The 48,233-nt window shown below is 70.0% G+C and carries 42 protein-coding genes (1 of these 42 running past the window's edge); 12 read left to right on the forward strand and 30 right to left on the reverse strand.

Annotated elements, in window-relative coordinates; genetic code table 11:
* Window positions 1-1,497, reverse strand: the start of a protein-coding gene (locus AC07RV_RS40160) for a two-partner secretion domain-containing protein (protein ID WP_296781781.1). Its footprint begins 8,688 nt before the window's first position; 1,497 of the gene's 10,185 nt are visible here — the first part of the coding sequence; the start codon lies at window positions 1,495-1,497; the stop codon falls past the left edge of the window.
* Between the two features lie 369 nt (window positions 1,498-1,866).
* On the opposite strand from AC07RV_RS40160, the gene AC07RV_RS40165 reads away from it, so the two are divergent.
* Window positions 1,867-2,061: a hypothetical protein gene (locus AC07RV_RS40165; RefSeq protein WP_296781779.1), complete on the forward strand. Its 195-nt coding sequence runs from the start codon at window positions 1,867-1,869 to the stop codon at window positions 2,059-2,061.
* A gap of 69 nt (window positions 2,062-2,130) precedes the next feature.
* Window positions 2,131-2,355 carry a hypothetical protein gene (locus tag AC07RV_RS40170; protein ID WP_296781777.1) on the forward strand — a complete coding sequence of 75 codons (225 nt, stop codon included), beginning with the start codon at window positions 2,131-2,133 and terminating at the stop codon, window positions 2,353-2,355.
* 58 nt (window positions 2,356-2,413) lie between these two features.
* Here the strand turns inward: AC07RV_RS40170 and AC07RV_RS40175 are convergent, their stop codons facing one another.
* The 4 genes from AC07RV_RS40175 to AC07RV_RS40190 are packed head-to-tail and all read right to left on the reverse strand — an operon-like array spanning window position 2,414 to window position 6,544.
* Window positions 2,414-3,532: an NAD(P)H-dependent flavin oxidoreductase gene (locus AC07RV_RS40175; RefSeq protein ID WP_296781776.1), complete on the reverse strand. Its 1,119-nt coding sequence runs from the start codon at window positions 3,530-3,532 to the stop codon at window positions 2,414-2,416.
* Window positions 3,529-4,509, reverse strand: a complete 981-nt coding sequence (locus AC07RV_RS40180) for a tripartite tricarboxylate transporter substrate binding protein (protein ID WP_296781775.1) — start codon at window positions 4,507-4,509, stop codon at window positions 3,529-3,531. Before AC07RV_RS40180 ends, AC07RV_RS40175 begins: the two co-directional genes overlap by 4 nt.
* 40 nt (window positions 4,510-4,549) lie before the next feature.
* Window positions 4,550-5,710 (reverse strand): acyl-CoA dehydrogenase family protein, encoded by a 1,161-nt coding sequence (locus AC07RV_RS40185; protein WP_296781773.1) that lies wholly within the window; start codon window positions 5,708-5,710, stop codon window positions 4,550-4,552.
* A 24-nt stretch (window positions 5,711-5,734) separates the two neighbouring features.
* Complete coding sequence (locus tag AC07RV_RS40190; protein ID WP_296781772.1) at window positions 5,735-6,544, reverse strand: IclR family transcriptional regulator; 810 nt, start codon at window positions 6,542-6,544, stop codon at window positions 5,735-5,737.
* Between the two features lie 235 nt (window positions 6,545-6,779).
* On the opposite strand from AC07RV_RS40190, the gene AC07RV_RS40195 reads away from it, so the two are divergent.
* Window positions 6,780-7,937, forward strand: a complete 1,158-nt coding sequence (locus tag AC07RV_RS40195; RefSeq protein WP_444813751.1) for a CaiB/BaiF CoA transferase family protein — start codon at window positions 6,780-6,782, stop codon at window positions 7,935-7,937.
* A 4-nt stretch (window positions 7,938-7,941) separates the two neighbouring features.
* On the opposite strand, the gene AC07RV_RS40200 is transcribed toward AC07RV_RS40195, so the two are convergent.
* Window positions 7,942-9,174: an acyl-CoA dehydrogenase family protein gene (locus tag AC07RV_RS40200; protein ID WP_296781770.1), complete on the reverse strand. Its 1,233-nt coding sequence runs from the start codon at window positions 9,172-9,174 to the stop codon at window positions 7,942-7,944.
* A gap of 119 nt (window positions 9,175-9,293) precedes the next feature.
* Here AC07RV_RS40200 and AC07RV_RS40205 point away from each other — a divergent pair, with 119 nt between their 5' ends.
* Both AC07RV_RS40205 and AC07RV_RS40210 read left to right on the forward strand, forming a co-directional pair.
* Window positions 9,294-10,298: a YhdH/YhfP family quinone oxidoreductase gene (locus tag AC07RV_RS40205; protein WP_296781769.1), complete on the forward strand. Its 1,005-nt coding sequence runs from the start codon at window positions 9,294-9,296 to the stop codon at window positions 10,296-10,298.
* A gap of 12 nt (window positions 10,299-10,310) precedes the next feature.
* Entirely contained in the window at window positions 10,311-11,483 is a 1,173-nt protein-coding gene (locus tag AC07RV_RS40210; protein WP_296781768.1) for a CaiB/BaiF CoA transferase family protein, read from the forward strand.
* Here the strand turns inward: AC07RV_RS40210 and AC07RV_RS40215 are convergent.
* From AC07RV_RS40215 to AC07RV_RS40260, 10 genes are all read right to left on the reverse strand, one after another.
* A complete protein-coding gene (locus tag AC07RV_RS40215) occupies window positions 11,446-12,150 on the reverse strand; it encodes an EthD domain-containing protein (protein ID WP_296781766.1) in 705 nt (234 codons plus the stop codon). The two genes, AC07RV_RS40210 and AC07RV_RS40215, sit on opposite strands and share 38 nt — an antisense overlap.
* Entirely contained in the window at window positions 12,147-13,331 is a 1,185-nt protein-coding gene (locus tag AC07RV_RS40220; RefSeq protein ID WP_296781765.1) for an NADH:flavin oxidoreductase/NADH oxidase, read from the reverse strand. Before AC07RV_RS40220 ends, AC07RV_RS40215 begins: the two co-directional genes overlap by 4 nt.
* A gap of 7 nt (window positions 13,332-13,338) precedes the next feature.
* The gene (locus tag AC07RV_RS40225; protein ID WP_296781763.1) at window positions 13,339-14,259 is read right to left on the reverse strand and encodes a DMT family transporter; all 921 of its coding nucleotides are present in this window, start codon (window positions 14,257-14,259) and stop codon (window positions 13,339-13,341) included.
* 1 nt (window position 14,260) lies between these two features.
* Window positions 14,261-15,238 (reverse strand): MBL fold metallo-hydrolase, encoded by a 978-nt coding sequence (locus AC07RV_RS40230; RefSeq protein WP_203202902.1) that lies wholly within the window; start codon window positions 15,236-15,238, stop codon window positions 14,261-14,263.
* A gap of 33 nt (window positions 15,239-15,271) precedes the next feature.
* The gene (locus AC07RV_RS40235) at window positions 15,272-15,982 is read right to left on the reverse strand and encodes an ABC transporter ATP-binding protein (RefSeq protein ID WP_296781762.1); all 711 of its coding nucleotides are present in this window, start codon (window positions 15,980-15,982) and stop codon (window positions 15,272-15,274) included.
* A 20-nt stretch (window positions 15,983-16,002) separates the two neighbouring features.
* Window positions 16,003-17,802, reverse strand: a complete 1,800-nt coding sequence (locus tag AC07RV_RS40240) for a branched-chain amino acid ABC transporter ATP-binding protein/permease (protein ID WP_296781761.1) — start codon at window positions 17,800-17,802, stop codon at window positions 16,003-16,005.
* Window positions 17,799-18,722: a branched-chain amino acid ABC transporter permease gene (locus AC07RV_RS40245; protein ID WP_296781760.1), complete on the reverse strand. Its 924-nt coding sequence runs from the start codon at window positions 18,720-18,722 to the stop codon at window positions 17,799-17,801. Before AC07RV_RS40245 ends, AC07RV_RS40240 begins: the two co-directional genes overlap by 4 nt.
* Window positions 18,723-18,791: 69 nt before the next feature.
* Window positions 18,792-19,991 carry an ABC transporter substrate-binding protein gene (locus AC07RV_RS40250; protein ID WP_093347876.1) on the reverse strand — a complete coding sequence of 400 codons (1,200 nt, stop codon included), beginning with the start codon at window positions 19,989-19,991 and terminating at the stop codon, window positions 18,792-18,794.
* A 52-nt stretch (window positions 19,992-20,043) separates the two neighbouring features.
* Window positions 20,044-20,820 (reverse strand): SDR family NAD(P)-dependent oxidoreductase, encoded by a 777-nt coding sequence (locus AC07RV_RS40255; RefSeq protein ID WP_093347879.1) that lies wholly within the window; start codon window positions 20,818-20,820, stop codon window positions 20,044-20,046.
* 47 nt (window positions 20,821-20,867) lie between these two features.
* Window positions 20,868-22,625, reverse strand: coding sequence for an FAD-dependent oxidoreductase (locus AC07RV_RS40260; RefSeq protein WP_296781759.1), 1,758 nt, complete (start codon window positions 22,623-22,625; stop codon window positions 20,868-20,870).
* A 185-nt stretch (window positions 22,626-22,810) separates the two neighbouring features.
* Between AC07RV_RS40260 and AC07RV_RS40265 the strand changes: the two genes are divergently transcribed.
* Together AC07RV_RS40265 and AC07RV_RS40270 are read left to right on the forward strand one after the other, a co-directional pair.
* Window positions 22,811-23,617 carry an IclR family transcriptional regulator gene (locus AC07RV_RS40265; protein WP_296781758.1) on the forward strand — a complete coding sequence of 269 codons (807 nt, stop codon included), beginning with the start codon at window positions 22,811-22,813 and terminating at the stop codon, window positions 23,615-23,617.
* Between the two features lie 577 nt (window positions 23,618-24,194).
* Complete coding sequence (locus AC07RV_RS40270; RefSeq protein WP_296781757.1) at window positions 24,195-25,145, forward strand: universal stress protein; 951 nt, start codon at window positions 24,195-24,197, stop codon at window positions 25,143-25,145.
* A gap of 8 nt (window positions 25,146-25,153) precedes the next feature.
* On the opposite strand, the gene AC07RV_RS40275 is transcribed toward AC07RV_RS40270, so the two are convergent.
* From AC07RV_RS40275 to AC07RV_RS40300, 6 genes are read right to left on the reverse strand one after another with little or no spacing between them, the layout of a single operon-like run.
* A complete protein-coding gene (locus tag AC07RV_RS40275) occupies window positions 25,154-25,900 on the reverse strand; it encodes a lysophospholipid acyltransferase family protein (protein WP_208508680.1) in 747 nt (248 codons plus the stop codon).
* Window positions 25,901-25,956: 56 nt separating this feature from the next.
* Window positions 25,957-27,243 carry a dihydroorotase gene (locus AC07RV_RS40280; RefSeq protein WP_296781756.1) on the reverse strand — a complete coding sequence of 429 codons (1,287 nt, stop codon included), beginning with the start codon at window positions 27,241-27,243 and terminating at the stop codon, window positions 25,957-25,959.
* Window positions 27,240-28,202: an aspartate carbamoyltransferase catalytic subunit gene (locus tag AC07RV_RS40285; RefSeq protein ID WP_208508678.1), complete on the reverse strand. Its 963-nt coding sequence runs from the start codon at window positions 28,200-28,202 to the stop codon at window positions 27,240-27,242. Before AC07RV_RS40285 ends, AC07RV_RS40280 begins: the two co-directional genes overlap by 4 nt.
* Before the next feature lie 3 nt (window positions 28,203-28,205).
* A complete protein-coding gene (gene pyrR / locus AC07RV_RS40290) occupies window positions 28,206-28,712 on the reverse strand; it encodes a bifunctional pyr operon transcriptional regulator/uracil phosphoribosyltransferase PyrR (RefSeq protein WP_093347898.1) in 507 nt (168 codons plus the stop codon).
* Window positions 28,709-29,149: a Holliday junction resolvase RuvX gene (ruvX, locus tag AC07RV_RS40295; protein WP_208508677.1), complete on the reverse strand. Its 441-nt coding sequence runs from the start codon at window positions 29,147-29,149 to the stop codon at window positions 28,709-28,711. The genes pyrR and ruvX overlap by 4 nt, the downstream gene beginning before the upstream one ends.
* A gap of 11 nt (window positions 29,150-29,160) precedes the next feature.
* Window positions 29,161-29,760 (reverse strand): YqgE/AlgH family protein, encoded by a 600-nt coding sequence (locus AC07RV_RS40300; protein WP_093347901.1) that lies wholly within the window; start codon window positions 29,758-29,760, stop codon window positions 29,161-29,163.
* Here AC07RV_RS40300 and AC07RV_RS40305 point away from each other — a divergent pair, their 5' ends adjacent.
* On the forward strand, window positions 29,761-31,263 hold the full coding sequence (locus tag AC07RV_RS40305; protein WP_296781755.1) for a cryptochrome/photolyase family protein: 1,503 nt from the start codon (window positions 29,761-29,763) through the stop codon (window positions 31,261-31,263).
* A 69-nt stretch (window positions 31,264-31,332) separates the two neighbouring features.
* Here AC07RV_RS40305 and AC07RV_RS40310 read toward each other — a convergent pair whose 3' ends face one another.
* The 6 genes from AC07RV_RS40310 to AC07RV_RS40335 all read right to left on the reverse strand — a co-directional run bounded on the left by AC07RV_RS40310 (window position 31,333) and on the right by AC07RV_RS40335 (window position 41,451).
* Window positions 31,333-37,485, reverse strand: a complete 6,153-nt coding sequence (locus AC07RV_RS40310; protein ID WP_296781754.1) for an Hpt domain-containing protein — start codon at window positions 37,483-37,485, stop codon at window positions 31,333-31,335.
* 25 nt (window positions 37,486-37,510) lie between these two features.
* Window positions 37,511-39,835 (reverse strand): methyl-accepting chemotaxis protein, encoded by a 2,325-nt coding sequence (locus tag AC07RV_RS40315; protein WP_093347910.1) that lies wholly within the window; start codon window positions 39,833-39,835, stop codon window positions 37,511-37,513.
* 46 nt (window positions 39,836-39,881) lie between these two features.
* Window positions 39,882-40,415 carry a chemotaxis protein CheW gene (locus AC07RV_RS40320; protein WP_093347913.1) on the reverse strand — a complete coding sequence of 178 codons (534 nt, stop codon included), beginning with the start codon at window positions 40,413-40,415 and terminating at the stop codon, window positions 39,882-39,884.
* A 19-nt stretch (window positions 40,416-40,434) separates the two neighbouring features.
* Window positions 40,435-40,800 carry a response regulator gene (locus AC07RV_RS40325; protein WP_057590818.1) on the reverse strand — a complete coding sequence of 122 codons (366 nt, stop codon included), beginning with the start codon at window positions 40,798-40,800 and terminating at the stop codon, window positions 40,435-40,437.
* Window positions 40,801-41,199, reverse strand: coding sequence for a response regulator (locus AC07RV_RS40330; protein WP_057590817.1), 399 nt, complete (start codon window positions 41,197-41,199; stop codon window positions 40,801-40,803). It lies immediately after the preceding gene.
* Between the two features lie 81 nt (window positions 41,200-41,280).
* On the reverse strand, window positions 41,281-41,451 hold the full coding sequence (locus AC07RV_RS40335; RefSeq protein WP_007838397.1) for a rubredoxin: 171 nt from the start codon (window positions 41,449-41,451) through the stop codon (window positions 41,281-41,283).
* Window positions 41,452-41,562: 111 nt separating this feature from the next.
* On the opposite strand from AC07RV_RS40335, the gene thiD reads away from it, so the two are divergent.
* Window positions 41,563-42,528: a bifunctional hydroxymethylpyrimidine kinase/phosphomethylpyrimidine kinase gene (gene thiD / locus AC07RV_RS40340; protein ID WP_093347915.1), complete on the forward strand. Its 966-nt coding sequence runs from the start codon at window positions 41,563-41,565 to the stop codon at window positions 42,526-42,528.
* Between the two features lie 20 nt (window positions 42,529-42,548).
* A complete protein-coding gene (gene hemL / locus AC07RV_RS40345) occupies window positions 42,549-43,835 on the forward strand; it encodes a glutamate-1-semialdehyde 2,1-aminomutase (protein ID WP_296781753.1) in 1,287 nt (428 codons plus the stop codon).
* Window positions 43,836-43,844: 9 nt separating this feature from the next.
* On the opposite strand, the gene AC07RV_RS40350 is transcribed toward hemL, so the two are convergent.
* Both AC07RV_RS40350 and AC07RV_RS40355 read right to left on the reverse strand, forming a co-directional pair.
* A complete protein-coding gene (locus AC07RV_RS40350) occupies window positions 43,845-45,245 on the reverse strand; it encodes an amidase family protein (RefSeq protein WP_296781752.1) in 1,401 nt (466 codons plus the stop codon).
* A 29-nt stretch (window positions 45,246-45,274) separates the two neighbouring features.
* Window positions 45,275-46,252, reverse strand: coding sequence for a Bug family tripartite tricarboxylate transporter substrate binding protein (locus AC07RV_RS40355; RefSeq protein WP_256222734.1), 978 nt, complete (start codon window positions 46,250-46,252; stop codon window positions 45,275-45,277).
* Window positions 46,253-46,411: 159 nt separating this feature from the next.
* Between AC07RV_RS40355 and AC07RV_RS40360 the strand changes: the two genes are divergently transcribed.
* Both AC07RV_RS40360 and AC07RV_RS40365 read left to right on the forward strand, forming a co-directional pair.
* A complete protein-coding gene (locus tag AC07RV_RS40360; RefSeq protein ID WP_093347924.1) occupies window positions 46,412-47,308 on the forward strand; it encodes a LysR substrate-binding domain-containing protein in 897 nt (298 codons plus the stop codon).
* A gap of 199 nt (window positions 47,309-47,507) precedes the next feature.
* Window positions 47,508-48,011 carry a hypothetical protein gene (locus tag AC07RV_RS40365; protein ID WP_093347926.1) on the forward strand — a complete coding sequence of 168 codons (504 nt, stop codon included), beginning with the start codon at window positions 47,508-47,510 and terminating at the stop codon, window positions 48,009-48,011.
* The last annotated feature ends 222 nt before the right edge of the window (window positions 48,012-48,233 follow it).

Consider the following 48,233-nt stretch of genomic DNA (forward strand, 5'->3'; position numbering starts at 1 on the left):
GTTGGCGCTAAAGCTGTTGCTGACGTTGAGGATCCCGCCTGTGTTGCTGAAGCTCGATCCGGTGACCGCCATGGTGGCCACCAAAAGAGTCCCACCAGTGTTGTTGATCTGCGGCGTTTGCAGCGCGACGGGGCCGCCAGCAAGTATCTTCCCTCCGTCGTTCAAGATGGCGCCCGTCGCCATGATGGTGCCAGGTGATGTCGGAATGAATGGGGCTGGCGCCGGTGCGGCGGTAGAGCCGTTGGAGCTGGAACCAGTTCCAGCGGCGGGTGTGGTCGGGGCGATGGTCGTACCAGCTGTGCCGCTACCCGAGCCGCCTCCAGTGCTCGTGCCGGTTCCACCGCTTGCGCCGGCCGTAGGCTCGACACCGATCACCCCGCCATTCGTGTTCGATAACGTCGGTGACGTGATCGTAAGTCCGGCGCTGCTGGTCTGGCGGATCATTCCGCCGCGGTTGTCGATGCCGCCTGCGCTGACGAGTTCGACGCGCGTGCCTTCGAGCGTGCCGGTGTTCTCGAGCCTTCCCGCAGCGGTCACGATGAGATTGCCGTTGCTGGCGCCGAGATTCCCCGCGTTGCGCACCCCGAGGCCCGCCTCGGTCCCGATCATCGTGATCTTGTTTGCGTACATGCCTCCCAAAGCAGCGGTATCGAGTGCAAAGGTCGGTGCAGCGCCAGTACCTGTCGTCGGGGTAATCTGCGTGTGATCGGCGCTAATCTGGTTTGCGCCTGTGACCACCTCGAGATCGGTGGCGTAGATCGCCGCATTGAGTTGCACGGCGCGCGCGAGGATGGCCGCGTAGTCCGTTTTGCTGGCATCGAGGCCCGCACCGCCGATGGTGACGGTGCCACCGCGAACGAGAAAGCGATCGAGGCCGCCGACGGCGTTGTACTGTGGGGTACCCGTGGTCACCGTTGCGCGAGACGCGTTGATGAAACCGCCACCATCGATGCTGATGCCTGCCGGGTTCGCGATGATGATCTCGGCGCGTTGGCCCGCAACTTCCAGATGGCCGCGAATCTGGCTCGGATTCCCGCCGTTGACTTCGTTGACGATGATGCGCGCGGGTCCTGTGGCCAGGAATGGGTTGCCCTGTATGTAGCCCCCAAGCTGCGACTGCACATTGACCCGGCTGTTGTTGAGGATAGCCCCGCTGGCACCAATGTTGAACTGGTTGTAGACGTTGCGCGATACACCTGCGGCTGAGGGCGTTTGAACGTTGACGTATGGAACGCCGTTGGGTGCGACCAGCACGGTCGGACGCAGGTTGCCGGGAACGTTGGGCGCGCCAACGATCTGCGCTTGGGCTGATGTCGGCCAGAACATGCCCCCCAAAGCAGCACCGATCAGCACGGGAGTCAAAGCGGCAGCCCCAGTCAATACGGCAGCGGCCGTCGCTCTGGTCGAGCCCCTGCCCGTAGCCGCGGCGGTTTCTTGAACCACCATCCGCATGCCTCTGGCGGCGTTGAAAATGACGCGGTGAAGCTGGCGATTCATGCCTTGGACTCCCTGAGATCTTCTGAATACGTGCGACGGTTCTGCGTCGAAACACGTCAGATCTTTATTCTCGGGGGTCTAAACGTCTAAATGGGGGGCGGGCACATGTCAGCTGTGCGCATAAGATCACAAATACGGATTCGGCAAATCTTAGCTATTCTGAGCAATTATTTAATTTAGTTCTTGGGTACTCACCACCTAATCTCAGCTGCTCAAGATTGGCAGTGAGATTGGACGTCGCGAAAGCGGCCGCCCTGAATTGATGCAGGCAGCGACTACCGCAGTCAAGTTTCGATAACAGCGTTTTCGCATCGATTGAACGGCTGCGGTGCTCGGCATCGATTGACTCATCGACCCGGAATTGACTCAATGAACTCACGCGACATAGCGGACATGTACATGCTGAAATTAGTTTCTGATCCTTTTGGATTGAAACCGCACGCTATGCAGATGCTTGCCCGTGGCCTTGACCATTTCCAGCTGGGTGCGCGCCGGTACAAGCTTGGTGACCGCCTGCTTGAGATCGACATTGGCATCTCGTTGGAGTCAAATTCCGGGCTGTAGCAGAGGCAGATAGGAGACCTCGATGGCGTGTTGATGCCCAGCCAGCTAAGCCTTCACAGACTCGCTGTGATGAGTCCGCAGGTTGCCCCCGATCAGATAGCCCTTGCGCGCGGCATCCTTGATAGCCCGAGCCAAAAAAAGTCGATCGGGATGTCGGAGTGGAGCGCCCCGCTGAAGGCCTTCCATCGCATCGGCCCCTTGTTCATGACCGTGGAGATGATCGACAAACCGTCGCGCTTGTTGTTCGGCCGAATCACTGGCGTCTGGCATTGTCCAGAAGAACCTGGTGTTTGACGACTTCCAGTCTCTCCAACCCAATCCGGACAAACACCGGATGCAAGCGATCAACGCTTCACCTCCGGTGAGCGTCCCAGCCCCGCATGCGCTCCCACGCCCCCCCCATGCCCTCAACCAGCGCATCCATCTGCTCTGCCACCGTAGTCTCCCGCTCGATGCCGAACACGCTCTGGCCGGCCGCCTCGTAGATCAGCCGCGCGTCGTCGAACTCGTGCATCGAGGCGAACACATCGCCCGTGAGCGCCTGCTGCAGCGGCATGCCCAGCGGCGCGGGCGCGCCGGGCTCGTTCCAGGCGTCGATCCAGTCGCTGCGCACCACGCGGCAGGGCTTGCCGCTGTGGGCCCGCGTGATCAGGGTGTCCTCGCTGCCGCTGGCGATGAGCCGCTGCAGCAGCGCGGGCGGCGTGTGGTTCTCCTTCGCGCCCATCCACAAGGTGCCGAGCCACGCGCCCTGCGCGCCCATGCCCAGCACGCCCAGCACCTGCGCGCCGGTGGCGATGCCGCCGGCCGCCAGCACCGGCACCTCGCCCGCTTCGGCGATGACCTGCGGCAGCAGCGACAGCGTGCCGACCGTGCCGGTGTGGCCGCCCGCGTCGTAGCCCTGCGCCACCAGCACCTCCACGCCCATGTCGAGCGCCTTGCGCGCATGCCGCACCGAGCCGACCAGCGAGAAGGTGAGCTTGCCGCGCGCCTTCGCGCGTTCGATGAGGTCGGCGCGCAGGCCGATGGCCGTGGCCACGCCGCGCGCGTCGGAGTCGAGCACGGCCTCGATCTGCGCGTCGAACAGCGCCCGGGTGCGCACCTGGCTCGTGAAGAAGCTGGGCCGCTGCGGCGGCTTCACCTGGAAGCGGTCGCGCAGGTCGTCGACGAAAGCCACGTGCCGCGCGGGCAATTGCGCGCGCACGCTCTCGATGCTCGCGGCCTCGTCGGGCACCTGCGAGGGCAGCATCAGGTCGATGCCGTAGGGCAGGCCCGCCATGCGTTCGCTGGCCTCGGCCAGGATGTGCGGGATCTCGTGCGGCAGCTCGCGCGCGAGTCCGAGCACCGGGAAGCCGCCCGCCTGCGCAATGGCCGCGCACACGTCCACCGCGTGCGAGAAGCCGAAGATCGGATGACGGATGCCCAGCCTGTCGCACAACGGCGGTCGCACGGGCGATTCGCTTGCGATGTTCATTGCGCCTCGATGCCCGCCGTCTTGATGACCTTGCTCCACTTGTCGTATTCGCTGGCGATGAAGGCGTCGAACTGCTTGGGGCCCTGCGGCGCCACCTCGAGGCCGAGCACGTCGAGCTTGGGCTTCATCGCGGGATCGGCCAGGATCTCGGCCACGTCGGCCGACAGCTTGGCGACGATGGCATCGGGCGTCTTCACCGGCGCGACGAAGCCGAACCACGTGCCCACGTCGTAGCCCTTCAGGCCCGCGGCCTCCGCCACGGTGGGCGTGTCGGGCAAGGCGCTGGAGCGCTTGCTCGTGGTCACGGCCAGCGGCCGCAGCTTGCCGGCCTTGATGTGCGGCACGGCCAGCGCCACGGTGAGCGGCATCATCGTCACGCGGCCCGCGAGCAGATCGCCGAGCGCATCGGGCTGGCCGCGATAGGGCACGTGCGTGAGCTTGATCTCCGCGCTCTGCGCCAGCAGCTCGCCCGACAGATGGTTGGACGTGCCCACGCCGGCCGTCGCATAGGTCAGCGGCGGATTGGCCTTCTTCGCCATCGCGACCAGCTCCGCCATGGTCTTCGCCGGCACCTCTGTCGGCACCACGAACACGTTGGGGATCACGCCGAAGCCCTCGATGGCGCGGAAGTCGCGCACGGGATTCCACGCCACGCCCTTGATCAGGCTCGGCGTGACCGCGTGGCCGGGACTCACGCACAGCAGCGTGTAGCCGTCGGGCGCAGCCTTGGCCACGTAGTCGGTGCCGATCGAGCCACCGGCACCGGTCCGGTTCTCGACGATGACGGGCTGGCCGTACTTGGCCGACAGCCGCTCGCCCACCAGCCGCGCGATCGAGTCGACCACGCCCCCGGCGGTGAACGGCACGATGATGCGGATCGGCTTGCTCGGGTAGTTGCCCTGCGCGAACGCGGGCGCGGTCATTGCGAGGGACTGGACGGCGAAGAGCGCGGCCAGCAGGGTGCCTTTGAGGGTCATGGGTTGTCTCCGTTGATGATGGCTTGCGCGCGCCGCCGGCTCAGGTCTGGTGCCCGGCTCGTGCCATGGTGCGGCGCGCGATGTTGGTGAGGTGGATCTGGCTCGTGCCTTCGTAGAGGCGGAACAGCCGCACGTCGCGGTAGAAGCGCTCGGCCACGTTGTCGTTGATGTAGCCGGCGCCGCCGAAGACCTGCACCGCGCGGTCGGCCACGCGGCCGCACATCTCGGAGGCGAACAGCTTGCACATCGACGCCTCCATGGTCACGTCGGCGCCGTCGTCGCGCTTGCGCGCCGTCTCCAGCAGCAGCGCGCGGGCGGCGTGCACTTCGGTGTTGCTCTCGGCGATCATCTGCTGCACCAGCTGGAACTCGCCGATGGCCTGGCCGAACTGCCGGCGCGATGCGGCGCGCGCCACCATCTCGTCGACCAGCCGGATGGCCGGCCCGATGCACAGCCCCGCGAGGTTGATGCGCTGCTTGTTCAGCGCCTTCATCGCCGTCTTGAAGCCCAGGCCCGGCACGCCGCCGACGATGGCCGATGCGTGCACGCGGCAGCCTTCGAGGATCACCTCGCCGACCGGCGATCCGTGCTGGCCCATCTTGCGATAGCCCGCGGGCGCCGAGAGGCCGGGCGTGTCGCGCTCGACCAGGAAGGCCGTGATGCCGGCCGCGCCCCTGGCCTGCGGGTCGGTGCGCGCGAACACGGTGAACAGGCCGGCGATGGGCGCGTTGGTGATGAAGCACTTGCGGCCCGTGATGCGGTAGTGATCGCCGTCGCGCACGGCCACGGTCTGCTGCGCGGTGGCGTCGGAACCGGCCTCGGGCTCGGTGAGCGCGAAGCAGCCCGTGAGGCGGCCGCTGGCCAGCTCGGGCAGCCAGCGCTGCTTCTGCTCGGGCGTGCCGTCGACCACCAGCGACTCGGACGCGATGCCCGTGTTGCCGCCGAAGCGCGCGCGGAAGGTGGTGGCGGCCTGCGAGACCTCCATGTTCACCAGCGACAGTTCCTCGCTCGTGAGGCCCGCGCCGCCGTACTGCTCGGGAATGCTGTGGCCGAACAGGCCCAGCGCGCGCATGCGCTCGACCACGGGCTCGGGGATGAGATCGTCGCGGTCGACCTCGGCCTCGATGGGCATGCATTCGTTGCGGATGAAGTCGCGGACTTCGGCGAGCAGGGCGTTGAACTTGTCGGGGCTGCGGATCATGGGTTCGAGGTTCCGGTTTCTGGTTCAGCGCAGGCCTTGCGCGGTTTCGAGCTGGCGCACGGCATCGAGCAGCAGCGGCGCGACCTTGCGTTCCATGCGCTCGCCGGGCGAGCGGTAGGTGGCGAGCGTGCAGTTCATCGCCAGCGGCGTTTCGCGCGGCGGCACGCGCACGGGCACGGCAACGGCGTGGATGTCCTTCTTCCAGTCGCCGCGCGAGTGGCAGAAGCCGCGCGCGGCAAAGAGCTTCTGGTCGGCTTCCCACGCGGGGCGCAATTGCTGGAACAGGGCCGCGTCCTGCAGCCGCAGCCGGTTGAGGATGGCCGAGCGTTCCGGCGCGGTGCAGGCCAGCATCAGCGCGCGGCCGATTGCCGCGGCCAGCAGCGGGCGCGTGCTGCCGATGTCGGGCATGTGGGTGTTGGTGTTGTCGGTGCGGATGGTGTCGACATAGACCACGTCGGAGCGGTCGCGCATGCCCAGGTTCACCGAGCAGCCCGTCTCGCGCGCCAGCCTTTCCATGATGGGTCGCGCGATCTGGCGCACCTGCATGCTGGCCAGCAGCGGGTAGCCCAGCGACAGCACGCCGGGCCCGAGCTTGTATTTCTGCGTGGCGCCGTCGCGGCTCAGGTAGCCCAGCAAGGTGAGCGTGTAGGTGATGCGCGAGACCGTGGGCTTGGGCAGGCCGCTGCGGTCCGAGATCTCGCGGTTGCCGAGCACCGGGTCGGCGCTGGTGAACACGCGCAGCACTTCCATGCCGCGTGCCAGGTTCATCGAGAACTGGCGGTCGGCGGTGAGGTCGTGCGGATCGACGAGACCCGGGAGCGCGATGCTTGTCATGCGGGAGGAGGAGCGCGGTGGTGTGGGCATGATTGGCCGTTCGAAATGGGGCGTCAATGAAACGCGGAGGGTGTTTCGCTGTGCGAAACAGCGATTGTTGGCCCGCGTGGCGTCTGGCAAAACCGGCTCGAACCCGGAGCCCTTCGCCCCGGCCTTGGAGCCACGTTTGCATTCCCCCGACGACACCCAACGACGACCCGCGCGCGGCGCCCTTTCGGGCGTGCGCATCCTCGACATGGCCACCGTGCTGGCCGCGCCCCTGGGCGCCACGCTGTGCGCCGACCAGGGCGCCGAAGTGGTGAAGCTCGAGCTGCCCAGCGGTGGCGACGCACTGCGCGGCCTGCAGCCCGTGAAGGACGGCAAGGCGCTGTGGTGGAAGATCGCCAACCGCGGCAAGCGCGGCATCACGCTCGACGTGCGCCAGCCCGCCGGCCGCGCGCTGCTGCTTCGGCTGGTGACGCGGTTCGACGTGCTGGTGGAGAACTTCCGCACCGGCACGCTCGACCGCTGGGGCCTGGACCTGGCCACGCTGCATCGCGCCAACCCGCGGCTCGTGGTGGTGCGGCTCACGGGCTTCGGCCAGACCGGGCCCTACAAGTCACGGCCGGGCTTCGCGCGCATCTTCGAGGCCATGAGCGGCTTCACCAACCTCACGGGCGAAGCGGGCGGCTCGCCGCTGCATAGCAATTTCCCGGTGGGCGACGCGGTGGCGGGACTGTTCTGCGCCTTCTCCATCGCCTCGGAAATGGCGCGGCTGCGCGGCGACCCGCAGGCGCTCGGCTGCGAAGTGGACCTGGCCGCCACCGAGGCGCTGTTCCGCCTGCTCGACCCGCTGCCCGTGGAACACGAGCTGCTCGGCACGGTCCGCATGCCCGCGGGCAACTGCGCGAGCTACACCGCGCCCTCGAACATGTACCGCAGCCGCGACGGCCTCTACTTCTCGGTGGTCGCGTCGTCGGACCCGATCTTCCAGCGGCTGTGCGTGGCCGTCGACAAACCCGAGTGGGCGGGCGACCCGCGCTTTGCCGGCAATCCCGCGCGCGTGGTGAACCTCGTGGCGCTCGACGAAGGGCTCGGCGCGTGGTTCGCCGCGCACGACTACGACACCATCGAGCGCCGGCTCGAGGAGGCCGGCATACCCTTCAGCAAGATCTTCACCATCGCCGACATCGAGCAGGACCCGCACTACCGCGCGCGCGAGGCGATCATCCGGCTGCCCGACCCCGACTACGGCAGCTTGCCCGCGCCCTGCGTGGTGCCGCGCGTGCCGGGCCGCGAACTGCCGATCCCGCGCACGGGGCCCGACACCGGCGAGCACAACGCCGAGGTCTATGGCGAGTTCGGCCTGGACGCCGCGACGCTCGATGCGCTGCGCGCGGAGAAGGTGATCTGAACCCTCAGTAGTCGGTGAGCGGCCCGTCGCGCAGGCACGGGTTGCGCTCGGCCAGCGGCGCGCGGCGCATCACATCGCGGCCGATGACGGTCTTGTGCACCTCGCTCGCGCCCTCCCCGATCTGGTTGAGCTTGGCATCGCGGAAGAAACGCTCGAGCGGAAAGTCGCGCAGGTAGCCGCGCCCGCCCGTGAGCTGCAGCGCATCGGTCACGACCTTCATGCACAGGTCGGTGGCCTGCAGCTTGGCCATGGACGCGAAGATCGACACGTCGCTCGCGCCCGCGTCGTACTTGTCGGCCGTGAGCGCGAGCAGGGCGCGGCTGGCCTCGATCTGCGTGACCATGTCGGCCAGCATCCACTGCACGCCCTGGTGCTCGCCTTCGCGCCTGCCGAACACGGTGCGGTCGCTCGCATAGCGGCTCGCGATCTCGACCGCGCCGATGGCGCGGCCCAGCGCCATCGCGGCGTGCCCGATGCGCGCGCGCAGCAGCGCGTCCTGTGCGAGCGAGAAGCCATCGCCCTCCGCGCCGAGGCGGTGCGAGGCGGGCACCTCGACCGCGTCGAACTCGAGCGAAGAGATCGGCACGCCGAACCAGCCGAGCTTGCCGACCTCCGCGCCGATGCGAAAGCCCCGGGCGTCGCGCGGCATCAGCACCGCGATGAACACCGAGGGATCGTCCTCGGCGCGGCCCACCACCGCGAACCAGTCGGCCGTGCTCGCGCGCGTGATGAACTTCTTGCGGCCCGTGACGAGGTAGCGCCCGCCGTCGCGGCGGATCGTCGTCGAGAGGCCGCGCACGTCGGAGCCCGCGCCGGGCTCGGTCAGCGCGAAGGCCGCCTGCAGCTCGCCAGTGCAAAGCCCGGGCACGATCTCGCGGCGCAGCGCCTCGCTCGCGCCCGCGACGATGGCGCGGCTCGACAGGTCGGTGCCCGTGATCATCGAGGCCGAGGTGCTGCACACACGGCCCAGCTCCTCGATGAGACGGATGCGCAGGGCCTGGCGCGCATCGGTGCCGCCGTACTCGCGCGGGAACGCCGTGGCGATCACGCCTTCGCGCGCGAGCGTTCGGAAGGTGTCCCAGGCGAACAGGTCCTCGCGCGAGACGGCGTCGGCCTGCGGCCCGAGCGTGTCGCGGCACAGGTCGCGCACCTGTTGAACGGTGGCCTGCTCGCCGGGCTGCAGGCGTTCGAGAAAGTGATCGCCGAACAGTCGGGCGGCGCGGGTGCCTGTGGTCATCGGTGGGTCTCCTGTTGAGGGCACGCATGGTGGCGCCGCGCGGCACGCGCGGTCGAGCCGTGTTTCGACAGGCGAAACACCCGCTTGCCGATGCGGTCCGCGGCTGGTCAGATGGCCCCATGCCCATTCCCCAGACATTCGAAGCCCTTCGCACGCACCGGACCGCCGAAGGCCAGGTCCAGAGCCGGCTGGAGACCCTGCGGCTCGACGACCTGTCGGCCGGCGAGGTCGTGGTGCGCACCCGCTACGCGGGCGTGAACTACAAGGACTGCCTCTCGCTGCACGGCCGCGCGAAGATCATCGCGTCGTACCCGCGCGTGGCGGGCATCGAGCTGGTCGGCGAGGTGCTCGCGTCATCGGTGGCCTCTTTCGAGCCCGGCCAGGCCGTGCTCGTGCACGGCTTCCAGACCGGCATCGCGTTCGACGGCGGCTTCTCCGCCTGCGTGCGCGTGCCCGCCGCGCATGTGCAGGCCGTGCCGCCGGGGCTCACGCCGCACGAGGCGGCCGTCATCGGCGTGCCCGGTTTCACGGCCGCGATGGCGCTCGAGCGCTTCATCGAGCTCGGCATCGACCCCGACGCGGGCAGCGTGGCGATGAGCGGCGCGGGCGGTGCGGTCGGCCTGCTGGGCACGGCCATCCTCGCGCGCGCCGGCTATCGCGTGGCAGCCATCACGCGCCGCATGGCGCAGGAGGAGCGGCTGCGCGCCATCGGCGCGCACGAGGTGATCGATGCCGCCGTGCTCGAGGCGCCGCAACGTCCGCTCGAGAAGCCGCGCTTCGCCGCCGCCATCGACAACGTCGGCGGGCCGATGCTGTCGTGGCTGCTGCGCTCGATGGCCGACGGCGGCGCCGTGGCATCGGTGGGCAATGCGGCGGGCAACAGCTACGAGGGCAGCGTGCTGCCCTTCATCATGCGGCGCGCGCAACTGTTCGGCATCGTGGCGAATGCGCCGGTCGAACAGCGGCGGCGCCTGTGGACGAAGCTCGCGGCCGAATGGAAGCCCGACATGGCGGCCGTGCTGCCGCACGTGCAGCACATCGCGCTGGGCGCATTGATGGCACACAGCGCGCGGCAGCTCGACGGTGCGAGCTCGGGCCGCGTGCTCGTCGATTTCTCGCGCTGAAGGACTTCGGCCATGGGACCGCTGCACGGCCTTCGCGTGCTGGAGTTCGACGCCATCGGCCCCGTGCCCTGGGCCGCGATGATGCTCGCGGACATGGGCGCCGACGTGCTGCGCATCGCGCGGCCCGTGCCGGCCGGCATGGGCATCGCGCGCGACGCGCGGCACGAGACGGTGCTGCGCGGCCGGCGCGGCGTGACGGCCGACCTCAAGGACCCGGCCGCGCGCGATGCGGTGCTCGCGCTGGCGCGCAACGCGCACGTGCTGCTCGAAGGCCACCGCCCCGGCGTGATGGAGCGGCTGGGCCTCGGGCCCGAGGCCTGCCTCGCGGCATCGCCCGCGCTGGTCTACGGGCGCATGACGGGCTGGGGCCAGCACGGGCCGCTCGCGCGGGCCGTGGGCCACGACATCAACTACATCGGCCTCACGGGTGCGCTGCATGCCACCGGCACGGCCGACAGGCCAGTGCCCCCGCTCAACCTCGTCGGCGACTTCGGCGGCGGTGCGATGCTGCTGGCGCTGGGTGTCATGGCCGCCGTGCTGGAGGCACGCAGCAGCGGCCAGGGACAGGTCGTCGACGCGGCGATGGTCGATGGCTCGCTGCTGCTGATGGCGCCGATCCTGGGGCGCGTGGCCACGGGTGAATGGCTGGACCGGCGCGAGGCCAACCTGCTCGACGGCGGCGCCCCGTTCTACGGCGTGTACGAGACGAGCGACCGCCGGCACCTGGCGGTCGGCGCCATCGAGCCCGCGTTCTACGCCGCGCTGCTCGCGGGACTGGGCCTGGCGCCCGATGCGCTGCCGCCGCAGCACGACCGCGTTGCGTGGCCCGAAACGCGGCGCCGGTTCGCCGCCTGCTTCGCCACGCGCACGCGCGATGCGTGGTGCGCGGTCTTCGACGGCACCGAGGCCTGCGTGACACCCGTGCTGTCGCTCGGCGAAGTGCCGGGCCATGCGCACCACGTGGCGCGCCAGAGCTTCGTGCCGGTCGGTGGCGTGCAGCAACCCGCGCCGGCGCCGCGCTTCTCGCGCACCGCGAGCGTCGCGGGCCGCGCGCCGGCCGATGCGCGCGGCGGTGGCGACGAGGCCTTGCGCGACTGGGGTTTCGATCCCGCGGATCCGCGCCTGTCGGCCCTCGGCCGCACGGGCCTCACACCACCCGGTGCTCCTCCACCACGAACGCCGTGATCTCCGCCAGAAAGCTCTTCGCATGCGCCATCGTGCGCTGCCCCTGCGCCGAGCCGAAGGCGGCGTCCAGCGTGTCGGTGCTCTCGAACCACAGCTCGACGATGCCGTCGATCGGCAGCGTCTCGTAGCCGCAGGGCGTGCCCTTGTCGAACTCGCGCGCGGTCACGACGTTCTGCCGGTAGCCGCCCACGCCGGGCATCTGGCGCACGTGGCCGGCATGCACCTTCCACTCGCGGCGGAAGTCGTCCTCCGAGAGGTCGGTGCGGCGGCGCAGTGTCGAGATGCGCTTGAGCAGGCGGTGCGGCTCGGCCGGCGGCGCGATGACGGTGCTCTGCGCGACGCTCACGATGTGCAGGCCGCCGAGGAAATGGCGTTCGTCCTCGCGGATGCGCGCGGCGAGCTCGCCGTCGGTGAAGGCGGCATTCGCCTGCGCCGCTGCGTCGAAGCCGAGCTGCGAGAAGCCGTCGAAATCCCACGGGCCGCGCGCGAAGTCGATGCCGCGCTGCAGCCGGTCGGTCACGAGGTTCTGGCGATAGCTGCGCAAGGTGGGCAGTTGCGCGACCAGCGGGCCGTGGCTGTGGCGCCAGTGGTGGCGGAAGGCCTCGTCGGTCCAGTCGGGCTTCTTGCGGATCAGGCCCATGCGCAAAGGAATCGTGGCGTCGGTCATGGTGCGGGTGTCTCCTTGTCGTTGGATGCGGCGGCCGCCTCGGCCCGCGCGCGTGCGAGGCCCGGCGCGCGCTTGGCGAGCCACACGCCATGGCGCACGGGCCAGCGCCGGTAGGCGGGATCGACGCCGAGCTCGGCGGCGGCGTGGTGGGCCCAGTAGGGATCGAACAGCGCCTCGCGGCCCAGCGCGATCAGGTCGGCATCGCCGGCGGCGAGCACGGCCTCGGCCTGGCGCGCGTCGACGATCATTCCCACGGCCTGCGTGGTCACGCCGGCCTCGCGCCGGATGCGCGCCGAGAACGGCACCTGGAAGCCCAGGCCGCGCGGCACGGGCAAGGCACGCGTCTCCTCGGTGAGGCCGCCCGAGGAGCAGTCGATGACGTCGACGCCGCAGTCACTGAGCGCGCGCGACAGCGCCACCGAGTCGTCGAGGTTCCAGCCGTCGAGCGTGCCGTCGACCGCCGAGAGGCGGCAGAACAGCGGCTTGTGCTCGGGCCAGGCGGCGCGCACGCGGCGCGCGATCTCGAGCGCGAGCGCCATGCGCTTGTCGCGGCTGCCGCCGTAGGCATCGTCGCGCCGGTTGGCGTTGGGCGAGAGGAAGCTCGCGACCAGGTAGCCATGGCCGAAGTGCAGCTCGACCACGTCGAAGCCCGCTTCGTCGGCGCGCCGCGCGGCATCGACGAAGCGCTGCACCACGGCCTCGATCTCGTCGAGGCCGAGCGCGCGCGGCGCCGACCAGCCCGGGCCGGCCGCGAGCGCGCTCGGGCCCAGGCGCTCCCAGGGCTCCTCGTCGGCCGCCATGGTCTGCGCGCTCAAGGCCGCGCCGCCTTCCCACAACGGCTCGCTGCCCGACTTGCGGCCCGCATGCGCGAGCTGCACGCCGATGGCGCCGCCCTGCGCATGCACGAAATCGACCACGGCCTTGAGCGGCGCGACCTGGCTGTCCTTCCACAGGCCGAGGTCGGCGGTGCCGATGCGCCCGCGCGGATCGACCGCGGTGCTCTCGGTGAGGATCAGCGCGGCGCCGCCGAGCGCGAACTTGCCCAGGTGCACCAGGTGCCAGGGCGTGGCATGCCCGCGTTCGGCCGCGTGCTGGCACATGGGCGAGATCACGACGCGGTTGAAAAGCTCGAGCCCGCGCAGGCGCAGCGGCTGGAACAGCAGGGGAAGCGGATCGGACATGGATGACTCAGGAAGAAGGCCTGGCCGGCCGCGTGCCGAGCCAGGTGCCGCCCATCACGGCGGCGAAGCCGAACAGGTGCCAGACGGTCAGCGTCTCGCCCAGCAGCAGCGCCGCGAAGCCGACGCCGAACACCGGCACCCAGTAGAGGAACACGGCGGTGCGCGCGATGCCGATGACGGAGATCGACCGGTTCCAGATCAGGTTGCCGGCCGCGGTGGCGGCCACGCCCGAGAACAGCACCAGCACCCAGGGCCACGCGCCCGGAAAGAGTTGCGCCACGCCCAGCGGCGAGGGCCCGAGCGCGGCATGCACGATCAGCATCGCGGTGCCGATCAGGTAGATAACCCAGCTCATCGACAGCGGATCGAGCTGCCGCGCGAGCCGCTGCACGCCGACGCCGCCGACCGCGAAGCTGATGACCGACAGCGCGAGCATCAGGTCGCCGAGGCCGGCATGCGAGAGCGTGGCGCCCGGATGGCTCAGCACCACGGCCGCCACCCCCGCGAAGCCCAGCGCCACGCCGAGCAGGCGGCGCGGCGTGAGCGGCTCGCGGAACACCAGCGCGGCCATCAGCGCCGACACCAGCGGGCTCAGCGCCATGATCAGCGCGCCGTTGGTGGCGGTGGAACGCTGCAGCCCGTGCGCGAACAGGATCTGGTTGGCGTACACCATGAGGAAGGCGCAGCCGGCCATCGCGGCCAGTTGGCGCGCCCCGAGCAGCGGCAGCCCGCCGCGCCGCCACAGCACGACGGCGCTGAGCGCGACGCAGGCCACCGCCATGCGCAGCGCCGCCAGCGGCAGCGCCTCGAAGGAGGCGGTGAGCGCCTTCACGGCCGAGACGTTGACGCCCCACAGCACCATGGCCAGCAGCATCCAGCCCTGCACCGAGGCCGGCGTGGCGACCGGCGCGGCCGCGCTGCGGTTCACCTCAGCTTTCCAGCGCGTTCCACATCTCGATGTCGCGCTCCGCGGTCCAGATGCGCGGATGCACGTGGCCCGTGGCCTCGTCGTAGGCGCGCGTCACGTCGAAGGGCATGCAGTGGTCGAAGATCACCCAGTGGCCATAGGTCGGACGCAGCGCGGCCACGGTCTCCTTGTAGATGACGTTGAGCGTCTTGCCCTGCGCCACGCCGTTGTTGACCAGCGTGTAGACGTCGGAGATGAAGGCGCGCGTGGAGGCGATGGCCTTTCGCACGTCGGTGGCGTTCTCGAGCGCGGCGCCGCGGCCCGGCACCAGCTTCTCGAAGCCGAAGCCGGCCAGGCGGTCGAGCGTGGTGGGCCAGTCGCGGAAGTAGCAGTCGCCCGCGTAGGCGGTGCTCTGGTATTCGACCAGGTCGCCCGCGAAGCAGATCTTCTGGTCCTCGAGGTAGGCGATGGTGTCGCCCTTGGTGTGGCCGCGGCCGACCTGCGCGATCTTCACCTCGAGCTTCTTGCCGAGCCACACGCTCATGGTGCCGTCGAAGGTCATGGTGGGCCAGGTCAGGCCCGGCGGCACCGACTCGACGTTGCGGAACAGGCGCGGGAAGCGGCCGATCTCGCTGGCCTTGTCCTGCTCGCCGCGCTCGACGATCAGGTCGTAGGTGTCGCGGCTGGCGATGATCTGCTCGGCGCCTTCCTTGAAATAGGCCGAGGCGCCAAGCACGCGCACCGCGTGGTAGTGCGACAGCAGCACGTACTTGATCGGCAGCGGCGTGACCTCGCGGATGCGGCGGATCACGTCCTGCGCCATCGCGGGCGTGGCCTGGGTGTCGACCACCATCACGGCCTCGTCGCCGATGAAGATGCCGGTGTTCGGGTCGCCCTCGGCCGTGTAGGCGTAGGCGTTCTCCGAGAGGCGCGTGAACGAGACCTTTTTCTCCTCGAGGTCGGCCTGGCTGGCGAATTTCTTGGTGGCGGGTGCTGTCATTGGTTTTTCCTTGCGAAGGGTTGGACGTTGGGGTCAGTGCGTGCCGAGGTAGGCCGACTTCACCTTGGGGTTGTCGAGCAGCTCGCGGCCGGAGCCCTCGAGCGTGATGCAGCCGGTCTCGAGCACGTAGGCGCGGTCGGCCACGCCGAGCGCCTGCTTGGCCATCTGCTCCACCAGCAGGATGGTGAGGCCCGAGCTGCGCAGCTGGCGGATGGCATCGAAGATGTCCTTGATGATCAGCGGCGCGAGGCCCAGCGAGGGCTCGTCGAGCAGCAGCAGCCGCGGATCGCTCATGAGCGCGCGCGCGATCGCGAGCATCTGCTGCTCGCCGCCCGACAGGGTGCCCGCGGGCTGGTGCTGGCGTTCCTTCAGGCGCGGGAAGCGCGCGAACTCGCGTTCGATGGCGTTCTCGACGAAGGCCTTGTCGGCGCGGCGCGAGTAGGCGCCGAGCATCAGGTTCTCGCGCACGGTCTGGTCGGGAAACACGCCGCGGCCCTCGGGCGACAGCGCCACGCCCAGGCCCACGCGCTGGTGCGGCGGCACCTGCGTGCAGTCCTTGCCGTCGATCAGCACGCGGCCCTGGGCCACGGGCTCGAGGCCGACGATGCTCTTGAGCAGGGTGCTCTTGCCGGCGCCGTTGGCGCCGATGATGGTGACGACCTCGCCCGCGCGCACTTCGAGGCTCACGCCCTTGACGGCCTCGATGGCGCCGTACGAGACCTTCACCGATTCGATCTTCAACATGATGGTGGGGGTCCTTTCGCTCAGGCGGGCTGCGGCTGCAAGCCGTGCGGCGCGTGGTCGGCTTCGTCGTCGTCGACGCCCAGGTAGGCCTCGACCACGCGCGGATTGGCCTGCACCTCGGCCGGCCGGCCCTCGGCGATCTTGATGCCGTAGTCGAGCACGATGACGTGGTCCGAGATCGACATCACCAGGTCCATGTGGTGCTCGACCATCAGGATCGAGACGCCGCACTTGCCGATGCGCAGCAGCAGTTCGCCGAGCTCGGCGGTCTCCTGCGGATTGAGGCCGGCGGCCGGTTCGTCGAGCAGCAGCAGCTGCGGCTCGGTGGCCAGCGCGCGCGCCAGCTCCACGCGCCGCTGCAGGCCGTAGGGCAGGCTGCCCGCGGGCCAGTGCGCGAGGTGGCCGAGGCCGACCAGGTCGAGCAGCTGCAGCGCGCGCTCGCGCGTCTCGCGTTCCTGCTTGCCGGCCGTGGGCCAGGCCAGCAGCGAGGACAGGAAACCGTTGCTCATGCGGCTGTGCCGGCCCAGCATCACGTTGTCGAGCACCGAGAGCTCGGCGAAAAGCCGCAGGTTCTGGAAGGTGCGGCCCATGCCGAGGCAGCAGATGGTGTGCGCGGGCCGGCCCACGATGTTCTCGCCGAGGAAGCGGATCGCGCCGGCATCGGGCTGGATCACGCCCGTGAGCATGTTGATCATGGTGCTCTTGCCCGCGCCGTTGGGCCCGATCAGCGCATGGATGTGGCCGCGCTGCAGGCTGAACGACACGTCCTGCGCCGGCTTCACGCCGCCATAGGACTTGGTCACGCCCTGCACCACCAGCAGCTCGCCCTCGCCGCCGGGACCGATCTGTCCCGGCACGCCCTGGCCGCCGGCGCCCTCGCCGCGGTGGCGCGAGCGGCTGACCCACTTGTCGACCAGCCCCACCACGCCGCCGGGCATCACGTAGAGCGCGAACAGCAGCAGGAAGCCGTAGAGGAAATGCTGCGCCGAGGGCCAGCGCGCGAGCAGCGCGTCGGTCAGCGTGAGCAGCACCGCGCCCACGATCGGTCCGTACATCGAGCCCGCGCCGCCGAACAGCACCAGCAGCAGGATGAAGATCGACAGGTGGAAGGTGATGAAGTCGGAGTTGATGTACTGGTTCTGCTGCGCCACCAGCGCGCCCGCGATGCCGCAGGTGACTGCCGCGACCACGAAGGCCATGACCTTGGCGCGGTAGACGCGCACGCCCACCGACGACGACGCGATCTCGTCGGCCTGCAGCGACAGCAGCGCGCGGCCGAAGCGGCCCTGCAGCAGGTTGCGCAGCAGCAGGTGCAACGCGGCGCTCAGCACGATGCCCAGCACCACCCACTGCGTGGTGTCGAGCGGAGCGCCCTTCCAGGTCAGCGGACGGATGCCGTAGATGCCCTGCGCGCCGCCGAACACGTCGGTCCATTCGCCGACCAGCTTCTCGACCACGATGCCGAAGGCCAGCGTGACCATCGCGAGGTAGGGGCCCTTCACGCGCAGCGAGGGCAGCGCGATCAGCACGCCGCACAGGCCCGAGATCACGGCCGCGAGCAGCAGCGCGAGCCAGGGGTCCATGTCGGTGCGCGAGGTCAGCAGCGCGACGCCGTAGGCGCCGGCCGCGAACAGCCCGGCCTGGCCCAGCGATTTCTGCCCCGCGTAGCCCACCAGCACGTTCATGCCGGCCGCGCACAGGTAGTAGACGCACATCATGAAGGCGATGCGCAGGTAGTAGTCGTTGCCGAACAGCGAGACGATGCCGATCAGCGCCGCGGCGACCGCCACCACGGCCAGGGGATGGACCAGGCGCTTCATACCTTCTCCACCGCGCGGCTGCCGAACAGGCCCGTGGGCCGGAAGGCCAGCACCAGGATCACGAGCGCGAACACCGCCACCTCGCGCCACTGCGCCTGCCAGAGATTGACCATCGACTCGAGCACGCCGAGCAGGAAGCCGCCGATGACGCAGCCGCGCGGATTGCTGAGGCCGCCGATCATCGCGCCCGAAAAGCCCTTGAGGCCGACCGTGAGCCCCATGAACAGCGAGGCCTGCGCGATCGGCGCGAGCAGGAAGCCCGACAGGCCCGCCAGCGCCGAGCTGACGACGAAGGCGCCGATCATCATGGCGTTGGTGTTGATGCCCATGAGGCTGGCCACGTTGCCGTTCTGCGCCACCGCGCGCATGGCCTTGCCGACCATGGTGCGGTTCATCACGCGGTCGAAGCCGAGCATCACGACCACGGCCACGCCCAGGGTCAGCAGTTCCTGCGGCCGCACGCCGACGCCGAACATGCGGATCACGGTGTCGCCCACGGGCGCGGGCACCACCACCGGCTTCGGGCCCCAGATCGCGAGCCCCACGCTCTGCAGGATCACGCCGAAGCCCAGCGTGCTCATCACCCAGGCCATGCCGGGACGGCCCGCGAACGGCCGCACGCCGAGCACGTAGAGCAGCCAGCCCAAGAGGCCCATCACGCCGAGCGCCGCCAGCAGCGCGAACAGCTGCGCGCCGGCGCCGGGCACGGAGTCGCCGAAGGTGGTGGAGGCCAGCGGCTTGCCCAGGACCAGGAACAGGGCGCTCATGCCGATGAAGGCGCCGGCCGAGACGAACTCGCCGTGCGAGAAGTTCAGCGTCTTGGTGGTCGTGAACGTGATGCTGAATCCCAGTGCCACCAGCGCATAGGCACCGCCGACGGCGAGCCCGCTGATGAGCGCCTGCAGGAGCGCTTCAACCATGTGTGTATCTCCGTTGCGAGGCGAGGCCGGGCGCCGCGCGGGCGCGCCGGCCTCGCTTCCTTTTTGCTCTTACTGCTTGAAGTCGGCCGGGTTCAGGCCCTGGATCAGCGCGTCGCTGTAGGGCAGCAGCTTGCCGTCCTTCCAGCGGATCCAGACCAGGTCCTTGGCGGTCAGCGCCTCGTGGTTGGTCTTGCTGAAGGGCTTCTCGTAGGTCTTGAGCACGCCCTGCACCGGGGTCTTGAGGTCTTCCAGCGCGGCGCGCACGGCGGCGCCGTCGGTGCCGTTGGCCTGCTTCATCGCCTGCGCCAGCAGCAGCACCGAGTCGTAGCCATGCAGCGCGAACGAGAACGAACCCGGCGCCTTGAGCTTGCTGCCGATGCGGTCGAAGAGCTTCTGCTGCGCGGGCGTGCGGGTCTCGCTCACGGTGCGCATGAAGATCGGCTTCTCGGCCAGCGCCTTGCCGGCCGCGTCGTAGAAGGTGATGTTGTCGGCGGCCCAGGAGGTCAGCGTCAGCGGGAAGTAGTTGATCTTCTCCATGCTGCGCACCAGCTGCGCGATCGGCGTGCCCTGCGCCCACACCACCACGGTGTCGACGTTGGCGGCCTTCATCTTGCTGAGCTGCGAGGTCATGTCGGTATCGCCGACGCCGAAGCGCTCGGTGGCCGCGATCTTGATGTCCTGCAGCTTGGCGATCTCCTCCATGTCCTTGAGGCCGCCCTGGCCGTAGCCGGTGGTCTCGGCCATCAGGCCCACCACCTTCGAGGCGGCGGTGTTCTTCTTCACGTAGGCCATCAGCGCCGCGACCTGCTCGCGGTCGACCATCGAGACGCGGAACATGTAGTTGTCGGCGCCCGCGCTCATCGGCTTGGTGATGTCGGTGCCCGAGCCCACGTTGCCCAGCACCGGGATCTTCTTCTGGTTGGCGATGTGCTTCCAGGCCATGGCGTTGCCCGAGTTGGTGGGGCCGAACACCGCCACCACCTTCTCGTTGTCGATCAGGTCGCTCATGTTCTGGATCGACTTGGGCGGCGCCGACACGTCGTCGCGCGTGACCAGCGTGAACTTGCGGCCGAGCACGCCGCCGGCGGCATTGAGGTCGGCGATCGCGGCTTCCATGCCGAGCACCGCGGCCTGGCCGCTCTGCGCCGAGGGCGAGGCCGAGAGGTCGCCGTTGTAGCCGAGCTTGATGTCCTGCGCCGAGGCACCGGCGGCGAACGCGCAGAAGGCGGCGCTCGCGAGCAAGGTCTTGTACAGACGGAAGGTCTTCATTCTTTGTCTCCTGGAGGATTGACGGTCGGGAAAGCGAAAAGCGGCGGAAGGCTCAGACCGCGAGGAAGCCGCCGTCCACCGGCAGCGTGATGCCGGTGACGTAGCGCGACATGTCGCTCGCGAGGAAGATCACCGGGCCCACGAGGTCCTCGGTCTGGCCGACGCGGCCCATCGGGATGCGCGTCATGAAGGATTCGAGGCGCTGCGGGTTCTCGCGCGTGGCGGCGGTCATCGGCGTCTCGATCACGCCGGGCGCGAGCGCGTTGACGCGCACGCCGAAGGGCGCGAGCTCCTGCGCGAGCGACTGCGTGAACATCTTGATCGCGCCCTTCGAGGGCGAATAGCCGAGGCTCGCGCCCTGCCCCGCATAGGCGGCGATCGAGGCGATGTTGATCACCGCGCCCTTCGTGGCCTTGATCGCGCCGAGCCAGGCATGGGTGACGTTGAAGGTGCCGTGCACGTTGACGTCGAGCGTCTTCTTCCAGTTGGCCGCGGCATTGGGGCTGGCCGTGCCCTCGCGGATGATGATGCCGGCGTTGTTCACCAGCAGATCGATGGCGCCGATCTCGTCGCCCACGCGCACCGCCAGCGCATGGCAGGCCTCGGGCGAGGTCACGTCGAGCACGAAGGACCAGGCCTGGCCGCCTTCGTCGCGCACCAGCTGCGCGGTCTCGCCCACGGTGGCCTCGTTCATGTCGGTGACGACGACGCGCGCGCCGGCCTGCGCCAGGCCCAGCGCGAGCGCGCGGCCGTTGCCCTGGCCGGCGCCTGTGATCAGCGCAAGGCGGCCTTCGAGCAGGCGCGGCGCGACGTGGGGAGGAAAGGCCATCGGGAGGGTTCCTTCTGATGAATGTGCGTGGTTGAAGGGGAGAGGTCTCAGGCGGTGCGGCGCACGGGCACGGCCTCGCGCTGTTCGACCTGCAACGCGGCGGCGACCGTGGCGCCCTGCGCCACCTGCAGGCCCGCGACGTAGCCGAAGGTCAGCGCCGGGCCGAGCGTGATGCCGGCGCCCGGGTAGTTGCCGCCCATCACGCTGGCCGCGTCGTTGCCGACCGCGTAGAGGCCCTTGATCGGCTGGCGGTTGACGTCGAGCACGCGGGTCTTCTCGTCCACCACCAGGCCGGCGAAAGTGCCGATGTCGCCGACCACGAGCTTGATGGCGTAGTAGGGGCCATGCTCCAGCGGCGCGACGCAGGGGTTGGGCGTGACGTTGGCGTCGCCCTGGTAGCGGTTGTAGGCCTTGCTGCCCTTGCCGAACAGCGGATCGTCGCCGGTGCGCGCGCTGTCGTTGAACTCCTTCACCGTGGCCTCGAGCACCTCAGGCGCGATGCCGATCTGCTGCGCGAGTTCGCCGATGCTGGCGCCGTGCTTCAGGTAGCCGCTCTTCAGGTGCCGGCCGATCGGCAGCGGCGCCGGCGCCACGCAGCCCAGGCCGTAGTCGCGCAGCGCCTTGTGGTCGCACAGCAGCCAGGCCGTGACCTCGGGCTCGCCGGCGCAGGCCTTGACCATCGCCTGCACGAAGTCGTGGTACGAGTTGCCCTCGTTGGCGAAGCGCCGGCCCTTGGGCGTGACCGCGATCACGCCGGGCTTGGCGCGGTCGATGAAGTGCGGCATCACGCCCTTGGTGCCATCGGGGCGCGTGGTGACCGATGCGGGCACCCAGGCCGCGGCATGCGGGATGGTGCCGTCGACGCGGCCGCCCACGGCTTCGGCCAGGCGCAGGCCGTCGCCGGTGTTGGTGGAAGGCGATGGCGAGTAGTGCTCCTTGCCGGTGGGCGCATGCGGAAACAGTTGCTTGCGGCGCTCCACGTCATAAGGAAAACCACCGCAGGCCAGCACCACACCGCGCTTGGCCACCACGCGCACGCTCTTGCCCTCGTGCTGCACCACCGCGCCCGACACGCCGTCGTACTCGACCACGAGCTTCTTCACGGGCGAGGAGAGCCACACGGGAATGTTCTGGTCCATCGCGGCCTTGGCGAGCCGGCCCGCGAGCGCGTTGCCGTTGGTCAGGGTCATGCCGCGGCCGTGGCGCAGCACGTCGAGGAAGTGCCGGCTCAGTCGCTTGGTCACGTACCAGAACGAGGTCGGCGACTTGAAGGCCCGCATGAAGTGTTTGATCTCGGGGCCCGAGCCCAACATCATCCCGAACACCGTGAGCTCGGGCAGCGGCGGCGCGAGCTGCTTGATGCGCGGACCGAGCTCGCGGCCGTCGAAGGGGCGCGTGACCATCGAGCGCCCGCCCGGCTGGCCGCCGGGCGCCTCGGCGTGGTAGTCGGGGAACACCGGCGGCATGTCGAACTGCACGCAGGTGTTGCGCGTGAAGAAGTCGATCGCCTTCGGGCCCATCTCGAGGAAGGCGCTCACGCGCGCCGCGTCGAAGTGGGTGGTGGTCTCGTGCTTCATGTAGTCGAGCGCGGCGCCGGCCGGCTCGTGGATGCCCTGCTCCGTGGCCAGGCGCGTGCCCGGGATCCACAGCCAGCCGCCCGAACGCGCGGTGGTGCCGCCGAAGCGCGGTTCCTTCTCGACCACCAGCACCTTCAAACCCTGCGACGCCGCCGTGATCGCGGTCGCCATGCCCGAGGCGCCGCTGCCGACGACGAGCACATCGCATTCCAACGTGTTCTGTTCCATCTCTGCCTGTCTGCCTTGTTTCTGTAGGACTTAAGTTGCCGCGAAGTTTAGGCAGCGACATTGATATGGTCAAGTCGTTTAGTTACTATCAGATGATCAGTCATCATCGATTGAACACGACAATATCAGTAGAAACCCTGATGGCTATACTCGCCCCCACTCTCAACCCCCACGCCGGGCGCCCCATGGAAAAGCCGAGACGTGGCATCCAATCCGTCGAAATAGGAACGCAGCTGCTCGTCGCCCTCGGGCGGCATGTCGCGCCCATGGCCTTGCGCGACCTCGGCAAGGCCGCCGGCGTGCCAGTGGGCAAGGCCCATCCGTACCTGGTGAGCTTTCTCAAGGTCGGCTTCGTGGTGCAGGACAGCGCGGGCCGCTACGAACTGGGCCCGCTGGCGCTGCAGCTCGGGCTGGCCAAGCTGCAGCGGCTCGATCCGATCAAGGAGGCCTCGCCGCTGATCGAGGCGCTGGCCTCGGAAACCGAGCAGAGCATCGCGGTCGCGGTCTGGGGCAACTTCGGGCCGACCGTGGTGCGGCTCGAGGAACCGATCCATCCGCTGCACGTGAACCTGCGCACCGGCACCGTGATGTCGCTGGCCTACACGGCCACGGGCCGGCTGTTCGCGGCCTACCTGCCGCCCAAGGTGGTCGAGAAGATGATGGTGGACGACCTCGCGCGCCTGCGTGGCCCGGCCGGCGGCCGCGGCACCGAGGAGCTGTCGCAGTCGCAGCTCGAGGCACTGCTGGTGGAGACGCGCATGCACGGCATGTCGCGCACCTTGGGCCAGCCGATCCCGGGCATCGACGCCTTCTGCGCGCCGGTATTCGACTCGACCCACAACATCGTGCTGGGCATCACCGCGATGGGCCCCGAGGCCACCTTCGACAGCGACTGGGAAGGCCGCGTGGCGGTGCCGCTGCGCGCCTGCGCGCTCGAGATCTCGCGCCGGCTCGGCTACGTGCCGCCCGAGGTGCCTGCCGCGCGCGGCTGAAGATGTAGGCACCTGCCCACGCACGGTGCCTCGGTTCTCTTGCAATGCGCGGCCCTCGCCGCGTGTGAATCTGCAAGCCACTCACAACACAGGAGAACCTTCATGAAAAGCCTCATCCTCTGGGCCTGCGGCGTGCCGATCACCGTGATCATCGGTCTCAAGATCTTCGGGATTCTCTGACCCGCGCTCGTCTCTTTTACGTTTGCTCTTCCTCTACTCCTCCGGTGCCTCGTGCACCGATGCGCGTCCCTCGGGGCGCGCTTTTTTTTGGGAGGGTCTCGGCGCCTCCCTCAATCTGGCAAAGGCCGTGCGGGTACTGAGCGGGTGCCGGCCGCATCCGGCCTAGACTCCGCCGCATGCATGCTCACTCGCTGTTCCACACCCCGGCGTTCCGCTTCGGCGGCTGCACGCTGGCGCGTGCGTGGATGACGGCGGCGGCTCGGCCAACGCCCGCACATTCCTGAGCCCGGCGGTCCACCTCCTTCCCTTCACCTTCAACGCAGACCATCGACCGCCGGGCCCTCGCCCTGCGTGACTGCGCCCCCGTCATCAGGGGCGCGTTCGAATGGAGTGCGTCATGCATCACCCCCAGGTTCAGCGGGAGCACGTGCGTCCCGACGGCAACGCCGCATCCGGCACGCCTTGCTTTCAATCCATCCTCGCGCTCACCGATCTGTCGGCACGCAGCCAGCACGCTGTCGAACGCGCCGCCCGGCTCGCGGCGGACCACGGCGCGCTGCTCAAGCTCATGTACGCGCCCGCGAGCCTCGCACCGCTCGCGCACGCTGAAGCGGCCGCCGCGCTCGCGGCCCTGGCCCGCGCCATGGCCGCGCGCTTCGATGTGCTGGTCAAGCAGGTCGCGATCTCGAGCGGCGGCCTCGCGCAGATCGTGGATGAAGCGCGCCACGCCGACCTCGTGGTGCTGCGGCACGAACGCGACCGTTCGCCCGGCGCCTTCTTCACGGGCCAGCCCGTGGAGCGCCTGCTGCGGCAACTGCGCTGCCCGGTGCTCGTGACGCGGCTGGCCGCGCGGCCGCGCTATGGCCGCATCCTGGTGGCCGTGGACTTCACGCCCGCATCGCACGAACTCGTGAGCCTGGCCCATGGCCTCGACGCCAACGCCGCGCTCGAGCTGTTCCATGCGCTCAACACGATGCACGAAAGCAAGCTGCGCTATGCCGAGGTCTCGGACCACGCCATCAGGACCTACCGCCACGACTGCCAGCGACAGGCGCGCGAGCGGCTGTTCTCGCTGACCGATTCATCGAGCGCGCGGCGCAACCGCGTGCTGTCGACCATCGGTCGCGGCGACCCGGCGCGGCAGGCCACGGTGCAGCAGCAGCACGCACGCGCCGAGCTGCTCGTGGTCGGCAAGCGGCGCGCCCATCCGCTCGCCGATTTCTTCTTCGGCAGCGTCGCGCAGCGCGTGCTGTGCTGGGCCACGGGCGACGTGCTGGTGGTGCCCACCGATCGGCGCGGCTACAGCCCGTCGGCCGTCATGCCACGGGCGCTGCAGCCGGCTCGCTGAAGACCCGCTCAGTGCGTGTCGCGGCGCAGTTGCTGCACGTCCTCGTGCAGCGTCTGCGCCCAGGTGCGGCGCTCGCGGCTGTACGAGGACTGCGGCTCGCCGAAGCGCACGATGGCCAAGAGCGGCGGCGCGCGCAGCGTGTTCCACAGCGAGGTGGCGAGGTTGTCGTCGTCGATGTAGCGCGGCGCCTGGCTGGTCTCGCCGGTGGCGGCATCGGCGAAGCGCAGCGCGGCCGGCACCACGGGCGCGCCCGAGGAGATCGCGGCCTGCAGCAGGTTGGCGTGGAACGGCAGCAGGCCGCGGCCGTCGCTGGTGGTGCCCTCGGGGAACACCGCGATCATGTCGCCGTTGCGCAGCGCGTCGGTCATGTGGTGCACCACGCGCAGCGCGTCGCGGCGGCGTTCGCGCTCGATGTAGAGCGTGCCCGCGCCGCTCGACAGCGTGCCGATCAGCGGCCAGTGCTTGACGTCGGACTTCGACACGAAGCGCACGTGGCGCGCCGCGTGGATCACCGTGATGTCGAGCCACGAGAGGTGGTTGCAGATCAGCAGCACCGGCCCGTGCGCGGGCGGCGTGCCCTGCACGCGCAAGGTGATGCCCATGATCTCGAGCATGCGCGCGGCCCAGGCCTGCACGCGCGCGTTGCGCTCGGCCTGGTCGAGGCCCGGGAAGGTGAAGCGGATGGTCCACCAGCCGGCGACCGCATGCGCGATCGCATGCAGCAGCCGGCGCAGTGCCTTGAGTGAATGCAGCATCGGCCCGACCGCCTTCTTCCTGTTGTTGTTGTCGTCGTCGCGCGCCGGAACGCGGCTCAGCCGTGGACCACGCGTCCGGCCACGAGGGTGTGGCGCGCGCGGCCCTGCATGGCGTAGCCGCCGAACGGCGTGTACTTGCCCTGGCTGCGCAGCGCCTCGGGCGTGACCTGCCATTCGAGGGATGGATCGAAGACGCACAGGTCGGCCGGCCCGCCGACGGCGAGGCGGCCGATGCCGGCGCAGGCTTCGGTGCCGGGCAGCAGCCGCGCGGGCGCGCTCGTGATCGCCTCGAGCGCGCGCACGAGGCCCGCGCCGCTGCGCTCGCCCCATTGCAGCGCCAGCGGCAGCAGCAGCTCGAGGCCGGTGGCGCCGGGCTCGCTCTCGGCGAACGGCAGGTTCTTGGCATCGGCCTCGACCGGCGTGTGGTCGGACACCAGCGCGTCGATGGTGCCGTCGGCCAGCGCGGCCGAGAGCGCGTCGCGGTCGCCCTGCTGGCGCAGCGGCGGGCTCAGGCGCGCGCGGCTGTCGAAGTAGCCGATGTCGGTGTCGGCCAGGTGCAGCGAGTTGATGCTGACGTCGCAGCTCAGCGGCAGGCCCTCGGCCTTGGCGGCGCGCACCAGCGCGAGCCCCGCGGCGCTCGAGAGGCGGCACAGGTGCACGCGCGCCTTGGTGCTGCGCATCAGCTCGACGATGGTGAAGATCGCGATGGTCTCGGCCGCCACCGGCACGCCGGCGAGGCCGAGCCGGGTGGCGAGCGCACCGCTGGCGGCCACGCCCTTGCCGAGGTCGCGGTCCTGCGGGCGCAGCCACACGGTGTAGCCGAAGGTGCTCGCATAGAGCATCGCGCGCTGCAGCACCTGCGTATCGGCCAGCGGCACGTCGGCCTGGCTGAAGCCGACGCAGCCGCGCTCGGTGAGCTCGGCCATCTCGGTCAGCACGCCGCCGGCCAGGCCGCGCGTGAGTGCGCCGAGCGGGAACAGGCGCGCGCCCGGCAGCTTGCCGGCGCGGAAGGTGAGCATCTCGACCAGGCCGGGCTCGTCGAGCACGGGGTCGGTGTCGGGCGGGCACACCAGGCTGGTGACGCCGCCGGCCACGGCCGCGGCCATCTCGCTCTCGAGCATGCCCTCGTGCTCGTAGCCGGGTTCGCGCAGCCGCGCGGCGAGGTCGACCAAGCCGGGCGCGACGATGCAGCCGCTGGCGTCGAGGGTGCGCTCGGCCTTGAAGCCGGCGGGGATGCTGTTGCCGATGCCGGCGATCTTTCCGTCGGCGATGGCGATGTCGGCCTGCTTGTCGGTGCCCGAGGCGGGGTCGACCACGCGACCGTTGGTGATGTGGATGTTCATGCTTCGTTACCTGCGACGATGCTCATCACGGCCATCCGCACGGCGATGCCGAAGGTGACCTGCGGGAGGATGACGCTCTGCCGGCCATCGACCACGGCCGAGTCGATCTCGACGCCGCGGTTGATCGGGCCCGGGTGCATCACGATGGCGTCGGGCTTGGCGAGCTGCAGCTTCTCGGGCGTGAGGCCGTAGGTCTTGAAGAACTCCTGCGACGAGGGCAGCATCGCGCCGCTCATGCGCTCGTTCTGCAGCCGCAGCATGATGACCACGTCGCAGTCCTTGATGCCCTCCTCGAGCGTGTGGCACACGCGCACGCCCATGCCGGCCATGTCGCCGGGCACCAGGGTCTTGGGGCCGACCACGCGCACCTCGGCGCAGCCCAGCGTGGTGAGCGCGTGGATGTCGGAGCGCGCCACGCGCGAATGCACCACGTCGCCGACGATCGCCACCGTGAGGTTGGCGAAGTCCTTCTTGTAGTGGCGGATGGTGTACATGTCGAGCAGCCCCTGCGTCGGGTGCGCGTGGCGGCCGTCGCCGGCATTCACCACGTGCACGTGCGGCGCGACGTGCTGCGCGATCAGGTAGGGCGCGCCCGACTCGCTGTGGCGCACCACGAACAGGTCGGCCGCCATCGCGCTCAGGTTGGCGATGGTGTCGAGCAGCGACTCGCCCTTGCTCGCCGAGGAGCGCGCGATGTCGAGGTTGATGACGTCGGCCGACAGCCGCTTGGCCGCGATCTCGAAGGTGGTGCGGGTGCGCGTGCTGTTCTCGAAGAACAGGTTGAACACGCTCTTGCCGCGCAAGAGCGGCACCTTCTTCACCTCGCGGTCGCTCACGCTCGTGAAGTTGGCGGCGGTGTCGAGGATGTGGGTGAGGATGTCCCTGGGCAGGCCCTCGATCGACAGCAGGTGGATGAGCTCGCCGTTCTTGTTGAGCTGGGGATTGCGCTTGTAGAGCATGGCTTACTTGCTTTCCTCGACCTGGAGGCTGAAGGCGCCGTCGTCCGCGCGCGCCAGCGCCAGCGACTGCGAATGGGGCAGCGCGAGCGTGGTGGCGGCGAAGTCGGCCGCCACCGGCAGCTCGCGCCCGCCGCGGTCGACCAGCACGGCCAGGCGCACGCAGCCCGGGCGGCCGAAGTCGAACAGCTCGTTGAGCACGGCGCGGATGGTGCGGCCGGTGTAGAGCACGTCGTCGAGCAGCAGCACGTCGGCGCCGTTGACGTCGAAGGGCAGCGCGGTCTGCGCGCTGGCCGCGAGGCCGCGGCGCGCGAAGTCGTCGCGGTGCATGGCCGAGGAGATCACGCCGGGCGCGCCGGCCAGGCCCAGGTCCTTCTGCAGCCGCTCGACCAGCCAGGCGCCGCCCGAGGTGACGCCCACCAGCCGGGTGTCGGGGCGCAGCAGCGCGCGGACGCCGGCCAGCAGTTGCGTGTAGAGCGCCTCGGCGTCGGGAATGGCGGGGGTGGAACTCACGGAAGACTCCTCAAGAATTGCTCCAGGATGATGCAGGCCGAGGCGGCATCGGCATCGCGCGCGCCCTGGGAAAGCGCCTCGGTGGTGCTGTAGCGCTCGTCGACCTCGAACACCTGCAGGTTGAAACGGCCGCGCAGCTGGCGCGCGAACTTCTGCGCGCGCCGGGTGTTCTCGTGCGCGGCGCCGTCGGGATGGAAGGGCACGCCCACCACCAGCGCATCGGGCTGCCACTCGCGGATGCGCGCCTCGACCTGCGCGAAGCGGGCATCGGCACCCTCGGCCTTGATGGTGGCCTGCGGCGTGGCGCTGCGCAGCAGCCGGTTGCCGCTCGCCACGCCGGTGCGCTTCTGGCCAAAATCGAAGGCCAGGAAGCTCTGGAAATGGGCGGGAACGGGAAGGGAAGCGGGGCTGGAAGCGGAAGCTGGCGCGTCAGGCATGGCCGTGGCGTTCACGCATGCCCCGCGTCGGGCGAGAGCTTCCAGGCCTCCAGGCCCAGCAGCAGCAGCGCCTTGTCGTAGCGCTGGTCGATGGGGGTGTCGAAGATCACGGCCGGGTCGGCGCCCACCGTGAGCCAGCTGTTCTCGGCCAGTTCGGACTCGAGCTGGCCCTCGCCCCAGGCCGCGTAGCCCAGCGAGACCAGCACCTTGCGCGGGCCGGCGCCGGTGGCCAGGGCCTCCAGCACGTCCTTCGAGGTGGTCATCTCGAGGCCGCCGGGAATGGTCATGGTCGAGGCGTAGACCGATTCCTCGGGTTTGTCGGCCTCGGTGAAGACCGGCTCGTGCAGCACGAAGCCGCGCTCGGTCTGCATCGGGCCGCCCTGGAAGACCGGGGCTTCGCCGAGCTCGGGGCGCGCGAGGTGCAGCTCGATCTTCTCGAACAGCACCTTGAGGTTGATGTCGCTGGGTTTGTTGATGACCAGGCCCAGGGCGCCGCGCTCGCTGTGCTCGCACAGGTAGACGACGCTGCGGTTGAAGGTCTTGTCTTCCAGGCCCGGCATCGCTATCAAAAAGTGATGCGTCAGGTTCATCGGGGCAGAATCGGAAGCCATATGCCTCCGATTTTACTGGCCGTCGACAAGACCTACCCCAAAGGGCTCATGTGGTTCCGCCGCGACCTGCGCGTGGACGACAACGCGGCCCTCTACCACGCCCTGCGAAGCTGCCGCCAGCTGGTCTGCGTGTTCGTGTTCGACACGGCGATCCTCGACCCCCTGCCACGGGTCGACCGGCGGGTGGAATTCATCCGCGAATCGCTGCTGGAGCTCGACGAGGAGCTGCGCGCGCTCGGCGGCGGGCTGATCGTGCGGCATGCGGCGGCGGCCGAGGAGATCCCGGCGCTGGCGCGCGCGCTCGAGGTGCAGGCGGTGTTCGCCAACCGCGACGACGAGCCCGGGGCGCTGGCGCGCGACGCCGGCGTGTTCGGTGCGCTGGCCAATGCGGGCGTGAGCTTCCACACCCACAAGGACTCGACGGTCTTCGAGCGCGACGAGCTGATGACCAAGACCGGCCAGCCCTACACGGTCTTCACGCCCTACAAGCGGGCCTGGCTGGCCAAGGTCGACGACTTCTTCCTCAAGTCCTACCCGAGCCGCGGCCATGCCGACGCCCTGGTGCCGCCGCCCGAGGGCTACCGCGCGCCCGTGCCCTCGCTCGAGGCGCTGGGCTTCGCCAAGAGCAACCTCGGCACGCTCGAGATCCCGACCGGCACGCGCGGCGCGGCGATCCTGTTCGAGGACTTCTTCGAGCGCATCGAGCGCTACGAGGCGGCGCGCAACTATCCGGCGGTGCGCGGGCCCAGCTACCTGGGCGTGCACCTGCGCTTCGGCACGGTGTCGATCCGGCAGGTGGCGGGCGTGGCGCGCCAGCTCTCGCTGCGGGGCGACGCGGGCGCCGCGACCTGGCTCAGCGAGCTGATCTGGCGCGACTTCTACTTCCAGATCCTGGCCCATTTCCCGCACGTGCACGCCAAGGGCGAATCGAAGAGCTTCCGCCCCGAGTACGACAAGATCCAGTGGCACCACGGCAAGCACGCCGACCAGCTGTTCGAGGCCTGGTGCCAGGGCCGCACCGGCTATCCGCTGGTCGACGCGGCCATGCTGCAGATCAACCAGAGCGGCTACATGCACAACCGGCTGCGCATGGTGGTGGCGAGCTTCCTGTGCAAGGACCTGGGGCTCGACTGGCGCCGCGGCGAGGCCTACTTCGCGCTGCACCTCAACGACTTCGAGCTGGCCTCGAACAACGGCGGCTGGCAATGGGCCAGCTCGAGCGGCTGCGACGCGCAGCCCTACTTCCGCATCTTCAACCCGGTGACGCAGAGCGAGCGCTTCGATCCCGACGGCAAGTTCATCCGGCGCTACCTGCCGCAGCTCGCGGGGCTGTCGAACGGCGCGATCCACTCGCCGTGGACGGCGACGCCGGTTGAACTCGAGGCCGCCGGCGTGAAGCTCGGCGAGAACTACCCGGTGCCGGTGGTCGACCATGCCGAGGCGCGCGAGCGCACGCTGCAGCGCTACGCGGTGGCGCGCAGCAAGACGCTGGCGAAGAAGTAGCGCCGGCCGTCCCCCAAAGAAAAAGCCCGGAGGTGCGTCGCCGTCCGGGCTTTTTCGCAGGCGCGCGCCTCAGGCCGCCGCGAGCGTCGCCGTGTCGCTGGTGTAGGCGCGCACCAGCCGCAGCAGCTCTTCTTCGGAGTAGGGCTTGCCGAGGTAGTGGTTCACGCCGAGGTCGCGCGCATAGTCGCGGTGCTTCTCGGCGATGCGCGAGGTGATCATGATGATCGGCAGCTCGGCCAGCGCCGCGTCGCCGCGGATGTTGCGCGCGAGGTCGAAGCCGTCCATGCGCGGCATCTCGATGTCGGACAGCACGACCGCCGGGCGTTCCTGCTGCAGCCGCTCGAGCGCCTGCAGGCCGTCGGCCGCCAGCGAGACCCGGTAGCCTTCGCGCTGCAGCAGGCGCTGCGTGACGCGGCGCACGGTGATGGAGTCGTCGACCACGAGCACCAGCGGGATCTGCGGCACCACCGGCGCCAGCGCCGCGGCCGGGTCCTGACCATGCGGGCCGCGCGGCTCGTCGGCCGCCGCCACCGGCTGCGCCAGCGCCGCGGCCTGGCGCGCGCGCGCCTGTTCGCCATGCACCGCGGCCAATGCCACCGGGTTGTAGATCAGCGCCACCGCGCCCGAGGCCAGCACCGAGATGCCCGCCAGGCCCGGCAGCCGCGCGAGCTGCGGCCCGAGGTTCTTGACCACCACTTCCTGGTTGCCCAGCACTTCGTCGACGTGCAGCGCCACGCGCTGCGCCGCGCTGCGCACGATCACGAGGGTGTTGGTGCGGCCCGCGATGTGCTCGCTGCGCGGCGAGGCTTGCAGCAGCGCACCGCCCCAGTAGAACGGCACCTGTTCGCTGCCGAACGGATGGGTGTCGTGCAGGTAGGCCGACTCGAGGTCGGTGGCGTTCACGCGCTGCACCAGCTCGACCAGGTTCGACGGCACGCCGATCGACACCTCGCCGAAGCGCAGCATGACCACGTGCGTCACCGCGGTGGTCAGCGGCAGCACCAGCTTGAAGGTGGTGCCCTGGCCCGGCTGGCTGCGCGTCTCGATGCGGCCGCCGAGCGCGGCGACCTGCGCGCGCACCACGTCCATGCCGATGCCGCGGCCCGCGAGTTCCGACACCTGGCCGGCCGTGGAAAAGCCGGGCCGGAAGATCAGCTCGGTGGCCTCCTCGGGGGTGAGCGGCTGGTCGGCCGCGAGCAGGCCCAGCGAGCGGGCTCGCTCGGCGATGCGCTCGTGGTCGAGGCCGGCGCCGTCGTCGCGGAAGCTCACCGACACGTCGTTGCCCTCGTGCGCGAGGTCGATCACGATCAGGCCGCTGGCGTCCTTGCAGGAAGCCTCGCGCCGCGCGGCGTCCTCGATGCCGTGGGCCACGCAGTTGCGCAGCAGGTGCTCGAAGGCCGGCGTCATCCGGTCGAGCACGCCGCGGTCCATTTCGATCGAGCCGCCGGTGATGTCGAGGCGCACCTGCTTGCCGGTGTCCTTCGAGGCCTGGCGCACCACGCGGTAGAGGCGGTCGGAGATGCCCTCGAACTCCACCATGCGCGTGCGCAGCAGGCCGCGCTGCAGTTCGCGCGTCTGGCGCGCCTGCACGCTGAGGTCGTCTTCCGTCGCCTGCACCGTCTTCTGCAGGGTGCGCTGCACGGTCGCCACGTCGTTCACCGACTCGGCCATCATGCGCGTGAGTTCCTGCACGCGGGTGAAGCGGTCGAACTCCAGCGGGTCGAAGCCCTGCTGCGAATCCTTGGCCTGCGCCAGCCGCGACTGCATCTGGCTCTCGGCCTGCACCTCGATGTCACGCAGCTGCTGGCGCAGGCGGTCGAGGTTGCCCGTGAGGTCGGCCAGCGAGCCGCGCAGCGAGCCGATCTCGGCCTCGAGCCGCGAGCGCGTGATGATGACCTCGCCGGTCTGCGCCATCAGGCGGTCGAGCAGCTGGGTGCGGATGCGCACGGCCTGGCCGACCGGCGCGCGCAGCGGCGCAAGCGTGGCGGGGGCCGGGCGCACCGGTGCGGGCGTGGCGGCCGTCGGTTCGGCGTCGGTGTCGGCATCGACCGCGGCGATGGCGTCGTTGGCGGGCTCGGCGCGCAGCTCGGGATGCTCGATCGGCGTGACAGGCGCGGGCGTGGCCGTGGCTTCCGCCACGCGCTGCGCCAGCTCGACCTGAGTCGCATCGTCGGCCGCGCGCAGCGCGTCGAAGGTGGCCTGCAGCGTGTCGAGGCGCGCCAGCAGCTTCTCGATGTCGGAACGGTCGACGTGACCCTGCGTGCCCAGCAGTTCGATCTCGGATTCCATGCGGTGCGCGCGCTCGCCCAGGCGCATGGCGCCGGCCAGCCGGGCACTGCCCTTGAGCGTGTGCAGCGTACGCAGCACCGAGGTGCGCGGCGCGCCGTCGTCGGGGTGGTGCGACCACTGGCGCAGCGCCTCGCCGAGCTGCGGCAGCAGTTCGGCCGCCTCTTCCTCGAAGATCGGGAACAGGTCGACGTCGACCGCGTCGGCCAGATCGATGGCGTCCTCGGAGTCGTCAAGCGCCACGTCGGCGCCGCCCTGCGGCGACACCACCTGCAGCGGTGCGCGCGGCTCGTCGCGTGCCAGCTCCTCGGCATAGGGCGAGGGCATCGGCGAGGCCGCGATGTCGCGCAGCGCCTGCAGCGTCTGCTGCGAGGGGTCGCGCAGCAGGCCGACCGCGAACTGGTGCAGCAGGCGGCGCAGCTCGTCGGCCGCGGCGACCAGCACCATGCCCTGCTCGCGCGTGCCGCTGCCCTGCATCTGCAGGTGCTGCAGCGCGGCCTCGAAGTAGCGCGCCATGCCCGACAGGCTGTGGAAGCCGACCGTGGCCGAGCTGCCGGCCAGCGAATGGGCCAGCGCGATGGTCGAGTCGGCCACGCGTTCGTAGGGCTGCAGCGCCCACTCGCCGACCTCGGTGGCGAGCTGGCGCGACCATTCGTCGGCCTCGTTGAGGTAGACGTTGTAGAGCGCGATGCCGATGCGCAGCGGGCCGATCACCTTGACCTGGTCGTCGGCGCTGCCGGCGGCGGTCACCTCGACGGTGTCGACGGATTCGACGGGCACGGGCTGCGGCTCGGCAACGGCCGGCGCCTCCGCGGCGGGCGCGGCCTCGGACTGCACCGTTTCCTCGGGCTCGGCCGGTGCCTCCAGCGGCAGGGCCTGGGCCGCGACATCGAGCAGCGCGGCGGTCTCGGGCGCGGCCGGTTCGGGCGCGACCACGGCGGCCTGGGCGAACTCGGCCGAAGCCTCCACGGGCTCGAGCTGGATCTCGGGGAAGTCGATCGGCGCGGCCGTGCCGGCATCGCTGGCTTCGCGCAGCGGCAGCGGCTCGGGCGTCCAGTCGAGGTCGGGCAGCGCGGGCGCGGTGGCCTCGGCGCGCTCGGCCGAGGCTTGCGCGGCGTCGATCGACAGCGCGGAGGACGGCAGTTCGGACAGGCCGGCGGCCTCGATCGCGGCCTCCTCGGCCGGCTGGGACGCCTTCGCGGCGGCGCCGATCGGCGCCAGGAAATCGAAGTCGATGCCGTCGCTCAGCGCGGTCGGCAGCGGTGCCGGCGCGGTGGACGAAGGCTCGCGGGTCTCGAAGTCGAGGAAGTCGGTGGAGACGAAGTCGTCGTCCTCCGGGCCCACGGTGCGCGACGCGGCCTGCGGCACGTCGGAGGTGTCGGAGGCGTCGGCCGGTTCGAGCGACAGGTCCGGCAGCTCGGGCAACTCGGGCAGCGCCTGCGCGGCCGCGGCCGGCAGCGCGAACTGCGGCGGCAGCTCCTCGAGCGGGGCCGGCGAGGTGGGCAGGGGATCGGCGGCGATCTGGCGCGCCGCGATCGCGAGCGCCTCGGCATCGGCCACGCGCGGCGGCGCGGTCGGCACCGGCTCGCCGGCCAGCAAGGCTTCGGCGAGGCGGCTGAACGGGGCGGACTGCCAGCCATGCGGCGCCGAGGCCGCGATGTCCTCGACCCACAGGCCGAAGTCGCGCAGCGCCTGCTGCGTGCCGGCCAGCAGCTCGGGGGTGGCGGGGCGCTGGTCGGCCAGCCAGGTGTTGACCACCTGTTCGAGCGACCAGGCGGCGTCGCCGAAGTCGGTGAGGCCGACCATGCGCGAGCTGCCCTTGAGCGTGTGGAACGCGCGGCGCAGGATCGTGAGCTCGTCGGTGTCCTCGGGGCGGCTGCCGAGCGCGACGATCGCGTTCTGGCCGTTGTGCACCACCTCGCGCGCCTCGTCGAGGAAGATGTTCTGCAGGTCGTCTTCCTCGAGCTCGGTGACCTCGGTGTCGGGCAGCGCGCCGGGGCCGACGATCTTGGCGGTCCAGCTGTCGGCCTTGCGGCTGAATTCCTCGATCGGCGAGGGCTTGGCCTTGCGCGCCGGCGTGGCCAGCGCGGCCAGCTTCGACGCGATCTGGGCATCGACTTCCTCGATGCTGAGCAAGGGCTCGGCGGCCGGCGCGGCCACGCTCTCGGCGTCCTCGGCATCGGCGGCCTGGCGGCCCATCAACGGCTTGAGTTCGCCGACCTCGGCGTCGAAGACGAACAGGCGCTTGGCCAGCGCCGGCTGGTAGCCCAGCATGTCGATCAGGAAGCCGAGCGCGCCGAGGTTGTTGCCCAGCGCGTCGAAGCCGGCCATCTCGTCGGCCGGCGAGGCACTGCCCACCATGGACTCCACGTCGTCGCGCATGCGCTGCACGGTGTGGGCGGCCTGGTCGAGGCCGAGCACCGAGAACACGCCGCGCATCTGCTGCAGCTGGCTCGGCACGGTGCGCAGCAGGCCCTTTTCGCCCGGGCGGCGGAAATACTGGTCGAGCGACTTCTCGAGTTCGCTCAGGTGGCTGCGCAGCTCGTCGACCACGGTGCCCATGGTCTGGCGGTCGCTGACGCGGCGGTACAGGTCCTCCATCCAGGGCTCGAGCGGCTCGGAATGGCCGCCCGCGCGCACGCGCTCGATGCGCCCGGCGAGCTTGAGCATGCGCTGGGTGAGCTGCGGATCGCTGGGGTCGAGGTCTTCGAGTGCGGCCTCGAGGTAGAGCACCGAGGTCGCGACTTCCATCGCGAGCTCGGTGTCGGGCGGCTGGCCGCTGCGCACCGAGGCGTCGACCGCATGCGCGAGCGCCTGCACCATCGGCTCGCTCGGCGGATGCAGCCGGTGCAGCGATTCACCGAGCTGGGCGAAGGTGTCGGCCACCTGGCGGGTGCGCGTGATGTCGCCGCCCGAGAGGCCGGACCACATCTCCTTGGCGGTCTCGATGCGCTTGCGGGCCTGGGCCAGCACCAGCGGATCGAAGCGGCCGAACTGCTCGACCGTGTAGTCGACGCGTTGTTCATGCGCGATGCCCCAGGCCGTGCGCACGCTGCGCAGGGTGGTGGCTTCGTCGCGCGCGGTGGGCATGGCCTGGGCGCAGAAGAACAGCAGGTCCTGGCCGAGCCGGTCGGACACCACGCTGTCGCCGCGCGCGAGCGTGGCGTACTGCAGCAGCACGCGCGAGGCGGCGCGCTTGACGTAGCTGTCGGCGGGCACGAGGCCCAGCGCCAGCGCCTCGAAGAAGCCGGCCGCCAGGGTCCAGAAGCTGGCCACGCGCGGCAGCAGCGCGCCGCGGCCGAGCCCCAGGCACAGCGCCTGCAGGCGGCGCGCGGCCTGCGTGTCGCCGGTCTTGACCAGCTGCAGCACCTCGCGGTCGAGCCGCGAGCGCACCGAGGGGTCGTAGGCCAGCGAGGCCTGCGTGAGCGCGGGACGGATCTCGACCCAGCGCCAGCTGGCGCTCCAGAGATCGGCCGGATGCACGCGCTCGTTGCCGACCAGTTCGAGCACGTCGCGGTACTGCGGGAACAGCGCGATCGAGGACACGTTCTTGCCGGCCAGCAGGGCCTGCAGGAAATCGGTGACGGCGAAGCCCGCGCGCTCGATCTTCAGCGCGGCGCTGTCGGTGCAGCGCTGCGGTTCGGCCACGAAGCCCTGCACCGCGAACTCGATCGAGCCGAGCACCAGCGCGGGCGCGTTGTGGCCCACCATCTGCAGCGCGCCGACGGCCTGGTGCAGTTGCTGGCGCGCCATCTGCAGCGGACCGCTCTCGATCTCGGCCGCATTGCCGACGTCGCGCGCGAAGCGGCGCAGCGACTTGCCGACGTTCTCGAGCGACTTCTGGATTTCTCCGAGCACCCAGGCCAGCGGCCCGAGGTCTTCGGTGGCCGGCGGATTGCCGGCGAGGGGGGCCGCGACGGGGGATTGGATAGCCACCTTGGATGCTCGCCGTTCTTCTGTGTCAGGCAATCTTGAAACGGGCCACCGAACGACGCAGTTCCTCGGCCATCTGCGACAGTTCGCGCACCTGCTGCGCGGTGGTCCGCGTGCCTTCGCCGGTCTGCTCGGTCACGGCGAAGATGTGCTGGATGTTGGCGGCCACCACGTTGGCCGAATCGGCCTCGCGGGAGGCGGACTGCGAGATCTGCTCGATCAGCTCGGCGAGGCGGCGCGACACGCGGTCGATCTCGGACAGCGCGGTACCCGCGTTGTCGGACAGCTTGGCCCCCTCGACCACGCCCTGCGTGGAGCGCTCCATGGCGCCCACCGCATCCTGCGTGTCGGTCTGAATCGCCTTCACCAGCGCCGAGATCTGGCGCGTGGCGTCCGCGGAGCGTTCGGCCAGCCGCTGCACTTCTTCCGCCACCACCGAGAAGCCGCGACCGGCTTCACCGGCCGACGCGGCCTGGATGGCGGCGTTCAGTGCCAGCACGTTGGTCTGTTCGGTAATGTCCGAGATCAGCTCGGTGATTTCGCCGATCTCCTGCGAGGATTCGCCCAGGCGCTTGATCCGCTTGGAGGTTTCCTGGATCTGGTCGCGGATGGCGTTCATGCCGCCGATGGCGTTCTGCACGGCCTGCAGGCCCGAGGACGCGGCCTGCAGCGACTGGCGCGCCACCGTGGCGGACTCCTGCGCTTGCGAGGACACGCCGTTGATTCGCTCCGCCATGGTCAGCACCGACTGGCCGGTTTCGCGGATCTCGCGCAGCTGTTCGGTCGAGGCCGCCAGCAGCTCGGTCGAGGTGCTTTCCACCTGCGAGGTGGTCAGCGCCACGCGCGTGGCCGTGTTCTGCACGTTGCCCACCAGCAGCCGCAACTCTTCCACCGTGTAGTTCACCGAGTCGGCGATGGCGCCCGTGATGTCCTCGGTCACGGTGGCTTCCTGCGTCAGGTCGCCTTCGGCCACCGTCTGCAGTTCGTTCATCAGCCGAAGAATGGCGGCCTGGTTGGCGTTGTTGATGCGGCTGGCTTCCTCCGAAGCCTGCTCGGCCGAGAGACGTTCGCGCTCGGCGTTGGCGGCGCGTTCGCGGCCTTCGCGCACCTGCACGAAACCGATGGCGCCGGCCAGTGCGAGGGCGGCCAGCGAGAGCACGAACAGCAGCACGATGGTGCCGGCGCCCAGGCCGGTGCGCGCCGACAGCTTGTCCTGCAGCTCGCCCAGCGATTTGCGCAGCGGTTCGCTGTCGGTCAGGATCGACGCCTGCGCTTCGCGCGCCGCCACCAGGCCCTGCAGGTTGCCCAGAATGGCCGAGGCCTGCGTGCGCATCTGCTCGTAGGTCTTCAGGATGGCTTCGAGCTGCTGGCGCGTCTGCGGGTCCTTCGAGCCGGGGAAGCGCTGCTGCGCATTGCCGTCGAGCAGGCCGCGCGTGGTTTCCTGGAAGGTGTTCAGGTCCTTGCCGAGCAGGAACACGGCGTCGGGGTTCACGCCCTCGACCGTGAAGAACTCGTTGGTCGACTTGCCGATGCGCTGCGTCAGCATCACGAGCTGGCCGGCGGCCGAGATCTCGGGCAGCGTGGCGTTCTGCTGCATCTTGAGCGAGGCGACGGTCTCGGTCATCTCGAGCAGCGTGGACGACTGCTGGTTGATGTCGCGCAAAGCGGCACCCACCTGGGTCAGGATCTGGCGCTGGGCCAGCACGGCCTTGGCGCTCGCGTCGGCGCGCGCGACCAGCGGGCCGATCTTGCCCATGTCCTCGCCGTAGGCCTCGCCCACGGCCTCGAGGCGCAGCGCCTCGTCGCCGTTGGTCAGGCCGTTGACGCGGCGCGTGAGGTCGTCGGCGCTGTCCTTCACTTCGGTGAAGGCCGGCGCGCTGCCCACCAGGGCCTGCGAGATCGACTTGGCGAGGCGCTGCGACTGCATCAGCGACTGACCGGTGGCCGCCACCTGCTGCGCCAGCCGTTCGGCGCGCAGGATGGCGAGACCGGCGACCAGCAGCAGCGCCAGCACCACCACCGCCAACAGGATCGCGAGCACGCGCTGCTGGCGCGCGGGGCTCTGGCCGGCGCGGCCATCGTCCGCGAGCAGGTCGGCGGCATCGGGCCGGCCCGGTTCGTTGGCGGCCTCGCCGCCATCGACCAGCGCACCGCCTTCGCTGAAGGAGCCGGCGGCCGGCGCGCCGCCGAACGAACCGTCGCCCGGCGCGCGCGCGATGCGCACGGTTTTCTCGTCGGGGACCTGCACCGTGTCGACGTTGTCGATCGCGAGCGAACCCGAACCATCGACGCGGGCCTTGTCGTTGCCGCTGGCGGGCAGTAATTTCTTGAACTTGTCGGCGATCGAGCTCACGGTCGGTCCTTCAGGTGGTGGTCGGGTGCAGAGGCGCCTGTGACAGCTAGGCGCCGATACTCAGAAACTGGGGCTGCTGCGACAGCGCCTGCAGGTTGACTTCCTGCCAGCGTTCGCCGGCGGCGTCGATGTAGAGGTGCCCGGCCCAGGGCGGCGCATCGGCGCCCGGGGGCTCGGAGGCCGCGAAAGCCTCGACGCCGCGCAGCCCCGCCAGCCGGTCGACCAGCAGCGCGCAGTTGACGTCGAGCAGCTCGTTGAGCGCGACCAGCCGCGACTGGATGCGGGCCGCTTCGCTGGCGGCCGGACCGCTGGGCGCGCCGCTGGCGAAGGCCGACAGCTGCACCACGCCGTAGAGGCCGCCGCGCAGGTTGGCCACGCCGAGGAACCACGGCGCCGTGTAGGGCACGGGCTGCGGCGGCGTCCAGGGAAAGATTTCGCCGGCATGGCCGAGCGGGAACAGGTACTTGCCCTCGCCCGCCTCGACCGCGAGCCAGGTCGCGGCCACGCCGGTGGTGCGCGCGGCCTGCAGGCGGCTCGCCAGCCGGGACTGGAAGGCTCTCAGTGCGTCGCGATTCGCCATGGACTCGGCAGATCCGCGCTCAGTTCAGCGCGCTGATCTTCGACATCAGCTCCTGCGCGTTCACCGGCTTCACGATGTAGTCGCGCGCGCCCTGGCGCATGCCCCAGACGCGGTCGGTTTCCTGGTTCTTGCTCGTGCACAGGATGATCGGGATCGCGGCGTACTGCGGATCGCGGGCGATCGCGCGCGTGAGCTGGAAGCCGTTCTGGCCCGGCATGACCACGTCCATGAGGATCAGGTCGGGCTGGTCTTCCTCGAGGCGGCGCATGGCGTCCTCGGCGTTCTCGGCGGTCTTCACGGCGAAGCCGTTCTTGTGGAGCAGGTCGGACAGGAACACCAATTCAGTCTTGGAGTCGTCGACGACGAGGATTTTTCGAATGGGCATTTACTGCACTTCCTGTGAAACGTTGCCGAACTGCTGCACGGCCTGCAGCAGCTGGTCTTTGGTGAATGGCTTGGTCAGGTAGTCTTGCGAGCCGACCATGCGGCCGCGCGCCTTGTCGAACACGCCGTCCTTCGACGACAGCATCACGACCGGGACCTTGGAGAAATGAGCGTTGCGCTTGATGATGGCGCACGTCTGGTAGCCGTCCAGCCGCGGCATCAGGATGTCGCAGAAAATCAGGTGCGGCTTGTGGTCGTTAACCTTGGAAAGCGCGTCGAAGCCGTCTTCGGCGAGGAGAACCTCGTGACCACCCTGCTTCAGAAAAATCTCGGCACTGCGCCGGATGGTGTTGCTGTCGTCGATGACCAGCACCTTGTAACCTGATCCATTCGGGCCCATTGCAAAAGCTCCTGCTCATGAGACTTGGATGCCCGCCGCGCCGTACACCGGCGCAGATCGCGTAGCTCTATGCCATGCTTTTCAGATTTCAACCATTTCGAAGTCTTCCTTGCGCGCACCGCACTCGGGACAGGTCCAGTTCATCGGGACGTCGGCCCAGGCCGTGCCTGCCGCAATCCCGTCCTCCGGTACACCTACAGCTTCGTCATAGATCCACCCACAAATCAGGCACATCCAAGTTTTCGTATTCATCGGAGCTTAAAGTCCTTGTTCATTAAATGCAACGAGTGTATCTATGCGTATCTCACTGGCGCCGTGTAAACGTCGCGCCCATGCCACCATCCAGCGGATTCCGCCCGGCGTATGACCTTCCACTTACATCCAGCAGACAGCGTTGACAAACCGGGCGATCTTAACGATCCGCTGCCCGACGACGATGCATTGGCGGATCAGGACCTGAATCCCCCTTGCGTCCTGGTGTTCAATGCCAGCGACCCGAGCGGCGCCGGCGGCCTGGCCGGCGACGGGCTGGCCATGGGATCGGTGGGCGCCCACATGCTGCCGGTGGTGACCGGCGCCTACGCGCGCGACACGGCCGAGATCTTCGACCACTTCGCGTTCGACGAGGAGGCCATCGCCGAGCAGACCCGCGCCATCCTCGAGGACGTCGAGGTGCAGCTGATCAAGGTCGGCTTCGCCGGCACGCCCGAGGCGCTGAGCACCATCGCCGAGACCGCTGCCGACTACCCCGAGGTGCCGGTGGTGGCGTACATGCCCAACCTCTCGTGGTGGGACGAGAACGAGATCGACGCCTACCTCGACGCCTTCCGCGACCTGGTGCTGCCCCAGACCACGGTGCTGGTCGGCAACCACAGCACGCTGTGGCGCTGGCTGCTGCCCGACTGGAGCGGCGAGCGCCCGCCCGGCGCGCGCGACATCGCGATGGCGGCCGGCGAGTTCGGCGTGCCCTACACCCTGGTCACCGGCCTGGTGCTGCCCGACCAGTTCATCGACAACGTGCTGGCCTCGCCGCAGTCGGTGCTGACCAGCGAGAAGTACGAGCGCCTCGAGGCCGTGTTCTCGGGCGCCGGCGACACGCTGTCGGCCGCGCTGGCCGCGCTGCTGGCCAGCGGCACCGACCTGGTGGCCGCCACCACCGAAGCGCTGGCCTACATGGACCGCTGCCTCGACGCCGGCTTTCGCCCCGGCATGGGCCACGTGCTGCCCGACCGCCTGTTCTGGGCCGAACCCGAGCCCGAGGAGGACGACGGCGAGCCCGGCGACGACGTGCCCGACTTCGCCCTGCCGCCCCACGACACCCGCCACTGATTCCACTTCCCCCGTTCCAGATGCCCACTTCCGATCGCAACGACATCCTCTTCGAGCGCGCCCGCGCCGTGATTCCCGGCGGCGTGAACTCGCCCGTGCGCGCCTTCAAGGCCGTCGGCGGCACGCCCCGCTTCATCCAGCGCGCCGAGGGCGCCTACTTCTGGGACGCCAACGACAAGCGCTACATCGACTACATCGGCTCCTGGGGCCCGATGATCCTGGGCCACGGCCATCCGGCGGTGGTCGAGGCGGTGCAGAAGGCCGTGCTCGAAGGCTTCTCGTACGGCGCGCCGACCGAGCGCGAGATCGAGCTGGCCGAGGCCATCCTCGCGCTGGTGCCGTCGATGGAGATGGTGCGTCTCGTGAGCTCGGGCACCGAGGCCGCGATGAGCGCGCTGCGGCTGGCGCGCGGCGCCACCGGCCGCAAGACCATCATCAAGTTCGAGGGCTGCTACCACGGCCACGCCGACGCGCTGCTGGTCAAGGCCGGCTCGGGCCTGGCCACCTTCGGCAACCCGACCTCGGCCGGCGTGCCGAGCGAGGTGGTGCAGCACACGCTGGTGCTCGAGTACAACAACCTGGAGCAGCTGGAGGAGGCCTTCGCGCTGCACGGCGGCGACATCGCCTGCCTGATGATCGAGGCCATCGCCGGCAACATGAACTTCGTGCGCGCCACGCCCGAGTTCGCCCAGCGCTGCCGCGCGCTGTGCACGCAGCACGGCGCCCTGCTGATCTTCGACGAGGTGATGACGGGCTTTCGCGTCGGCCTGCACGGCGCGCAGGGCGTGCTGGGCATCCGGCCCGACCTCACGGTGCTCGGCAAGGTCATCGGCGGCGGCATGCCGCTGGCGGCCTTCGGCGGGCCGCGCGCCATCATGGAACAGCTCGCGCCGCTGGGCCCGGTCTACCAGGCCGGCACGCTCTCGGGCAACCCGGTGGCCACGGCCTGCGGTCTGGCCACGCTCAAGGAGATCGCCAAGCCCGGCTTCTACGAGGCACTGGGCCGCAAGACCCGCGCGCTGGTCGACGGCCTGAAGGCCGCGGCCGCCGCCGAGGGCCAGCCCTTCAGCGCCGACAGCGAGGGCGGCATGTTCGGCTTCTTCCTGATGAACGAGCTGCCGCAGAACTACGCCAAGGTGATGACCACCGACAACGCGCAGTTCAACGCGCTGTTCCACGGCCTGCTCGAGCGCGGCGTGTACATCGCGCCCGCGCTCTACGAAGCCGGCTTCGTGAGCGCCGCGCACAGCGACGCGGACATCGCGGCCACCGTCGAGGCGGCGCGCGAGATCTTCCGCAAGCGCTGAGCGGGAGGCTCAGGCCGGGTCGATGGGCATCACCGGCCCGGCTTCGGCCTCGAGCACCTCGGCCGCCGCCAGGCACAGGTCCTCACGGAAGCGATCGCTCACGAGCTGCACGCCCGTGGGCAGGCCCTGGCGCAACCCCATCGGCACCGACAGCCCCGGCAGGCCCAGGATCGCGGTCGCCAGCAGCGGGCTCTGCGCGTCGAGCAGGTCGCGCATCGCATCCGCGCCGCGCTGGTCGGCATCGACCGGGAACGGATGGCGCCACGACACCGGCATCAGCAGCAGCGGATGGCGCTGCAGGAACAGCGCCCAGTCGCGCATCAGCCCGGTGCGCGCGGCCAGCGCGCGCATGTAGGCCTCGGTGTCGAACGGCGGCGCATGCGCGTCCATCGCGCGGTAGGCCTGGCGGATGGTCTGGTCGCCGTCGCGCAGCAGCGCCGGTTCCACCAGCAGCCGGCTGTCGGCCATGGTCAGCGCGAGCCACAGCTCGGCCGCCTCGCGCAGCCGCGGCGGCTCCACCGGCTCGACGCGGTAACCCGCGCTCTCGAGCCGGCGCGCGGCGCGCTGCAGGGCATCGACCACCTCGGGATCGCAGGCGTAGCCGGGCAGCGCGGTGCACAGCGCCACGCGCAACGGGCCGGCCGGCGGCGCGCCCTCGAGCGGCGCGGGCACCCACCACGGATCGCGCACGTCGCGCGCGGCCATCGCGGCGAAGGCCAGCCGCAGGTCGCGCACGCTGCGCGCCAGCGGCCCCTGGACCGAGCTGAGCTGCACCACCGGCGGCCGCTCGCCGGTGCCCGACGGGTTGAAGGCCGGCACGCGGCCGAAGCTCGGGCGTAGGCCGTAGACGCCGCAGGCATAGGCCGGGTAGCGGATCGAGCCGCCCTGGTCGTTGCCGTGCGCGATGGCGCCGATGCCGACCGCGACCGCGGCCGCCGCGCCGCCGCTCGAGCCGCCGGGCGTCAGCGCCGCATCGTGCGGATTGAGGGTGCGCCCGTGGGCCGCGTTGTCGGTGAACCAGCGCATCGAGAACGCGGGCGTGTTGGTGCGGCCGATCGGAATCGCGCCCGCGCGCCGCAGGTTCGCGACCACCGGGCTGTCCTCGGCGGCCACGACCCTGCGGTAGGCCGCCACGCCGTTGGTGGTGGCATGCCCGCGCTGGTCGACGTTGACCTTGATGGTGACCGGCACGCCGTGCAGCGGCCCGGTGGCCTCGCCGCCGGCCAGCGCGGCGTCGGCCTGCCGCGCGGCCTGCAGCGCTTCCTCGGCGCCGCCGTCGACCACGGCATTGATGCGCGGATTGACGGCCTCGAGCCGTTCCAGGCTGCTGCGTACCGCCTCCACGCACGAGAGTTCGCGTGCCGCGATGCGCCGCGCGAGTTCGGCGGCTTCCAGTTGCCAGGGATGCATGGCTTGTCTCCTCGAAAAAGATGGATGGATCAGTCGCCCTTGACGCCCGCGCGCCGCACCGCCTCGGCCCAGCGCGGCTTCTCGCGCTTCATCAGCGCGCTGAGCTCCTCGGGGCTCGAGGGCAATGCCTCGATCGACAGCGCGGCATTGGCGCGCACCACGGCCGGGTCGGCCAGCGCGGCGCGCAGCGCGGTGTTGAGCCGGTCGACGGTCTTGCGCGAGGTGCCCGCGGGCGCCATCAGCGCGCCCCAAGCCACCACCTCGAAGCCCGGCACGCCGCTCTCGGCCACGGTCGGCACCTCGGGCAGCACTGCGGCGCGCTTCGCGCTGGTCACGGCGATCGCCTTGACCCGGCCCTGCTGCACGAAGGGCAGCACCGCCGAGATGTTCTCGATGGTCACGTCGAGCTGGCCGTTGACCATGTCGGCGACCGCCTGGGTGCCGGTCTTGTAGGGCACCTGCACCATCGTGAGCCCGGTCTCGGTCTTCAGCAGCTCGCCGGTCAGGTGGCCCGCGCTGCCGATGCCGGGCGTGCCGACCGAGAGCTTGCCCGGATGCTCGCGGCCGTAGGCGACCAGCTCCTGCAGGCTGCGCACCGGCAGGTCCTTGCGCACGATCAGCACGTAGGCGTTGCTCGAGATCAGGCCGACCGGCACCAGGTCCTTCTCGGGCACGTACGACAGCTTCGAGAAGAAGGCCGGGTTGATGCTCAGGGTCACGAGGTTGCCGTAGCCGACCGTGTAGCCGTCGTTCGCCGAACTCACCAGGGCCTGCGTGCCGACGATGCCGCCCGCGCTGGGCCGGTTGTCGACGATCATGGCCTGTCCCAGTTCGCGCGCCATCGCGTCGGCCACCGGGCGCATCGCGACGTCGACGCCGGAGCCGGCGGCATAGGGCACGATGAATTTCACCGGGCGCTCGGGGTACTGGGCCGAAGCGGCCAGCGCGGCGGCGGCCAGGGCGGCCACGACGGCGCGGCGGGTCCATGCGAATGACAGGGCGGGCACGAAGCATCTCCTCTTGGGGAATCCCGCCGTTCACCACGAGCCGGCTGGTGGCCGAAGTCTAGGAACCGGGCCCGCGCCGCAAAAGACAATCGCTTGTCGCGATGACAACCTGCGTTTGTCGGTAGATTCCCGCGCACGGCCGGGCGGCAGAATGCCCGCATGAAGGATCACCAGCTCAAGGCCTGGCTGCGGCTGGCCGACACCGGCAGCATCCGCGCCGCCGCGCGCAGCCTGCACCTGAGCCAGGCGGCGGTGACCAAGGCGATCCGCGAGCTCGAGGCCGAGGTCGACGCGCAGCTGGTGCTGCGCAGCTCGCGCGGCATCGAGTTCACCGAGTCCGGCCGCCAGCTCACGGTGCGCGCGCGGCTCGCGCACCAGCAGCTCGAGCTCGCGCGCCAGGACATCCGCATCCTCCAGGGCAGCCAGCACGGCCGCGTGGCGGTGGCGGTCACGCCGATGGTGTTCCTCGGCGTGCTGCCCGAGGTGGTGCGCGCCTTCCGCAAGGCCATGCCGCAGGCGCAGCTCAAGCTGTTCGACGGCCTGATCCCGCAAGTGCTGCCGCTGCTGCGCGAGGGCGCGGTCGACTTCGCGGTGGCGGGCCCGGTGGCCTCGGCCCTCGATGCCGACTTCGCGTTCGAGCGGCTCGACATGATCGAGATGGCCGTGCTGTGCCGGCGCGGCCATCCGCTGCGCCACGCCACGCGCTGGGAGGAGATCGCGGGCGCCGAATGGCTGATGCACCTGGCACCCGGCAGCCAGCACAGCTTCCTGCTCGAGCAGTACGCAGCGCAGGGACTGCCGCTGCCCGAGCATCGCATCGAGGTCGCCTCCTTCGGCGTGAGCTGGGGCCTGTTGACGCGCAGCGACGCGCTGATGGTGGGCCCGGCCGGCATGCTCACGATGCCGCCCTATGACGCGCTGGTGGAGCGCGTGCCGCTCGCGATGCCGGTGCCGCCGCTCGAGCTGGGCATCGTCTCGCCGCGCGGCAAGCCGCTGTCGCTGGCCGCGCTGCGGCTGGCCGAGCTGTTTCGCAAATACCTGGCGCGGCCGGCCTGAGCAACGGCCCCTCGCTTGCGCACGGCCGTGTGCCACGGCGATGACAGCAGGCCCAGAAAAATCGTCGCGTGCGCTCGCGCTTCGGACCGTGCCCGCGTGTATATTGCGCCCGCGTCCGGCAAAGCCGGCGCCAACGATCACAGGGTAGAAGCCATCGCGGCCAGACTCGAGCCGCACGAGATCTCCAGAACATCCAGCCATGAAATCCCTGCGCCTGCTGCCGGTCCTGAGTGCCGCCCTCCTCGTCTGTGGTCCGGCGCTCGCGCAGTCGGTGGACTTCACGCTGCCGACCTTCGACCAACCCTTCGAGATCCAGAAGACCTGGATCAACGTCGGCTTCTACTCGGCCCACTTCGACCGCGACAAGGGCCTCGAGAACAAGAACCCCGGCCTGGGCTTCGAGTACCCGCTCAACGACGTCTACCGCGTCACGCTGGGCACCTTCCACAACAGCGACCGGCGCCAGTCGCACTACCTCGGCCTCTACGTGCTGCCCTTCGAATTCCACGGCGTGCGCTTCGGCGCCGTGGTCGGCGGCTTCGACGGCTACCCCAACTACCGCAACGGCAACTGGTTCCCGGCGCTGATCCCCACCGCGGCGATCGAGGGCAAGAACTGGGGCCTCAACATCGCCTACGTGCCGACGGTCAAGAACCGGCTCTATGGCGCGCTGAGCTTCCAGCTCAAGTACCGCTTCGAATGAGCGGCCGCCGGGGCCCATGAAAAAAGGCGGCCACGGCCGCCTTTGTTTTTGGAACCTGACCCGTCCTGCCCAGGGTTGACACCTTTTCCTTCGAGAAAAGGCGAGTCAATGGAATCAGGCGTCAAACGCACACAGCGCGACTACGCGCTGGCTTTTAAGCTGTCGGTGGTCGATCAGGTAGAAAAAGGCGAATTGAGCTACAGGCAGGCCCAAGAGCGCTAC

The sequence above is a fragment of the Variovorax sp. GW821-FHT09B01 genome (genome assembly GCF_059418345.1).

Coding starts and splice junctions, on each gene's coding strand:
- AC07RV_RS40360 (WP_093347924.1), top strand. CDS start 46,412: ATGAAGGATCACCAGCTCAAGGCCTGGCTGCGGCTGGCCGACACCGGC.
- AC07RV_RS40180 (WP_296781775.1), bottom strand. CDS start 4,509: ATGACCCTCAAAGGCACCCTGCTGGCCGCGCTCTTCGCCGTCCAGTCC.
- AC07RV_RS40300 (WP_093347901.1), bottom strand. CDS start 29,760: ATGGCTTCCGATTCTGCCCCGATGAACCTGACGCATCACTTTTTGATA.
- hemL (WP_296781753.1), top strand. CDS start 42,549: ATGCCCACTTCCGATCGCAACGACATCCTCTTCGAGCGCGCCCGCGCC.
- thiD (WP_093347915.1), top strand. CDS start 41,563: ATGACCTTCCACTTACATCCAGCAGACAGCGTTGACAAACCGGGCGAT.
- AC07RV_RS40200 (WP_296781770.1), bottom strand. CDS start 9,174: ATGACCACAGGCACCCGCGCCGCCCGACTGTTCGGCGATCACTTTCTC.
- AC07RV_RS40330 (WP_057590817.1), bottom strand. CDS start 41,199: ATGGGCCCGAATGGATCAGGTTACAAGGTGCTGGTCATCGACGACAGC.
- AC07RV_RS40335 (WP_007838397.1), bottom strand. CDS start 41,451: ATGAATACGAAAACTTGGATGTGCCTGATTTGTGGGTGGATCTATGAC.
- AC07RV_RS40175 (WP_296781776.1), bottom strand. CDS start 3,532: ATGAACATCGCAAGCGAATCGCCCGTGCGACCGCCGTTGTGCGACAGG.
- AC07RV_RS40205 (WP_296781769.1), top strand. CDS start 9,294: ATGCCCATTCCCCAGACATTCGAAGCCCTTCGCACGCACCGGACCGCC.
- AC07RV_RS40350 (WP_296781752.1), bottom strand. CDS start 45,245: ATGCATCCCTGGCAACTGGAAGCCGCCGAACTCGCGCGGCGCATCGCG.
- AC07RV_RS40270 (WP_296781757.1), top strand. CDS start 24,195: ATGCATCACCCCCAGGTTCAGCGGGAGCACGTGCGTCCCGACGGCAAC.
- AC07RV_RS40210 (WP_296781768.1), top strand. CDS start 10,311: ATGGGACCGCTGCACGGCCTTCGCGTGCTGGAGTTCGACGCCATCGGC.
- AC07RV_RS40195 (WP_444813751.1), top strand. CDS start 6,780: ATGGCCACCGTGCTGGCCGCGCCCCTGGGCGCCACGCTGTGCGCCGAC.
- AC07RV_RS40255 (WP_093347879.1), bottom strand. CDS start 20,820: ATGGCCTTTCCTCCCCACGTCGCGCCGCGCCTGCTCGAAGGCCGCCTT.
- AC07RV_RS40220 (WP_296781765.1), bottom strand. CDS start 13,331: ATGTCCGATCCGCTTCCCCTGCTGTTCCAGCCGCTGCGCCTGCGCGGG.
- AC07RV_RS40235 (WP_296781762.1), bottom strand. CDS start 15,982: ATGTTGAAGATCGAATCGGTGAAGGTCTCGTACGGCGCCATCGAGGCC.
- AC07RV_RS40320 (WP_093347913.1), bottom strand. CDS start 40,415: ATGGCGAATCGCGACGCACTGAGAGCCTTCCAGTCCCGGCTGGCGAGC.
- AC07RV_RS40165 (WP_296781779.1), top strand. CDS start 1,867: ATGAACTCACGCGACATAGCGGACATGTACATGCTGAAATTAGTTTCT.
- AC07RV_RS40170 (WP_296781777.1), top strand. CDS start 2,131: ATGAGTCCGCAGGTTGCCCCCGATCAGATAGCCCTTGCGCGCGGCATC.
- AC07RV_RS40245 (WP_296781760.1), bottom strand. CDS start 18,722: ATGGTTGAAGCGCTCCTGCAGGCGCTCATCAGCGGGCTCGCCGTCGGC.
- AC07RV_RS40230 (WP_203202902.1), bottom strand. CDS start 15,238: ATGACAGCACCCGCCACCAAGAAATTCGCCAGCCAGGCCGACCTCGAG.
- ruvX (WP_208508677.1), bottom strand. CDS start 29,149: ATGCCTGACGCGCCAGCTTCCGCTTCCAGCCCCGCTTCCCTTCCCGTT.
- AC07RV_RS40275 (WP_208508680.1), bottom strand. CDS start 25,900: ATGCTGCATTCACTCAAGGCACTGCGCCGGCTGCTGCATGCGATCGCG.
- AC07RV_RS40185 (WP_296781773.1), bottom strand. CDS start 5,710: ATGATCCGCAGCCCCGACAAGTTCAACGCCCTGCTCGCCGAAGTCCGC.
- AC07RV_RS40280 (WP_296781756.1), bottom strand. CDS start 27,243: ATGAACATCCACATCACCAACGGTCGCGTGGTCGACCCCGCCTCGGGC.
- AC07RV_RS40285 (WP_208508678.1), bottom strand. CDS start 28,202: ATGCTCTACAAGCGCAATCCCCAGCTCAACAAGAACGGCGAGCTCATC.
- AC07RV_RS40365 (WP_093347926.1), top strand. CDS start 47,508: ATGAAATCCCTGCGCCTGCTGCCGGTCCTGAGTGCCGCCCTCCTCGTC.
- AC07RV_RS40325 (WP_057590818.1), bottom strand. CDS start 40,800: ATGCCCATTCGAAAAATCCTCGTCGTCGACGACTCCAAGACTGAATTG.
- AC07RV_RS40250 (WP_093347876.1), bottom strand. CDS start 19,991: ATGAAGACCTTCCGTCTGTACAAGACCTTGCTCGCGAGCGCCGCCTTC.
- AC07RV_RS40190 (WP_296781772.1), bottom strand. CDS start 6,544: ATGACAAGCATCGCGCTCCCGGGTCTCGTCGATCCGCACGACCTCACC.
- AC07RV_RS40215 (WP_296781766.1), bottom strand. CDS start 12,150: ATGACCGACGCCACGATTCCTTTGCGCATGGGCCTGATCCGCAAGAAG.
- AC07RV_RS40260 (WP_296781759.1), bottom strand. CDS start 22,625: ATGGAACAGAACACGTTGGAATGCGATGTGCTCGTCGTCGGCAGCGGC.
- AC07RV_RS40265 (WP_296781758.1), top strand. CDS start 22,811: ATGGAAAAGCCGAGACGTGGCATCCAATCCGTCGAAATAGGAACGCAG.
- AC07RV_RS40305 (WP_296781755.1), top strand. CDS start 29,761: ATGCCTCCGATTTTACTGGCCGTCGACAAGACCTACCCCAAAGGGCTC.
- AC07RV_RS40240 (WP_296781761.1), bottom strand. CDS start 17,802: ATGAAGCGCCTGGTCCATCCCCTGGCCGTGGTGGCGGTCGCCGCGGCG.